The organism is Anaerofustis stercorihominis, from assembly GCF_005844425.1.
Classification (GTDB): domain Bacteria; phylum Bacillota; class Clostridia; order Eubacteriales; family Anaerofustaceae; genus Anaerofustis; species Anaerofustis butyriciformans.
In genome coordinates, this window is record NZ_SPHL01000004.1 from 1 (window position 1) to 57,671 (window position 57,671).

Sequence of the window (57,671 nt, forward strand, 5' to 3'; positions counted from 1 at the left end):
GTGATGTAAGGAAACCAATTTAAAAAATTCCTTGTATAAAATAAAATAAATAATCCCAGTAATATTAATGATATAGATGAAATAAGCAGGTTAAATGCTGAAATATTTTTCTTGTAATTCATAATTTTCTCCCTCTTTTTTGTATTATATCATTTTATTTACCGGGATTTTATATTAATTATTAATTTTTTTATATATGCTTTTACCGTTCTTTATTGTTTCAAGAACATTTATATTTTGTATTTCGTCAATATTTTTTACTTTTAAAGGATTTTTATCCAAAATTATAAAGTCGGCATTTTTTCCTTCTTTAATGCTTCCTTTTTCATTTTCTTCAAAATAAGAATATGCGGCATTTATTGTTGCAGCTTTTAATGCTTCTTCTATTGATATTTTTTCTTCTTCTCCTAAAATAACTCCATTTTTTGTCTCTCTTTTTAAAGTTATCCATATACTTCTTAATATATTAGGTTCAACAACAGGTGTATCTTCGTGAATTGTGTATACTACATTATTTTTTATAGCAGATTTAATAGGTGAGATATTAAATGCACGTTTTCCTAAATTTTTCAAATGAATATCTCCGAAAAAATATATATGATCCGCAAAGAAAGATGCTATCATTCCGATTTTAGACATTTCTTTCAGTTGGTCTTTTCTTACTGTTTGTGCATGAATCATTACAGGTCTGATATTTGTTTTTTTATTTTTAAATGCACTTATTAGCTGATCTGCAGCGCTGTCTCCATTGCAATGGGTAATTATTTGAATATTTTCCTTTATGGCTGTATCTACAAAATGTTCTACTTCACTGTCTTTATAAATAGGATATCCTCTGTATTCTTTCTCGTTTTCATATGGTTTTGACATCCACGCAGTTTTACCTTGTGGCGAACCGTCTAAAAATAATTTATATCCTCCTATTTTATAGCGGTTATGATATTTTAAATATTCTTTATTTTCATCTATTATTTCTTTACAATTTTTTATGTCTACATAACTTACAACATCAATATCAAGCATATTTTTTTTAGACATTTCTTTTAAAATATTAAATTCTTCATATTTTGTAAGTCCGTCTTGAGCTGTTGTTATACCATATTGTAAATAGATTCTTTCTGCTTTTTTTATTGCTTCCATTAATTTTTCTATTGAAATATTCATGCATTTTTTTGTGTTATCTATAAAAGCACTTTCTTCAAGATATCCGTTTGGAATACCATTTTCTCTTCCTATTTTTCCTCCAATAGGATCTTTTGTATCCTTATTTATATTTAGTATTTCAAGTGCTTTAGTGTTAACAACACCCATATGACCGGAAGAATGAGTAATTAAAATTAGAATTAGCCCTTTGAAATTTCACCACCTTCCGAGAGGCGTTATCGGGTGTTATTAAACCCCCGAAAACCCTTGAAAATACGCCAATTTATCCATGCAAAGGTGTTATGGGCTGTTATCGAACATTACCGCATTTTTATGGCCTCACGGACGCTCGTGAGGGAAAAATTAAGGGCAAAATACAGGGAACGACAAGAGAATGAAGTGGCAAAGAGAACTGTCGTGATGTGTGCCAGGCTCCGCCGGAGCCTTCCCCTGTGTGCAGCCGGACAACTGAATATAGCGGCTCTTGTGGGCCGATGTATTGACGGACATTAGTGTTTCTGCTGATGTCCGTTTTTCTATGCCTAAAATCAGATGCGAAGGGAGGTTCCGGGCTGGGCCTCCTTTTTGTGTCTCAATGGAGGTGAGAAGCATTGAGCGATAAGCCCGCGTCACCTGCCAGGGGACGAAAGAAAACCGCCCCGCCTGCCCAGCAGCCACCCCAGGAAGAAGTGGTGGTTCGCCTGCCGCTGACGGACCTTTACCCATTCCCGGACCATCCTTTTCAGGTGCGGGACGATGAGGAAATGAAAGAGACAATCCAGAGCGTCAAAGAGTATGGCGTGATTGTCCCTGCCATCGTGCGGCCCCGCGAGGAAGGCGGCTATGAGATCGTAGCCGGACACCGGCGCAAATACGCCTGTGAGCAGGCCGGTCTGGATACCATGCCGGTTCTGATCCGCAACCTGGACCGGGATGCGGCCACCATCATCATGGTGGACAGCAACCTTCAGCGGGAGAACATCCTTCCCAGCGAAAGGGCCAAGGCGTACAAGATGAAGCTGGAGGCTATCAAGCGGCAGGGCGCACGAAACGATTTGACTTCGCCGAAAATTTCGGCGAAGTTGAGAAGTGATGATGAGATCGGCCAGCAGATGGGGGTCAGCGGCGATACGGTCCGCAATTATATTTCCCTGACGAACCTGGTCCCGGAGCTGATGCAGATGGTAGACGAGAAAAAGATTGCCCTTTCACCCGCCTATCAAATTGCGGCGCTCAAACCGGAGGAACAGCAGATGCTCGTCACCACGATAGACTATGAGCAGGCCACCCCGTCACTCTCCCAGGCCCAGCGGATGAAGAAATTCAGCCAGGCCGGGCGGCTCAATGAGGACAGTATGCTGGCAATCATGTCCGAGGAAAAGAAGCCGGAGAAGTTCAGCCTGACCTTTGACGGGGACCGCATACGCAAGTATTTTCCAAAATCCTATACGCCCCTGCAAATGGAAAACACCATCATCAAGCTGCTTGAGGCATGGCAGAGGAAACGCCAGCGCAGCCAGGAGCGGTAAAACCGAATACACCTAACCCGCCGGACGATCCATTTGCCCGGCCTTTTCATTTTCACAAGGAGGTATCCATGTATATCAACACTTTCAAATACACACCGGCAGATGTAGACTGCAAACTTTGCACCGAGTATGTCAAAAAATTTGGCTGCACCGCCTGCGGCTGCCCCTGGATGGCCGAGCGCATTGAGGCGGGCGTTGTGGGCTATGCAGAGGTGGTCCGGCAGATGTTTCCCCACGATAAGCGCCTGATGGCCCGCCTGGAACCGCTGATCCGGGATTTCCCCGGTATGCTCTGGAAGGATGAGCGCCACCGGCAGCGCATGGAGGGCGTGAAAATCCACCTGGGACACAGCAAGCGCCGGGATACACCTGCCTTCTTTGCGGTCATGTTCCTGTTCACTTCCGATGAGGACATTTACCGCCGCGCCGGAAACTGCCTGTGCAGGCGAGGCGCAGAGTTTGACTATGCAAGGCTCCATGAGATTTCACCCCACGATTACACCCTCTATATCGCTGCGCGGGGCATTTACACTAATGCGGGCGGCCTGACAACCCGTGACCTGGCGGATGCCGAGGTTGTGGACGCTGCGGCGCTCCGCATGATCGTGAACGCCCTGCTCATCGCCCGGTATGGCTGTGCGGCCTTGGATATTCACGAAAGGGGGCGCAAGGCATGAAACCTCTGCATCTCCCGCTGGAAGGCCACGACCTGCTGGCTGTGGAACGGTTCAAGGACGATACCCGGCACATGGCGGAATTTCTCATTCTGTCCACCCCCTGCCCCCTGGGGCGCAGGGGCCAGTATAAGCGGCTGTTTCTGACCGAGGACGAGTATGCCCGGATGCGGTCCCTGGAACGCCAGGGCCAGCTTCAGATCCGCCGCCACGCTGCAATCATCGAGGGGCATATCCTGCCCGACAAACCCAAAAAACGCCGCCATTGATGGCAGGCGTACCCATAGGAGGATTTAAGTATGGACGCTTATGAAGCATTGAAAGAAACCTTTGACGATCTGTTTCAGCAGGCGGTTGAGGAAGGCTGCTACACCGAGGACGAGGCCACCGAGCTGGTGGAAAGCCTGGACATTTACAGTCTGTTGCAGGTGGTCCGCCATAATGCCACAACGGTGTATTCCTACATCACCCAGGGCAGGCAGGAACGGTCCTTTAACTACCGGGGCGAGGACCTGTTCCGCCAGAAAGCCACCCTGCTGTATGAGGAAACCGACCAGGTGACAATGGAGATCGTGGTGGCTACCCGCACCTTGGAGCTGTGGCTCCTGGAAGATATGTCCCTGGCGGTTGTCTCCTGCGTGAGCGTGAACTACGACCATGACGGTTATATCACGCAGTACCGCACCATCAAGGATACACCGGTCATGGACAGCGAGCTGTGCCTGGACCTGGGCGAGCTTGTGGAGGACTTAAACGGGCTGTGCGGCCCGGTGTATGAACATACCCAGCCGGTCTATGAACCGTAACCAGTAAGGCGGCTGGCCCCAGGGCCGGGCCGCCCTTTCAGAATGGGAGTGATGAATATGGCAGTTTTTCGCGTAGAGCGCACACGGGACTACACCGTGATGAGCAACTACCACCTGAAAGATACCGGCCTGACCCTGAAAGCCAAGGGGCTTCTCTCCATGATGCTCTCCCTGCCGGATGAGTGGAATTACACAACGCGGGGCCTGGCCTCCATCTGCAAGGAAAGCGTGGAGACGATTGGCAAGACCCTCCGGGAGCTGGAAAGCGCGGGGTATCTGACCCGCAGGCAGCTTCGGGGCAAGAATGGCCGGATCACCGATACCGAGTACACCATCTTTGAGAAGCCGGTCAAGCCCCAGCCGGAACCGGCCCAGCCAGATACGGCTTCACCAGGTACGGAAAACCCGGATATGGTAAATCCAGATATGGAAACACCAGATATGGCTGTACCAGATACGGGAAATCCGCCGCAATTAAATACTAAGAAATCAAATATCCAAAAATCAAATACTCATGGATCAAATACTCATTCATTCTTTCCTTCTGCGCCTGCGGCGGCAGAGACGGACGGACAGACGGAAGTAATGGAAAAACGAGAGGAAATCAGGGATCAGATTGAGTACGAGCATATCTGCAATTCCCTGAACCGGGAACAGATAGACGAGTTCGTGGAAATCATGCTGGAAGTGGCGCTGACCAAAAGCCCCACCATCAAGATCGGGCGGGATGCGGAATACCCCACCGCTTTTGTTCAGCAGCGGTTTGCAAAGATCACCTGTTCCCACATCGAGAAAGTGCTGGACGGTATTCACGAAAACACCACCCGCGTCTGGAACACCAAGGCATATCTGATGGCGGCGCTGTTCAATGCACCGTCCTCTCTGGACAACCACTACACGATGCTGGTCAATCACGACCTTTACGGAGGCGGCTCATAAGGGCCGCCTTTTCTGCACCCCGGCATGGGGAGAAAGGAGTTTTGCATGAAACGCCCGCTTGCGTATATCACCGCCCATTGGGGCGACAACGAGTTTGAGAACACCGAAAACGCCGCCAAATACTGCCGCCTGGTCTACGAGGCCGGATTTTCCCCGGTCTGCCCGCTTCTGTTCCTTCCGCTGTTTTTGAAGGACAGCATCCCCCAGGAGCATAAGGACGGGATCGACATGGCCCGCGACTATCTCCGCCGCGCTTCTGTGCTGGTAGTCTGCGGCGGTACGGTGGATGAGGCCATGAAGAACGACATCGCCGTAGCCGAGCGGCTGCGGATCACCGCCACCACCCTGGACGGTATTTTGACGGTCAAGGGCCAGGGCCGCGAGGATGGCGGCAAAATGGGAGCCTGACCCATGCGGGGGAAATACCTGCTCCGTCGTCTGGTGGTCCCGCCTTAGACGGGGCCGCCGCTTTCATCCTGACAGAAGGGAGTGATTTTGATGCAGGAAGAAGTGGAAAACAGGACATTGACGCTGACGGTCAATGCCACCAAGTTCACCGGGCGGGTCCTGAAAGCGGCGCTTTCCAAGTACCTGGCCCACCGCAAGAACAAGAAGCTGCAAAAGAGCCGGGACAGCCCGGACGATGTAAAGCCATACGGCAAGGTCAGCATGGAGGACCTGAAAAAGCAGTACGGCGACATGAAGGAGATCGACCTGCAAGACAAGGGGCTTCGGAGTTTTGACCGGATTGCCCGCGAGTACAAGGTCCAGTATGCGGTCTATAAAACGGCAAAGGGCCAGTATCAGATTTTCTTCAAGGCTCCCAGCGAGGCGAGTATGAACGCCGCCTTCCAGAAGTATTCCAAGAACCGGCTGAAAAAGGAGCAGCGCCGGGAGTCTGTGCTGGGTAAGCTCAAGAAGTTCAAGGAGCTGGTGAAAGCCCCGGTCCCGAACCGTGAGAAACGGAGGGAACAGGAACGATGAGACAGCTCGATTTGAAAAAACTTCTGCTCCCCAACCTGCCTTATCTGCTGATCGGCCTATATGCTACCAAGCTGGGCGAGGCGTGGCGGCTGGCTCCGGGCGCGGACGCTTCGGCCAAGCTGCTGGGCTTAATGGATGGATTTGCCGCCGCTTTTCAGTCAGCACTCCCCAGCTTTCACCCGGTTGACCTGCTGGTGGGCCTCTGCTGCGGGGCTGCCCTGCGTCTGGCTGTTTACTTCAAGGGCAAGAACGCCAAGAAGTACCGCAAGAACATGGAATACGGTTCGGCCCGCTGGGGTACGGCGGAGGACATCAAGCCGTTTATGGACCCGGTGTTTGAGAATAACATCATTCTCACCCAGACGGAACGGCTGACGATGAACAGCCGCCCCAAGGACCCCAGGACAGCCAGGAATAAGAATGTTTTGATTATCGGCGGATCTGGAAGTGGTAGAAGGCCCCCACCTGACCCTGCATGGGGTACGGGCCGATTGCCGTCTTAACCGAAGCCAGCAAGTAAGTTAAGAGTATCAGCGCGGAAGAAATCTGGAAGGGTTTTGCAGTCCTGACCGGAGTGGAAGGCCCGCCTTAAAAAGCGGGACACACGCAACGCATAGGGCTTGAGCCTGCCTTGCAGAATATAACAGCCCCACGAGGCCGCGCTGCCGGCTGGCCTGCCGGATACGGCAGGGCAAAAAGATATGCTATGCTGGGCGTGAATGGACACGCCGCTGAAAATGGGCGAAAGCTCCAGAGGGGCTGATAAAAAGCGGCCCGGTAATCACATCAGAAAACACGCTTCTGGTTGAAACCCAACCTGATGCAGTGTACTTCCAAGACCTATCCGACATCCTTCGTAGTCACCGATCCAAAGGGCAGTATCCTCATCGAGTGCGGGAAAATGCTGCAAAAGTTCGGCTACCGCATCCGTTTCCTGAACACCATCAACATGAAAAAATCCATGCACTACAATCCTTTCGCCTACATCCACTCGGAGAAGGACATCCTGAAATTGGTGACAACGCTGATTGCGAACACCAAAGGCGAAGGCAAAGGCGGGGACGATTTTTGGGTCAAAGCCGAGACGCTATTGTTTACGGCGCTGATCGGCTACATCCATTATGAGGCCCCAACGGAGGAACAGAACTTCTCCACCCTGCTGGAAATGATTAATGCGATGGAGGTCCGGGAGGACGATGAGGAATTTGAAAACCCTGTGGATTTGATGTTCAAGGAGCTGGAAAGCCGCCAGCCCGGACACTTTGCGGTACGCCAGTATAAAAAATACAAGCTCGCCGCAGGTAAGACAGCCAAAAGTATCCTTATCAGCGCGGCGGCCAGAACCTCTATTTTTGACATTCAGGAGGTCCGGGACCTGACTGCCTATGACGAGCTAGAATTAGACACCCTCGGAGATCGCAAGACAGCGTTGTTTTTGATAATGAGCGACACCGAGGACAGTATGAATTTTTTGATCGCTATGGCCTATTCCCAGCTTTTCAACCTGCTGTGCGAGAAGGCTGATGATGTGTATGGCGGCAGGCTGCCGGTTCATGTGCGCTGCCTCATAGACGAGGCCGCCAACATCGGGCAGATCCCCCGGCTGGAGAAACTGGTCGCAACCATCCGAAGTCGTGAGGTATCCGCCTGCCTCGTCCTCCAGGCGCAGAGCCAGCTTAAAGCGATTTACAAAGACAACGCCGACACCATCATCGGAAATATGGATGCCACGGTATTCCTGGGCGGCAAGGAGCCGACCACCTTAAAGGAGCTGGCGGCATCCCTTGGGAAAGAGACAATCGATACCTACAATACCGGCGAAAGCCGTGGGCGGGAAACTTCCCACTCTCTCAATTACCAGAAGCTCGGAAAAGAACTGATGAGCCAGGATGAGCTGGCCGTTATGGATGGCGGCAAGTGCATCCTGCAACTGCGCGGCGTAAGGCCGTTTCTTTCGGATAAGTTTGACATCACCAAACATCCGAACTACAAATATCTATCCGACTACGACAAGAAAAACGCCTTCGACATAGAGCGTTTTCTGTCTGCCAGGCTCAAATTGAGGCCGGACGAACAATTTGCAGCCTATTCGATTGACCTGTCCGGGGACGAAGCCGCCGAGGAAACCGGCGGCTGATTACCTTCGAGGAAAATGTGTGCCTTCCGTAATCAATCAAAAATCAATCAAATTTTATGGAGGTACATTATGGAATTCTTTAACTCTGCTGTGGATGTTCTTCAGACTCTCGTGATTGCCCTGGGCGCTGGCCTTGGTATCTGGGGCGTGATTAACCTTCTCGAAGGCTACGGCAACGACAACCCTGGTGCAAAAAGCCAGGGTATGAAACAGCTCATGGCGGGCGGCGGCGTTGCCCTGATCGGTATGCTGCTCGTTCCGCAGCTCACCGGGCTTTTCGGCTAATCTGTCACCCCAAAACCCCAGCCCCTCCCGTCCTGTGCGGGAGGGGCAGAAAGGAGGGTAAACCCCTATGGATTTTCTGTGGGATGCCATAACCGAATGGCTCAAGGAGCTTCTGGTGGGCGGTATTACGAGCAACCTGTCCGGGATGTTCGATTCCGTCAACCAGAAGGTGGCTGAAATCTCCGGCCAGGTGGGTATGACCCCCCAGGGCTGGAATGGCAGCATCTATAACATGATCCACAACCTTTCGGAGACGGTCATTGTCCCCATCGCCGGAGTGATTTTAGCGTTTGTTATGACGCTGGAATTGATCCAGATCATCACCGACAAGAATAACTTCCACGAGATCGAAACAGCGGTCTTTTTCAAGTGGATTTTCAAAACGGCCTGCGCCATCCTGATTGTCACCAATACCTGGAACATCGTCATGGGTGTGTTTGATGTGGCGCAGGGCGTTGTCAATCAGGCATCCGGCGTTATCATCTCGGATGCAAGCATCGACATCAGCTCCGTTGTCACTGACATGGAGAGTCGTCTGATGGAGATGGAGCTGGGGCCGCTGTTCGGCCTGTGGTTCCAATCCCTGTTTGTGGGCATTACCATGTGGGCGCTCACCATCTGCATATTCATCGTCATTTATGGTCGGATGGTGGAAATCTATCTCGTGACCTCTGTGGCTCCCATCCCGATGGCGGCCATGATGGGTCGGGAATGGGGCGGCATGGGCCAGAACTACCTGCGCTCCCTGATGGCCCTGGGCTTTCAGGCATTTCTCATCATCGTCTGCGTGGGCATCTATGCGGTCCTGGTGGAGAATATCGCCCTGGATGATGACATCATCGGCGCGATCTGGAGCTGTGTGGGCTATACGGTGCTGCTGTGTTTTACCCTGTTCAAAACTGGAAGCCTCGCCAAGAGCATTTTCTCGGCGCACTAAATCGGGAGGGAGGTTTCTAAATGGCTTATGTACCAGTACCAAAAGACCTGACCAAAGTAAAAACGAAGGTCATGTTCAATCTCACCAAGAGGCAGCTTGTCTGCTTCGGGAGCGGGGCGCTTCTCGGCGTGCCGCTTTTCTTTCTGCTCAGAGGGCCTGTGGGGACCAGCACAGCGGCCATGTGCATGGTCATCCTCATGCTGCCGTTTTTCCTGCTGGCGATGTACGAGAAGAACGGCCAGCCGCTGGAAAAAATACTCCGCAACATGATACGGGTGTGTTTCCTGCGGCCCCGGCAGCGGCCCTATAAAACCAAGAACTTTTACGCCGTTGTCATGCGGCAGAACCAGTTAGACAGGGAGGTGTATCACATTGTCAACGGAAAAGCGAAAACTGACCCGCACCGAGAGAAAGCAGATCGAGGCCGCCATCGCCAGGGCGAACCAGACCGATAAAAAGCATCTTTCGGCGCAGGACAGCATCCCTTATCAGCGGATCTTCCCGGACGGCATCTGCCGTGTCACCGATACCTTTTACACCAAGACGGTCCAGTACCAGGACATTAACTACCAGCTTTCGCAGAATGAGGATAAAACCGCCATCTTTGAGGGCTGGTGCGACTTCCTCAACTACTTCGACAGCTCCATCAAATTTCAGCTTTCCTTCCTCAACCTGACCGCCAGCCGGGACAGCTATGCGAACAGCATCAACATCCCGCCCCAGGGCGATGTATTTGACAGCATCCGGGCCGAGTACACGGAAATGCTGCAAAACCAGCTTGCCAAGGGCAACAACGGCCTTATCAAGACCAAGTACCTGACTTTCGGGATTGAGGCGGCCAGCCTGAAGGCGGCAAAGCCCCGTCTGGAACGCATTGAGACGGATGTGATAAACAACTTCAAGCGGCTGGGCGTGGTGGTGGAACCGTTAAACGGAAAGGAGCGCCTGCGGGTGCTGCATCAGATTTTCCACATGGACGGGCAGGAGCCGTTTCAATTCTCCTGGGACTGGCTGGCCCCTTCCGGCCTCTCCACCAAAGACTTTATTGCGCCCAGCTCCTTCTCCTTCCCCAACGGCAAGACCTTCTGCATGGGGAGAAAGTTCGGGGCTGTCTCTTTCGTCCAAATCCTCGCGCCGGAGCTGAATGACCGGATGCTGGCGGACTTTCTGGACATGGAAAGCAGCCTGATCGTGAACCTGCATATCCAGTCGGTAGACCAGGTGAGCGCCATCAAGACCATCAAGCGCAAGATTACCGACCTGGACCGGGCAAAAATCGAGGAACAAAAGAAAGCGGTCCGCAGCGGCTATGACATGGACATCATTCCCTCCGACCTTGCCACTTACGGGACGGAGGCGAAAAAGCTCTTGCAGGACTTGCAGAGCCGGAACGAGCGAATGTTCCTTTTGACCTTCCTGGTCCTCAACACCGCAGACAGCCAGAGGCAGCTTGCCAACAATGTGTTTCAGGCCAGTTCCATCGCTCAAAAGCACAACTGCCAGCTCACCCGGCTGGACTTCCAGCAGGAAGAAGGGCTGATGAGCAGCCTGCCCCTGGGCTATAACCAGATCGAGATACAGCGGGGCTTGACGACCTCAAGCGTCGCTATTTTTGTACCCTTTACCACGCAAGAGCTTTTCCAGGATGGCAGGGAGGCCCTGTACTATGGGCTGAACGCGCTCTCCAACAACCTCATCATGGTGGACCGAAAACTCCTGAAGAACCCCAACGGGCTGATACTCGGTACACCGGGCAGCGGAAAGTCCTTCTCGGCAAAACGCGAGATTTCCAATGTGTTCCTGGTGACGAATGATGATGTCCTGATCTGTGACCCGGAGGACGAATATGCCCCGCTGGTGATCCGCCTGGGCGGGCAGGTGGTGAAAATTTCTCCCACCAGCAACCAGTATGTGAACCCAATGGACATCAACCTCAACTACTCGGACGATGATAACCCGCTGGCTTTGAAAGCCGACTTCATCCTCTCCCTGTGCGACATTGTGGTGGGGAGCAAGGACGGATTGCAGCCGGTGGAAAAGACCGTCATTGACCGCGCGGTGCGGAATGTGTACCGGCCTTATCTGGCCGACCCGGACCCGGAGAAAATGCCTATCCTGCAAGACCTCTATGACGAGCTGCTGAGCCAGCCGGAGCCGGAGGCCAAGCGCGTGGCGGCGGCCTTGGAGCTGTATGTGACCGGCTCCCTCAATGTGTTCAACCACCGTACCAATGTGGAGCTGGAAAACCGGCTGGTGTGCTTCAATATCAAGGAACTCGGCAAACAATTAAAACAGCTCGGTATGCTGGTCATCCAGGACCAGGTGTGGAACCGCGTCACCGTCAACCGGGCGGCTGGCAAGACCACCCGCTACTACTGCGATGAGTTCCACCTGCTTTTGAAGGGGGAGCTTGCAAGCTGGAGCGTGGAAATCTGGAAACGCTTTCGGAAATGGGGCGGCATCCCCACCGGCATCACCCAAAATATCAAGGACCTGCTGGCCTCCCGCGAGATTGAGAACATCTTTGAGAACAGCGACTTCATCTATATGCTCAATCAGGCATCCGGGGACCGGCAGATATTGGCGAAGCAGCTCAACATCAGCCCGCACCAGCTTTCCTATGTGACCCACTCCGGCGAGGGCGAGGGGCTTCTGTTCTACGGGAATGTCATTCTGCCTTTCCTGGATCGGTTCCCGAAGGACACCGAGCTGTACCGCATTATGACCACGAAGCCCCAGGAGGTATCGGCATGAGGCAGGAACCCCGCTTACAGTTTACCAAAGAGGAACGGGCTGCCCCGGCACTGGAAAAGCCCATCCGCAAGGCAGACCGGGCGGCGGACAAGGCAGAAAAAGCGCGGGCGAAAATCCCTAAGAAGAAAATCCGCTTCGAGGAAACGGTAACGGACCCTGCCACCGGCAAGACCGTCACCCGCCTGCGCTTTGAGGAAGTGGATAAGAAAAAGCCGCCTTCCAAGCTGTCCCATGCAGTACGGGATGCGCCTGGGAACGCGGTTCTCTCCAAAGTACACAAGGAAATCCGGGAGTCCGAGGAAGATAATGTGGGCGTGGAGAGCGCCCACAAGATGGAAGAAGCCGCCGAAACGGGCGGGCGCATGATTGAGAGCGCCTACCATTCCCACAAGCTGAAACCTTACCGGGAGGCCGCCAAAGCCGAGAAAAGGCTGGAAAAGGCCAACATTAACGCCCTTTACCACAAAAGCCTGCGGGATAATCCCCAGCTTGCCAGCAATCCGCTGTCCCGATGGCAGCAAAAGCACGCCATCAAAAAACAGTATGCCGCTGCCAAGCGTGCGGGCCAGACCGCAGGCAGTACCGCCAAAGCTGCGGAACAGACGGCAAAGACCGCCAAAACCGCCGCCAAAAAGAGTGAACAGGCGGCACAGTTCGTCTGGCGGCACCGGCGGGGCTTTCTGGTGGGCATCGCCCTGGTGGTGATGCTCTGTTTCCTGCTCAACACCATGTCCTCCTGTTCCATGATGTTTGAAAGCGTGGGTTCCGGCGTTGCCGGTTCCACCTATCCCTCCCGCGATGAGGATATGCTGGGGGCCGAGGCCGCCTACGCGCAGATGGAGGCAGAGTTGCAGGACTACCTGGATAACTACGAAGCCACCCATGACTATGACGAGTATCACTTTGATCTGGATGAAATCGTCCATGACCCCTATGTGCTGATCTCCATTCTCACCGCCTACCATCAGGGGGAATGGACCCTTGCCGAAGTGGAAGGAACCCTCTCCATCCTCTTTGAGCGGCAGTACATTCTCACCGAGGAAGTGGTGGTGGAGACACGCTACCGCACCGAAACCTCAACGGACCCGGAAACCGGCGAAACCACCAGCGAGCAGGTCCCTTACGATTACTACATCTGTTATGTGACTCTGGAAAACTTTGACCTGTCCCATCTACCTGTCTACATCATGGGCGAGGAACAGGTGAGCCTCTATGCGGTCTATATGGCAACGCTGGGCAACCGGCCCGATCTCTTTGAGGGCAATCCCAACGCCTCCAACAGCGGCAGCCTGGAATTTACCGACTATGACATTCCCCCGGAAGCCCTGGAGGATGAAACTTTCCGGGCCATGATTACCGAGGCGGAAAAATACCTGGGCTATCCCTATGTGTGGGGCGGCAGCTCTCCCAGCACCAGCTTTGACTGCTCCGGCTTCATTTCATGGGTCATCAATCATTCTGGCTGGGATGTGGGGCGGCTGACCGCCAACGGGCTTTTGAACATATCCACCCCTGTTTCCCGCGAGAACGCCCGGCCCGGCGACCTGATCTTTTTCCAGGGGACCTATGACACCGCCGGGGCCTCCCATGTGGGGCTGTATGTGGGGGACGGAATGATGATCCACTGCGGGTCCCCGATTTCTTACGCAAATATCAACACCTCTTACTGGCAGCAGCATTTTTACACCTTTGCGAGACTGCCGTAACAGAAAGGAGCTTTTGTATGAACGCCAAAATCAAGAAAATCAATGCCGAGTATGAGAAGAACGCCGCGAAAATCGCGGAGCTTCAGGCCCGGCAGAAGGAACTGGACAAACAGCGCACCGAGCTGGAAAACCTGGACATTGTGGGCATGGTCCGCAGCATGGGCATGACGCCGGAGGAACTGGCGGCCCTGATCGAAGCGTCCAAAAGCGGCCAGATGGCCCCTGCCATGACGGAGAAGGAGGAAACCGGCGATGAAGAAAACTAAATCTCGTATCCTTGCCAGCTTTGTGGCCGTGATGCTCTGCTTCACGGCTTTTTCTACGGTGGCTTTTGCCAATGGGAACGACCCGGAGGCAAAGCCGGAAACCACGGCCAGCACCGAACAAGCCGAGGAAACAAAGACTCCCACCACCGGCGGCATCGAAGATACTGCGGATGCAGACGAAAATGCCTCTGATACGGCAGAAACCGAAACCATGACCGAGGAAGATTTGGCCGGGCTGCTTTCTTCCCTGTTCGGCTCCCAGGTGGAAGTCACCATTACGGACAGCGGCCTTCAGATCACTTCCAGCGGCGAGGCGGCCAGCATCAGGACCGGGACCGTCACTACCAACGGCGGCAACTTAAATGTCCGCACCGGCGCAGGGACCGACAATGCCGCCATCACCCAGCTCCCCAATGGGACCGAGGTGGAGGTGATCGGCACCGAAGGCGGCTGGGTGAAAATCCTCCTGCCGGAGCGCGAGGGCTATGTGTGCGGCGATTACCTCACCATCAGCGATACCAGTACCGGCGATGGCAGCTTTTCCCTCTCTCTTGGAGAAGATGAACTTTCTTCCCTGATGGGACTGCTTGGCGGCGGGGGCGGCAGCGCCCTGACCCCGGACGGGAACCTGACCCTGGTTGACGATTACGGCAGCACAACCGGCACCGGCAAGCAGTTTATCACGCTGGAAACGAAAGCCGGGAATGTCTTTTACCTGATTATTGACCGTGACGATAAGGGAGAGGAAACGGTCCACTTCTTGAACCAGGTGGACGAGGCGGACCTGATGGCCCTGGCCGATGATGGCGAACCGGCCACCTGTTCCTGCACCACCCGCTGCCAAGCCGGAGCGGTCAATATGAACTGTGAAATCTGCGCTTCGGATATGACCGCCTGCGCTGGCCCGGAACCAGAGCCGGAGCCGGAAGAAACGCCTGCTGCCGAGGAAACCGAGCCAGAGCCGGAGGAAGAAAGCGGCGGCATGGGCGGCCTGCTGATTATCCTGCTGATCGCGGCCCTGGCGGGCGGCGGCGCGTTCTACTACATCAAATTTATCAAGAATAAGCCCAAGACCAAAGGCGACACCGACCTGAATGATTACGACTACGGCGAGGACGAGGAACCCGCCGGGGAGGAAGATCTGGACGAGGACGCAGAGGAAGAAATGGACGATGAGTTTACTATGGATGCGGAGCCGGAGGATGAGAAGCTATGAGATATTTCACTGACAACCCTCTGGAGCGCATGATGATGCAGGTCCCCCGCCAGGAGCGGGGGCCTGACCTGTCCCGTCCGGCCAAAGGCCACCCCTGCCACGGCTGCAAACGCTACGGGGAGGGCTGCATCCTGCCCTGTTACCGGGGCGTGATGGAACCGGCGGCGATGAAACCCAAAGGAAGGAGCGTGAACCTATGAGCCGCTTAGTGATTGCAGAGAAGCCCTCTGTGGCGCAGAGCATCGCCTCTGTGCTGGGGGCTGCGAACCGAAAGGACGGCTACCTGGAAGGCGGCGGTTATCTGGTGAGCTGGTGTTTCGGCCACCTGGCAGAGCTTTCGGATGCCTCCGCCTATAACCCGGACTATGCCAAGTGGCGCTATGAGGACCTGCCGATCCTGCCGGAGAAATGGCAGTATTCGGTGGCCGCCGACAAGAAAAAGCAGTTTAACCTGCTGAAAAAACTAATGGAGCGGTCCGATGTGACCGAGGTGGTGAACGCCTGCGATGCCGGGCGCGAGGGAGAGTCCATCTTCCGCACCGTCTACAACCTGACCGGCTGCAAGAAACCCATGCTCCGGCTGTGGATTTCCAGCATGGAGGATGCCGCCATTCGGGAGGGCTTTTCGGCCCTCAAACCGGGCGGCGACTATGACGGGCTGTATGCGTCCGCCCTGTGCCGGTCCAAAGCCGACTGGCTGGTGGGCATCAATGCCACCCGTCTTTTCAGCGTACTGTACCACCGCACTTTGAACATCGGGCGTGTGATGTCCCCGACGCTGGCCCTGATCGTCCAGCGGGAGGCCGAGATCAGCGCCTTCAAGCCGGTCCCGTTTTATACGCCGGTTCTGGACTGCGGCGGATTTTCTGCCGCCGGTGAGAAATGTGCCGAGAAAGCGGCGGCCCAGGCGGTGGCGGATGCCTGCAAAGGCCAGCCCGCCCTGGTCCAGACTGTGGAGCAGAAAGAAAAATCAGAAAAACCGCCTGCCCTCTATGACCTGACAACCCTCCAGCGGGATGCCAACCGGCAGCTTGGCTACACGGCCCAGCAGACCCTGGACTATCTCCAGGCATTGTATGAAAAGAAGCTCTGCACCTATCCCCGCACCGACAGCCGATATTTGACCGCCGATATGGAAGGGACGGTTCCGGCTCTGGCGGCTGCGGCGGCGAAGATCTGCGGGGTGGCTGTGCCGGACACCGTTCTGGCCGCCCAGGTATGCAACAGCGCCAAAGTCACCGACCACCATGCCATCGTCCCCACCGAGGGAGCTGGCCGGGCGGATGTGGAGGCCCTGCCTGCCGGGGAACGGGAAATCCTGCGTCTGGTGGCGCGGGAGCTTCTGTGTGCCACCGGCTCCCCTTACCGCTACCAGGAAACGGCTGTCACCCTGTCCTGCGGCGGGAACCAATTTTTGGCCAAAGGAAAGGCCATCACCGATCCGGGCTGGAAAGCCTATCAGCGGGAAAAGGTAGACCCTGCAAAAGAAAGCGTCCTGCCGGACGGACTGACAGAAGGAATGACGCTCCCCGTCACCGCTGTCACCATCAAAGAGGGCAAGACCACCGCCCCCAAGCACTACACCGAGGACACGCTGCTCTCCGCGATGGAAACGGCTGGCGCAAAGGATATGCCGGAGGATGCGGAGCGCAAGGGCATCGGCACACCGGCCACCCGCGCCGGTATTTTGGAAAAGCTGGTGTCCACCGGCTTTGTGGAGCGCAAGAAACAGAAAAAGACCACCAACCTCATCCCCACGCAGATTGGCGTTTCCCTGATTACTGTCCTGCCGGAGCAGCTTCAATCGCCGCTTCTGACTGCGGAATGGGAACACCAGCTCAAAGAGGTGGAGCGCGGTGAAGTGAAGCCCAGCGAGTTCATGGACGGTATCTGCAATATGCTCCGGGACCTGGTGGGGACCTACAAGGTGATTGACGGTTCCCAGGTGCTTTTCCCCTCTGACCGGGAGACGGTGGGCAAATGCCCCCGCTGCGGCGGGGCTGTCACCGAGCGCAAGCAGGGATTTTTCTGCGAAAACGCTGGCTGCCGGTTTGCCCTTTGGAAAAACAGCAAGTTTTTCACAGCCAAGAAAAAGAACCTTACCAAGGCGGTGGCCGCCTCTCTCCTGAAGGATGGCCGTGTGAAGCTCACCGGCTGCTACTCGGAGAAAACCGGCAAGACCTATGATGCAACGGTGGTGATGGAGGACACCGGCGAAAAGACCAACTTCAAGCTGGTGTTCGGGAATGGATAAGCCTCGCATGACGGAGGGCCAGCTCCGGCGCGCCCGGAAACTGATCCGCCGCCTGTGCGCCAACTATGATGAAGGAAACTGCCTGGCCCTGGATGAAGGCGAGGGATGCGTCTGTGTGCAGAGCATTTCCTACTCCCTTCTCTGCCGGTATTTTAAGGAGGCGGTTCTGCCTGCGGATGCGGAGCTGTGCGCGGCCATCGGCCAGGGAGCCGATGATCTGAAACGCTGCCGGGCCTGCGGCAAGCCCTTCCAGGCCAGAAGCAATCGGGCTTTGTACTGTCCCCGCTGCGCCGCTTTTGAACAGCGGAAGAAAACCCGTGAACGGGTGCGCCGCCACCGGGGGCAGATGTAACGCTTTCGGGGCCGGAAAGCCCAGGTATTTCAAGGCATTTCCGGCCCCGTTTGTGCGTTGCCGTATGTTTTCCCCTGAACCCCTCAAAACCGTGTTTGAAACCGTTACATTTCCGCCCCCGCAAGGGATGAGTTTTCTTCCCCTGCGGGGGCCTATTTTTTCAGGAAAGGAGCTGAACTCTCATGGCCGATAAGCCCACCAACAAGGAACGCCTGAAAGAACTGGGTGAGAAGATCGAGGCAGGCATCCGGGAAGTGTTTGACAGCGGCAAGTATGCCGAGTATCTGAAAGTCATGTCCCGCTTTCCCACCTACTCCGTCAACAACCAGATGCTGATCCGCTTACAGCGCCCTAACGCGACCAAAGTGGCCGGTTATAACAAGTGGCAGCAATTTGAGCGCCATGTAAAGCGGGGCGAACATGGCATTACGATTATCGCCCCCACACCCTACAAGAAGAAAATCGAGGAACAGAAGCTCGACCCGGACACCAAGGCCCCGGTGCTGGATGCCAACGGCAAGGTAGTGATGGAGGAAAAGGAAATTGAAATCCCCACGTTCCGGCCCATCAAAGTGTTTGACTACGCACAGACCGAGGGAAAGCCGCTGCCCCAGCTTGCCGCCGACCTGTTCGGGAATGTCCAGCATTACGAGGCTTTCATGGAGGCCCTGCGGCGCACTTCGCCAGTTCCCCTGACCATCGAGCCGATGCAGGACAACATGGACGGCTTTTTCAGTCCCACCGCCCAGCGCATCGCCATCCGACAAGGGATGAGCGAGGTCCAGACCGTATGCGCCTGCATCCATGAGATGACCCATGCCACCCTGCACAACTATGAAAAGCAGCGGATGGAGGCCGCTGCCGGGGACCCGTCCAAGGAGCCGCCAAAGCCCAAGCCCCACCAGATTGAGGAAATCGAGGCGGAAAGCACTTCTTATATGGTCTGCCAGTATTTCGGCATCGAAACCGGGGAGAACAGCTTCGGCTATGTGGCCTCCTACTGCAAAGACCGGGAGCTGTCGGAGCTTCGGGCCTGCCTGAATACCATCAATAAAACCGCTGGCAGCATGATCGCCGGTATCGAAAAGCACTTTGCCGAGGTCTGCAAGGAACAGGGCATTGACCTGTCCGAGCAGAAAAATGAGCCGGAGCAGACGGTCCCGGCTGCGGAAGAACCGGCAGCGGAGGAACCCGCTGCGCCGGAGCTGGACCCCATCGACCAGCTTGCCTCCGACATCGACCAGTTTGCCTTTGATTTCGACCCTTATGAATACCGGGACCAAGTGGAGGACCGGGAGGCTGCGGTGAAGGACCTGGCGGCTTCTCTCCGGCATGGCGGGGCGCGAGGTGTTCAGGACTGGCTCCAAAGCGTCCTGGATGAAAACGAACCCGGTGAAGATACCGCAAAGGCTGCGGAGCTGATGCAGCGGCTGGACCAGCTTGCGCCTGTGCAGGAAAAGCTGCTGCTTCTGGATGAGGCGGTGTATCTGCATCTGCAAACCACCGAGGATGGCTATGACTACACTCTCTATGATAAAGACACCCTCCGCCAGATGGATGGCGGTCAGTTGGACGCGCCGGAGCTGCCCATCTCCACCGCCGCCCTGGAAATCTGTGAGATGCACGACCTGGGAGGCCAGTCCATCAAGTATGCGCCCCTTGCCATGATTGAAACTTTGCAGGAGGCGGCCTACCGGCAGATGCAGGAGGCAGCGACCCAGGCTGCCGTCCCGGAAAGTACCATGCTGCCGGATGCCCCGGAGCAGACGCTGGATGAGTACCCCATGCCGGACCCGATGCTCACGCTGGATGATCTGGAAAAGTGCGGCTACCGGGACGGGGATATGCTCCCCCTCTCCAAAGAGCGGGCGATGGAGCTTTATGAGCGGGATCTGACCGTGTATGCGGTGGTGGATGGCGGTAGCGCGGAGATGCTGTTTGACCGGGAAGAATTTGACACCCAGGCCGCCGGGACCATGTATGCCGTTTCCCGCGAGGAATGGGAGGAAAGCCCGGAGTTCGATGCGCGGGTGCAGAACCGCCTGAACCACCAGGAAGAACGGGAACGGGCATTTCTTTCCCATGAGGGGGACTGCTTCGCCATTTACCAGGTGGCCGAGAATGACCCGCAGAGGCTTCGTTTTATGAATATGGACTGGCTGAACGCCCATGACCTTTCTGTGGAGCGGGGCAACTATGATCTGGTCTATACCGCCCCGCTCCCGGAAACCGGCAGCATGGACGGGCGGCTTCACAAGCTGTTTGAACAGTTCAATTTCCACCGCCCGGCAGACTTCCACAGCCCATCCATGAGCGTCAGCGACATCGTTGCGATAAAAAGGGATGGCGTGGTATCCTGCCATTACTGCGACAGCGTTGGCTTTCAGGAAATCCCCGGCTTTCTTCCGTCCAATCCGCTGAAAAATGCGGAAATGACCGTTGAAGATGATTACGGCATGATTGACGGCATCATCAACAACGGCCCCAAAGCAACGGTGGCGGAGCTGGAGGCGCAGGCAAGAAGCGGACAGCCCATTTCCCTGATGGACCTGGCAGATGCCGTCCACCGGGAGGAACGGGACAAGAAAAAATCTGTGATGGAACAGCTCCGGCAGAGTCCGAAACAGGAGCGGAAAAAGACAGCGCCCAAAAAGAGCGCGGAAAGGGAGCTTTGATATGAACAACTTTACCTTTGAAGAAATCAACCTGATGTGCATTTACAATTCCGGGGACGGGACCCGCCAGGAGCTGATCGAGGCCCTCACCGAGATGCGCGGCTACCTGGGCGCAGATGAAACGGAGCTTTTGGAGCTTACCGACTCTGCTCTTTCAAAGCTGTCCGCCATGACCGATGAAGCATTTGCCGAGCTGGAACTGTACCCGGATTTTGACAGCGAGGACAATGCCTATGATGAGTAACCTGGAATTTTATTCTGCGATGGCCAGCTACACCGCCACCCATCTGACGGATAGCTGGCAGAGGTGGACCGCATTTCTCACCACCGCCTCCCGGCTGTATAAGTACCCCTTCCACGAGCAGCTTATGATCTTCGCCCAGCGCCCGGATGCAACAGCCTGTGCGGAATATGACCTCTGGAACGACACCATGCGCCGGTATGTGCGGCGCGGCTCCAAGGGCATCGCCCTTGTGGACAATTCCCGCGAAAAGCCCCGGCTTCGGTATGTGTTCGACATTTCCGACACCGGCCTGCGGAAAAATTCCCGCCACCCCTTCCTGTGGGAGCTTCGCCCGGAGCATGAGGCGGCGGTGGCTCAGGCGCTTGCCGAGCGGTTTGGTGCGCCGCCCGAAAACAACCTGGCGGAACAGCTTGAAAGCATCGCGGCCCAGCTTGTCAGCGAGTATTGGGTGGAACACAAGCGGGACATCCTCGACATCGTTGACGGGAGCTTTCTGGAAGGCTATGATGAATTTAACATCGGAGTGCAGTTCAGAAATGCCGCAACGGTCAGCATTACCTACTCGCTGCTGTCCCGGTGTGGACTGGAGCCGGAAGGCTACTTCGACCATGAGGACTTTTTAAGTATCTTCGATTTCAACACCCCGGAGGCGGTAGCTGCCCTGGGAACGGCGGTCAGCCAGAGCAACCAACAGGTGCTGCGGCAGATCGGCATTACTATCCAAAACTATGAACGAGCCAAATTCGCGGAAAGGAGCGTCACACATGGAGAACAACCTGACTTACACCAAGAACGGAGATTATCTGATCCCCGACCTGAAGCTGGAGGAAACGAAGCCCCTGGGCCGGTACGGGAGGATGCGCCGGGATTATCTGAAGGAGCATCGGCCGGTCCTGTTCAACGCCATGATGGTGAGCGGGAAATTGTACCCGCACTTGAACGAGATCGAGCAGACCATGAACCGGCGGCTGGAGCAGATGATGCCGGAGCTGATGCAGGCGGCGGGCGTGACGGAGGAACTGAAAGCCCGCGATCCGATGACCTGGGTGGGGCTGATGAACAACTGCAAAGCCCAGGCGGAGGAAATCCTTCTGACGGAACTTATATACAGCTAACCCTGTTTCCCTCGGAACAGGAACAAATACGGCGGATTGATGAAGGGCCAGGCGTTTTCGCGTCTGGCCCTTCTGCTGTCCCGGAGCCGGAACCGGCCCCGCCAACACCAGCGGTCCCTCGCCGGGCGCTTACCCAGGCTGACATTGATGCCGCCATCCAGGAATGGAACGGCAATATCGAGAGCAAGCACGCGGTTGTCCGCTACATGAAGGACCATGCCCGTGAAAAGGACACCGCTACTTGGCTGCGGCAGGAATACGGCGATGCGCTGCCTGCCTTTCCTGTCACGGCGGATGGCGCGGCGGGCGATGTGCCGTGGCCCAAAGTGCAGCGCCGGATCGCCCAGCTCATTAAGGAGGACCGCTTCTATACTCAAGAAGAACAGGACCGCTTTGACAACATCGACCCTATCGCCATCCGGGAGGCCCTGGCCGAGCGCGGGATTGTGAACGGTCAGGTGGCAGACCCGGAAAAGCTGGACAACGACCTGTTCATCCAGCAGGTGATGCAGGATGTGGAGGCTGTCGCAGCCGAGGAACACGCCGAGCCGGAGCCAGAGCCGCCTGCGCCGGACTTATCCGGCCAGCCTGTCACCCGCGAGGGAGACACCATCACCATTGGGAATGGGGAGCCGACCCATGAGATCGACATTACCGTTTCCGATGAGGAATACGAGGCCATCCAGCAGGCCATCCCGGAGAAAAAGGTCTATGACCCCTCCGCACCGGTCTACCATGTAGGCGATATGGTCTATCTGGACAATCAGGAATACCAGATCACAGAGCTGCGGGAGGATACGGTACAGCTTCTTCCCGCTGGCATGGCTTACCCGATCTTCCGGGCCGAGAGCCGGGAACGGTTTGAGCAGCTTCTGAAAAACGACCTGCGAAACGGCCCCATTACCGAGTTCCTTTCTGCTGACCCGGAGAAAACGGACCAGGACCTGCGGGAAGTGCTGACTTCCGGGCTGTTTACCTGGCAGGACAAGGAGTACATTTCCCGCTGGCTGCGGGATGGCGAGGGCAATACCAAAATCGCCCAGCGCCTTTCTGAGCTGTATTCCGGGCGCGTGGAGACGATGGACTTTGTGACCGGGGATATAGCAGACTACCGCACCTTCACCACCAGCGTTGAGGTGGAGATCCTGGACCATGAGGAACGAAAACTTGCGACCCTGGCATACCGATGGGATGAACTGGCTCCGCTTCTTCGGGGAATGTATGTAAAGGAGCTGGACGGCTTCTTTCAGGACCCGGAAGGCTTCGCAGACCGGCACACATCCCCATTGGAAGGAACTCCATCTTACCAGGTGGGCGATCAGGTAACGCTCCCTGCGCCTGACCACCCCATCACCGGCACGATTGATGCCATTGAAGATACAACGGTCCGCATTTATACCGGGCCTTATGCCTGGAGCTATGATGTCATCAGCCGGGAACAGTTTGAAACCTGGCTACGCCAGGATGAGCGAAACGCCGGACTGTTCACGCAGGAGGAAAAAGAACCCCCTGCGCCGGAAATCACCTCCGAGCCGGTAACGGTCTATCCGGGGGACAAAAACGGACTTCCCTATGATGTGGTGGTGGAACGGCTGCACATAGACGAGCCGGAACCCACGCCGCCGGAACCGGCCTTTTCTGCGGAGCAGGCTGACCATCAGGAAAACACGGACCAGCCCCGCCGAACCGGGCAGAACTTCCACATCACAGACGACCACCTGGGGGAAGGCGGACCGAGGCTCAAATATCAGGCCAATATCACGGCCATCCGGCTGTTGAAGGAGCTTGAGACTGCGGGCCAGCAGGCCAGCCCGGAACAGCAGGAAGTGCTGTCCCGCTATGTGGGCTGGGGCGGCGTGCCGGAGGCTTTCGACCCGGCCAAAACCGCCTGGGCCAAGGAGTATGCCGAGCTGAAGGAGCTTTTGACCCCGGAGGAATACGAGGCGGCCAGGGCCTCCACCCTGAACGCCCACTACACCAGCCCTATGGTGATCCGCGCCATTTATGAGGCCGTGGAGCAGATGGGCTTTCACAGCGGCAACATTCTGGAACCGTCCTGCGGCGTGGGCAACTTCTTCGGGATGCTCCCGGAGAGCATGAGCGAAAGCAAGCTGTACGGCGTGGAGCTGGACAGCATCACCGGGCGTATCGCCCGCCAGCTCTATCCCAATGCCCGCATCGAGGTCAACGGCTTTGAGAAAACGCAGTACCCTGATGGCGTTTTTGACCTTGCCATCGGAAATGTACCGTTTGGCAACTACCGGGTGAGTGACCGGCCCTATGACCGGCACAATCTGCTGATCCACGATTACTTCTTTGCCAAGACCATCGACAAGGTGCGGGCTGGCGGCATCATTGCTTTCATCACTTCCAACGGCATCAGCGGCGGCACAATGGATAAAAAGGACGCGCACGCCAGAGAGTATATGGCCCGGCGCTGCGACCTGCTGGGCGCGGTCCGCCTGCCGAACACCACCTTCCGGGCCAATGCCGGGACAGATATTGCGATGGACATCGTTTTCCTGCAAAAGCGGGAGGTTCCCCGGATGCAGGGAGAGCCGCTGCCGGAATGGGTGGAGACAGACCTGTTACGCACAAACACTTATACAGATAAGGACGGGCGGGAACGGCACGACCATGTGACCATGAACCGCTACTTCCGTACCCACCCGGAAATGGTGCTGGGCGACCTGGATATTGTGACCGGGCCGTTTGGCCCCCAGCTCGTCTGCAATCCGAGGGAAGGCGCAGACCTGGAACAGCAGCTCCGTGAAGCGATGCAGCATATCCAGGGCCGCTATACCGAAGCCGCGCTGCCGGAGCTGGGCGAAGGCGAGGACATCGACACCTCCCTCCCGGCAGACCCGGATGTGAAAAACTATTCTTACACGGTGGTCGATGGCGCGGTGTACTACCGGGAAAACAGCCGCATGGTGCGCCCTGACTTAAACGCTACCGCCGAGGCCCGCATCAAGGGGCTGGTGGAGCTGCGGGACTGTGTGCAGCGGCTCATCGACCTGGAAATGAACGCCGCCATGCCGGATGCCGCTATCCGGGAACAGATGGCGGAGCTGAACCGGCTCTATGATACCTTTTCTGCCAAGTACGGCCTTATCAATGACCGGGCGAACCGGCTGGCCTTTTCCGATGACAGCAGCTATTACCTGCTCTGTGCGCTGGAAGTGTTGGACGAGGATGGCAGGCTGGAACGAAAGGCGGATATGTTCACCAAGCGGACCATTAAGCCCCATGAGGCGGTGGCCTCCGTGGACACCGCCGCCGAAGCCCTGGCAGTCTCCATTTCGGAGAAAGCCTGTGTGGATATGGGCTATATGGCTTCGCTCACCGGCAGGACCGGGAACGAGCTGGCCGAGGAACTGCGGGGCGTGATCTTCCAGGTGCCGGGGATTACGGAGCCGGATGGAACACCCCATTATGTGACCGCCGATGAATACCTGTCCGGTAATGTCCGGCAGAAGCTGCGCCAGGCACAGCGGGCGGCGGAGCGCGATCCGGCGTTTTCCATCAATGTGGAGGCGCTCACTGCCGCCCAGCCCAAGGACCTGGATGCCTCTGAGATTGAGGTGCGGCTGGGTGCGACCTGGATTGATAAGGAATACATCCAGCAGTTTATGTACGAGACTTTCAAGACCCCGCCCTATCTGCGGGATGTGATCGAGGTGAAGTATGTCCCTTACACCGCCGAATGGCAGGTGACGGGGAAAAACTCTGTGGGCTACAACAATGTGGCCGCCTACACCACTTACGGGACCAACCGGGCCAACGCCTATAAAATCCTGGAGGACAGCCTGAACCTGCGGGATGTCCGTATCTATGACACGGTGGAGGATGCGGACGGAAAAGAGCGCCGGGTGTTAAACGCCAAGGAAACCACTCTGGCCGCGCAGAAGCAGCAGGCCATCCGGGAGGCATTTAAGGACTGGATTTGGAAGGACCCGGAGCGGCGGCAGGCATTGGTCCGCCAATACAATGAAGAAATGAACAGCACCCGCCCCCGCGAGTATGACGGCAGCCATATCGTCTTTGGCGGCATGAACCCGTCCATCACCCTGCGGGAGCATCAGAAAAACGCCATCGCCCATGTGCTGTACGGCGGCAATACGCTGCTGGCCCATGAGGTGGGCGCGGGCAAGACCTTTGAGATGGTGGCCGCCGCGATGGAGGCCAAGCGCCTGGGGCTGTGCCAGAAATCCCTTTTCGTGGTCCCGAACCACCTGACCGAACAGTGGGCTTCGGAGTTCCTGCGGCTGTACCCTTCGGCCAATATCCTGGTGACAACCAAAAAGGACTTCGAGAAGCACAACCGCAAGAAGTTCTGCGCCCGCATCGCCACCGGCGACTATGATGCCATCATTATCGGACACTCGCAATTTGAGAAAATCCCCATCAGCAAGGAACGCCAGGAGCGGCTTTTACAGGAACAGATATGGGAAATCACCGAGGGCATCTCCGAGGTGGAGTCCAGCGGCGGGGAACGCTTCACGGTGAAACAGTTGGAACGGACCAAGAAATCCCTGGAGGCCCGGCTGGAAAAGCTGCAAGCGGAAGGCCGCAAGGATGATGTGGTAACTTTTGAACAGCTCGGCGTGGACCGGCTCTTTGTGGACGAGGCGCACAACTACAAAAACCTGTTCCTCTATACCAAGATGCGGAATGTGGCGGGCCTCTCTACTACGGACGCGCAGAAATCCAGCGATATGTTTGCCAAGTGCCGCTATATGGATGAGATCACGGGCAGCCGGGGCGTTATCTTTGCCACCGGCACGCCGGTTTCCAACAGTATGACGGAGCTTTACACCATGCAGCGGTATCTCCAATATGACCGGCTTCAGGAGCTGGGCATGGCGCACTTTGACTGCTGGGCCAGCCGCTTCGGGGAGACGGTGACCGCTTTGGAGCTTGCCCCAGAAGGAACCGGCTACCGGGCGCGGACCCGTTTCTCCAAGTTTTTCAATTTGCCGGAACTGATGAACCTGTTCAAAGAGATCGCGGATATAAAGACCGCCGACCAGCTCCATCTTCCCACCCCGGAGGTGGAATACCACAATATCGTGGCCCAGCCCACCGAACACCAGAAAGAGATGGTGAAGGCCCTCTCCGAGCGGGCGGCCAAGGTACACGGCGGGAGCATTGACCCCAGGGAGGACAATATGCTCAAGATTACCAGCGATGGCCGCAAGCTGGGGCTGGACCAGCGGATCATCAATCCGCTGCTGCCGGATGAGCCGGGAACCAAAGTCAATCAATGCGTGGACAATATCATGCAGATCTGGCGGGACGGGCAGGCGGATAAGCTGACCCAGCTCGTATTCTGCGATATTTCCACACCCCAGGCAAGCTCCGCCAGAAAGGTGGCGAAGGCGCTGGACAATCCGACCCTGCACGCCCTGGAAGATGCGGTGCCGCTGCCGGAGCCGGAACCGGCCTTTACGGTGTATGAGGACATCCGGCAGAAGCTCATCGCCCAGGGGATGCCCGCCGAACAGATCGCGTTTATCCATGAGGCCAATACTGAAGTGCGGAAAAAGGATCTGTTCTCTAAAGTCCGTACCGGCCAGGTGCGCGTTTTGCTCGGCAGTACCCAAAAGATGGGGGCCGGGACCAATGTGCAGGATCGCCTTGTGGCGCTGCATGACCTGGACTGCCCCTGGCGGCCCGGCGACCTGGCCCAGCGGAAAGGCCGCATTGAGCGCCAGGGCAACCAGAATGAAAAGGTCCATGTATTCCGCTATGTGACCGAGGGGACCTTTGATGCCTACCTCTGGCAGACGGTGGAGAACAAGCAGAAATTCATCAGCCAGATCATGTCCTCAAAATCGCCGGTGCGAAGCTGTGATGATGTGGATGAAACGGCGCTCTCCTTTGCCGAGATTAAGGCCCTTTGCGCCGGGGACCCCCGCATCAAAGAGCGCATGGACCTGGATGTGGATGTGTCCCGTCTGAAGCTGATGAAGGCCGACCACCAGAGCAAGCAGTACCAGATGGAGGATAATCTTCTGAAATACTTCCCGGAGCAGATCGAAAAGCACAAAGGCTTCATTAAGGGGCTTGAGGCGGATATGGAAATACTGGCCGCCCATCCCCACCCGGAGGACAGCTTTGCCGGGATGGAGGTGCGGGGCGATACCCTTACCGACAAGGAGAATGCCGGTGCCGCCCTTTTAGACGCCTGTAAGGAAGTGAAAAACGCCGAGCCGGTCCAGGTGGGAAGTTACCGGGGCTTTGTCATGTCGGTGTCCTTTGATGCCTTCCGCCAGGAATACACCCTGCAACTGAAAGGCCAGATGACCCATCAGGCCACTCTTGGCGTAGACCCGCGCGGCAACCTGACTCGCATTGACAATGCCCTGGCGCAGATGCCCCAGCGGTTGGAAAGCGTGAAAGCCCAGCTTGATAACCTCTACCAGCAGCAGGCCGCCGCAAAGGAAGAAGTCGGCAGGCCCTTCCCCTATGAGGATGAACTGCGGGAGAAATCGGCCCGGCTTACAGAGCTGGACACGCTGCTCAATATCGACAGCAAGGCCCCCGGCCCCCAGGAAACCATCGTTGCCAAAAGTACACGCCCCTCCGTCCTGGAGGGGCTTCGCCGTCCCATGCCGCCGAGAGCGGCAGACAAAAAATCCAAAAACCATGAGGAGGTGCGATAACTATGACACAGGAAGAAATGCTGACAGCCCTTTATGAAAAGATGGCTGCTGAACAGGACAAGTACCGCGACTGGCTGAAAAACCAGCCTGCGGCGGAGGTCTTAAACCATGCCTACGAGTACACGGTCCGGGAGGACATCGTGATGTGCATGGAGGAATTGGAGCTGACCGAAGCCCAAGCAAAGGCGCTTCTGGCTTCGCCCGCGCCGCTGGCCGATGTTTACAAGGACTTTGAGAAGCTGGAAACCAGCTACATGGATGTGATACGGGACACCATCGAAACCAGGGCAAACGAGCTGTATCAGGCCCAGGAAACACTGAAAAATACGCCCCTCTATCCCCATTCGGCGGCGTATGCGTCCGAGCATGGGGAGATGGCACAATACAACGCCTCGTTTCAGGCAAGCCATGCCTGCAAGGAGGCCATCGAACAGGCAATCGGCCGCCATTACAGCAATAACCGGCTGGATGCCGAAGCCGCTGTGAACGATGTATTAGAACAGTTCGGGGCGGACCGGGTACAGTATGTGCTGGCCAACACGGTCCGGCATAAGGAATGGGATGGGCGCATCTCCCGCGACAATAAGGCATGGGCCAGCACGATGCCCCTGCCGGAGGGCAGCCCCCAGGACCGGCACAGCGAGTATCTGGTGGTGGACCGCTGCAATCCCGGTCTGACCGACCTGTTTCTGAAGCAGGTGCGGCAGCTTGCCGGAGAACGAGAAAAACCCTCTGTCCGGGAGAAACTGCAAAAGGCTCCGGCGGCTCCCCGGCGCTCTGCCCCAGCCAGGAAGAAAGAGGCGGAGCGTTGATATGGCGAACCGGGAACGGGAAATCCAACTGAAATTCCGCGTCACTCCAGAGGAAAGGGAGCTGATCGAGGCAAAGATGGCCCAGCTCGGCACACAGAACATGGCGGCCTATCTGCGGAAGATGGCCCTGGATGGGTATGTGGTCCGTCTGGAACTGCCGGAGCTTCGGGAGATGGTATCCCTGCTGCGCCGGAGCAGCAACAACTTAAACCAGCTCACCCGGCGCGTCCATGAGACAGGACGCATCTATGATGCCGACCTGGAAGATCTACGGCAGGGACAGGAAAAGCTGTGGGAGGCGGCGGAACATATCCTCTCGGCATTGGCGGCCCTGAAATAAGGGTGCGGGCGGCGGCCAGAACTTTGGCTTGCCGCCCCTCTTTCTTTTTTGGCCGCATCCTTGCAAAAAGAAGCTGGGGCCGCTATGCTGAAATCAGAAACGAAAACAGCGCACGAGGTAAAGGAGCTGATTGCGATATGCTGACACATGAAAAAGTGCTGAAGGTGTTCGGCCCGTATCTGGATGCTGACCCTGACTATGAGGTGGTAAAGACCAGCCGGGGCTATACGCTGCTGGCCTGGAACAACCGCCGGGAGGAATGGTTCAGCGCCGAGTTCTGCAAGACCCCGGAGGACCTGCGGGATGCCCTGTTAGATGCCTATGTGAATTACCTGGAATATGTTGTCACCGATGAGGACCGGGACCCCACCGAGCAGGAAATGCGGGAAATCCAAAAGAAGCGGCAGGCGATGTATGAGGAATGTATGAAGGAGGGACTGTGATGAGACTGATTTTGAAGATTTTGGCCGCGCCCCTGGTGGTCGCCCTGACCCTGTTCGTCTGGATTTGTACCATCCTTTTGTACTGCACCGGCATGGTCCTTGGGCTGGCCGCTTTGGTAGTCGCCCTTTTAGGGGTGGCTGTGCTTGTAACCTACTCCCTGCAAAATGGCATCATCCTGCTGGTGATTGCCTTTCTTATCAGCCCGATGGGACTGCCGACTGCGGCGGCTTGGTTGCTGGGAAAGGTCCAGGGATTGCGGTATGCAATTCAGGACCGCATTTACAGGTGAACGCGCCGCCCGGATATGGTATAATCGGAACATGGAAAGGCGGTGGCGTCATGGGGGCCAGCAACAAGGTCTGCCCGGTCTGCGGCAGGAAAATGAAACAGCAGTTCATCGGCTTGCAGCACTGTAAATGCGGCATGAGCTGGAAAAAGGACATCGGATTTTTTGAGCGCACCAGCGACATGGTGTTTGCTCTGGAACGGCGGACTGTGGGGAAAAAGGTAAAACAGGTTCCCGTGATCCGGCGCAAAGACTGAACAGAATACCATCAACAAAGGCGGCCTGCAGATGCAGGCCGCCTTGATTATATCACTTTGAATGAATAGAGACATTATTTTTTCCACTTTTTAGAAGCGGAGAGAAAGACAGTGTTACCTCATAACCTTGCATTGGCGCACTATCTATTTTCATAGAACCATCATGCGCCTCAACAATTTGACGCACAAGCAAAAGCCCCAGTCCATGCCGCAAATCAAGTCGTTCATCGGTGCTTTCCATATAGTGGGGTTTTTCCTCTAATTCTTGTAACTTTTCAGGGGTAAGCCCTACTCCATTATCAGCAACAGATAGAGTAAGCGTTTCTTCGGTGTATTTAAGGGAAAGCAGGATTTTGCAACCTTGCGGATTATGCTTGATGCTGTTCTGAACAAGGTTGTTGATTGCCCGTGAAATCAAGCGTGCATCACATTCCAACATGGCATTTTCTGCTTCTGGTGCAATATCAATTTCAATCGTATAGGCATCAGAAATCCCGGAGTTGAGCAATTCGGCTACATAGGAACGAATGAGTTTGGACAGGCGTATCTGCTCCTTGTGAAGTGGCTGCATTTCGTATTCCAGTTGGGATACTAAATTCAAATCCTGCACAAGTTCTTTGATTTTGACGCTTTGCTTTCGCACGATTTCGGCCTGTTCTCTAACCTTATCAGTGGTTGCTTCATTTGCGGCTATCCGACCAGCATATCCCATAATCATAGAAAGCGGTGTACGGATGTCATGGGAGACGCCGCTGATCCAGTTGGCGCGGGCTTCGTTCTGCCTGCTTATTATCTGAGAGGCTTTATTTACACTGGCTGCAATTTCGGATAGCTCTCCGTCAATATGGAGCGAAGCGGGTTTGCCATCTGCCAATGTTTCAATGGCTTCTACAATCGGCTCTGTATTCTGGATGATCCTGCGTTTTGAAAAGTAATAGGCCAAAAACAGGCACAGCGCATCCATGCCTAACATTCCCATCACATAGAAAGGGATTTTTTGAATTGCCTCAATGGAATAGTAGTTGCTGGTGATCTTCATGTAGCTATCCTTTGGATACCCCAAAACCAACAAGCCCTCGTCCGTATTCCAGACAAAAACAGGATAATCTTCCAGATAACCTTTTGAAAACAAAGCTACATCCTGAATGTTGTAATTTCGCGGCACTTCTTCTGGCACATCGAGGGTCCAAAAGCACTTTCCATTTGGTGTCAAATACATAGCCCAGATATTGTACTGACGCAATTTCTGTACCGCATCATCCGTCAGGCCCTCTGTGGTTGCCGCAGCGGAGGCCATCTCAAGCATAGCGCGTGGGGACGCTTCTCCGTAATCCTCTGAAACTGTGTGATAGAAGGTCGCTCCAAACAGAATAATATTGATAAGCACCAGTATCAGGAGAAACGCAGCGAAAGACGCCAAATGTTTTGAAATATATGTTCCAAAAGATTTCATGGCGTCACTTCCTTGTAATCAGTTTATAGCCCAGCCCCTTGATCGTAATCAAAGAAACCGGCTTTGATGGATCGGCTTCAATTTTTTCCCGAATACGCCGCACATGGGCATTCAGGCTGTTTTCATAGCCGAAAGGGTTGTCACCCCATAACGCTTCACAAAGAGCGTCAAGCGTGACGATCTTTCCCTCATTGCGGGCCAGCGTTTCCAGCAGGGTATGCTCTTTTGCGGTCAGGGAGATAACCTCGCCCCCTTTGTTGACCTCTGCCCGACTAAAATCAATCGTACATCCATCCAGGATAACCAGCGGGCTGTCCTCTTTATAAGTGCGGCGCAAGACCGCATAGACACGCAGCAATAGTTCCTGCGGCATAAACGGTTTTGAAATGTAATCATCCGCACCAAGGCCAAGACCGGCCAGCTTGTCTGCGGCTTCGTCTTTTGCTGTTAAAAAGATTACCGGCACATCTGTAAATGTACGGAGCTGCTCCATCAGGGAAAAACCGTCTCCATCTGGCAGCATTACATCCAATATCATCAAATCAGGTTTTTCCTGTTTTGCCACCATGACGGCTTCTTTCACGGATGCGGCAGCAAGGACGGCTTCAAAACCGGCATCCTTCAAAATATCTGATACCATTTTCAGCAAATCCGGCTCATCATCTACAAGCAAGAGCTTTTTTCGATGCAGAAAAGAGTTATCCATAGCTTCACCTCCTGAAATTATTATAGCACAGGATGACTAGCCTGCGGTGGGTATCCCGAAAAAGTAAGGTAAAAGTAAGGACGCGAGAATGTAGAAGTCAGGTTAATGTTTTATGATGGAGTCAATGAAAGGAGATGTTCTTATGGATTACATTATCACTACGGAACAGTTGACGAAGAAATATAAGAACTTCACTTCTGTCAACCATGTTTCGCTTCATATCCGCAAAGGCAGTATTTATGGTTTTCTCGGCCCGAACGGAGCAGGCAAATCCACCACTATGAAAATGCTGCTGGGCCTGACAGCTCCCACAAAAGGCAGTTTTACCATTGATGGAAAGCAATTCCCGGCTGACCGGATTGCGATTTTGAAGGAGGTCGGCTCGTTTATTGAGTCCCCTTCGTTTTATGCGAACCTGACTGGCCGGGAAAATCTCGATATTATCCGTAGGATTTTGGGACTGCCGAAAAGTGCTGTGGAGGACGCACTGGACCTTGTGGGCTTGACGGAATTTGGTGACAGGCTGGCAAAGAAATATTCGCTGGGAATGAAACAGCGTCTCGGCCTCGCCGGTGCGCTGCTGGGCAGGCCCCCTATCCTTATTTTGGATGAGCCGACAAACGGACTTGACCCTTCCGGCATCCATGAGATCCGCAACCTGGTGAAATCTCTGCCGGATCTGTACGACTGCACAATCCTGATCTCGTCCCATATGCTGTCCGAGATTGAGCTGATAGCGGATGACATTGGCATTCTCAATCATGGCCGGCTTTTGTTTGAAGGAAGTCTGGATGAGCTTCGCCAAAGTGCTTTACGGGCTGGTTTTGCGGCGGACAATCTGGAGGATATGTTCCTCTCGATGGTGGAGAAAGATAACGCGGCCAGAAAGCAGAGGGCACAGCTATGAATGTACTGTCAATCGAACTTCGGAAAGAAAAGCGGACCGGCGTCATTCCTGTGTTGCTGGCGGTTGGAGTGTTAGGAGCTGCATACGCATTTGTTAATTTCCTTGTGCGGAAAGATACGCTTTTGAATTTGCCGCTGGCCCCGATGGATGTTCTGCTGACCCAGCTTTACGGTGTGATTATGATCCTGAACCTGTTCGGTATCGTGGTTGCCACCTGCATGGTCTACAACATGGAGTTTAAGGGCAGCGCCATCAAGAAGATGTATATGCTCCCCATGAGCGTTCCGGCTATGTACCTGTGCAAATTCCTGATTCTGACGGTCATGTTTTTGGTTGCAATCGTACTGCAAAATTTAGCACTTATGCAGATCGGCATGACAGATTTGCCGGAAGGAGCATTTGAGATGGGAACACTGGTGCGCTTTGCCGGATATTCTTTCCTCACATCTATGCCGGTGTTGTCGTTTATGCTGCTGATTTCTTCGCGCTTTGAAAATATGTGGATACCTCTCGGTGTAGGGGTCGCAGGATTTTTAAGCGGTATGGCGCTGGCCAGTTCAAATCTTGCTGTCCTGATGGCTCATCCTTTTGTGCTTATGCTGAAACCGGCAGTTGCCATGAGCGCCCAGCCCGATATGACTGTGAGCGCGGTATCTTTGATGGAGACTGTTTTGTTCCTTGCTATTGCACTGTGGCTGGCGAAAAGCAAACGCTATGAGTAAGGAGGGATTGAGAAAATGAGCTTTTTGGAATTGCTCAGAATTGAGTTTATGAAGGTGAAACGCTCAAAGATCGTACCACTGATCTTTATCGCACCACTGTTGGTGGTTGCCTCCGGGGTTGCAAGCCTGAGCCGCTATTTCACCCCGGAATATACAAACGCATGGCCTGCCATGTTCATTCAAAGCGCATTGGTTTATGCGTATTACCTGTTGCCGTTCAGTATGATTGTTGTCTGTGTGATGATTGCAGGCCGGGAAACCGGTAACAATGGCATCTTAAAAATGCTGGCGTTGCCGGTCAGCCGATACGCGCTTTCGATTGCCAAGTTCTGTGTGCTGGCATTTTACCTGTTCATGGAAATGGTGGTGTTTCTTGCAGTGTTTGTAATTGCGGGATTGATTGCGACACAGACGATGGGAGTAACAGAAACCTTGCCGATCCTGTATCTGCTGAAATGGTGCTTGGGGCTGTTTCTGACAATGCTGCCGTGTATTGCGGCTATGTGGGCAATCACGGTTCTGTTTGAAAAGCCGCTTCTTTCCGTTGGGTTGAATTTGCTGCTTGTAATTCCCGGTATCTTGGTTGCGAATACGCCGCTGTGGATTGTTTATCCGTACTGTTACAGCGGTTATCTCGTTTCCTGCTCTCTCCATGATTTTACAGCAGAAGCTTCCGACGCCGCTTTTTCGATGTTTCCGTTCCTGCCCTGCGCGATTATAGTGTTCGGTCTGTTTTTCGCGTTGGCCGTCACCCGATTTGGGAAAAAAGAAATGAGGTAAATACTATGGAAAAGAAAAAACTTCAATCAATCAGTATAGCTGCGCTCATTGTGAGCATCCTGCCGCTGGCGGCCCTTATTCCGTCATTTCTGCACCTTTCGCTGTCGGACGGCATCCGAACTGTTTGGGCCGGAGCCAATATCGTTTTTGTTCTGCTGGGCCTGATTCTTTCGGTAATTTGTGTGCGTAACAGGGAAAGCCGTAGCGTTATCAATATCGTATCAACAGCAATCAGTGCTTTTTGGTTGTTGCTGATGGTGGGAATTGTTGCACTCGCTTTGTTCCTTACTTTCGTTCAGTGAGGAAATGGTTATGCACAAAATTGGAAAAATCTTTGGATGTTGTCTGATTGCTGTTACTTTGCTGGCCTGTACTGCCTGCTCTGGCCTCGATAGATTAAGCGAAAATCTAAAAGACGGAGCAACGCAGCTAAGTGACGATGTGGTGATCGGGAAAAGCAACGCGCTCATAACGCCTTATCAGTCCTTTGAGGGCAGTCGTACTTCGGATAGTTATGCTTTTCAAGCTACTTATGACGCTTCTGTAATGGGCTTCGATGGACAGGATATTTTGGTAGCGGATACCGACCTCAAAGAAAATGAGTGCCGGGAAATCACCATCCAGTATAGTTTTGATGTTCAATCTGGAAATTGCCAACTCATTTACATTTCCCCGGAATTAGAGGAAAAAGTGCTTTCTAAATCCGACAGCGGTAGCGTTACCGTCCAACTTCAAGCGGGAGCTAACTATATTGGGATCACCGGCACAGACTATTCAGGCGCTATCCAGATTGATGTGGAATAGACGGTAGAAAGTTATGAAACGACTATTAGTAGTGGACGATAATACGGAATATCTGCAATTCCTGTCATCCGTGTTATCAGGTGATTTTGATACGATTAAGGCTACGGGCGTCAAGGACGCATTGGATATTCTTCAAGCGATTACAGTAGATGCGATATGTTCCGATTTCAATATGAAAGACGGCACAGGATTGGATTTGCTTGAAGATATTCGTCAACGAGGGATCTCCGTTCCTTTCCTACTTATGTCTGGCAATGACGATTACCTGCTTGTACAACAGACAAAACTTTATGGCGGCGTTTTTTGCTGCAAAACCGATTATGATTTGATTGCGAAAATAAAAGCACTGAATAACCCCGAACCATAATGCTCTATCATCTGCCGGACGACGGCAAAAGAAAAAAAGCCGTCGTTCAGCAGGCAATCATCATGCCATCATTATATATCACGGCGGCTTTGAATAAATCAGGGCCGCCGCTCTTTTGTCCCTCAAAGGAATGACGACCACAAGCTAAAGATCACGGCGGCTTTAGGAGGGAGCCGCCGTGAAGCGAGAACAGCTTCGACATAATTCGGCAGGAATTTACCTGTCAAAAAAAGCCTGTCCCCGGCAGCGGGGACATATACCCAAGAAGATGAACTATACTATGTAGGTAAGCAGCAAAACACACCAGATAGCGTCTGGCTGGCGTATGACCAGTCAGGCGTTTTTTGTCGCATCCTGCGGTTTTCCGTGGGGTGTCGTTCTCCACCGTCCCCATTTCAATTCACCCGTCAACCCCTGAATTGAAATGGAGGACAAGTATGTTCAATAAGAAAAGTGAATACGCGCAGAATAAGCGCGAGAAAGATAGCATCATCTACATAAGTGTGAATGGACGCATCCGGCTCACCCGCGCAGACTTTTCCAGTGAGGAAGAATTTCTTCGCTGGAAACAATGGTCCGATGAGGACTACTATGAGACGGAACGCCGGGGGCGTGGATACTACGATAACGGGGTTCCTCTGGATGAAAACATAAGCGCGGCAGGTGCGGTGGAGTCTGCGGAGGATGCTTATTTCCGTGAGCTTCTGGCTGATGAAATCGAAGCGGCTCGGAAAGCTCTGTGTCAGGAGCGCATGGCTAAGGTGAAAGCCCTTCTGACCGCCAGGCAGTACCGCCGGATCTGGATGTGTTTGGCCGAAGAAAAATCCATCACAGAGATCTCCAGGATTGAAGGACGGTCTAAAGCCAGTGTGTCCCGTTCTATTGCTGCGGCGCTCCATAAGCTCCGCAAACTGCGTTAAGGCAGAATAAGAAACTATCAACAGGGGTGGCCTGCAGATGCAGGCCGCCCTCATCATGGAAGGAGGCTTTTTCATGGCAACCACGCGGCTCATGCCCCTGCACACCGGCAAAGGCCGGACGGTGGGGACGGCCATCAGCGACATCATCGACTATGTTCAAAATCCGCAGAAAACAGATAACGGCAGGCTCATTACCAGCTATCAATGTGACAGCCGGATTGCAGATGCGGAGTTCCTTTTCAATAAGCGGCAGTACATCGCCGCCACCGGCCGGGTACGGGGTGAGGACGATGTGATTGCCTATCATATCCGACAATCCTTTGTCCCTGGTGAGATCACGCCGGAAGAAGCAAACCGGCTGGGCTGTGAGCTGGCGCGGCGCTTCACCAAGGGGAAACACGCCTTTATTGTCTGCACTCACATTGATAGAAAACACATCCATAATCACATCATTTTCGATGCCACCGCGCTGGACTACCAGCGAAAGTTTCGGAACTTTTGGGGCAGCACCCGCGCGGTCCGGCGGCTTAATGATACCATCTGTATAGAGAACGGATATTCCATTGTAGAGAACCCGAAGCCGCATGGAAAGAGCTATAACAAGTGGCTGGGTGATCGGGCCAAACAATCTCAGCGGGAGACGCTGCGTGTGATGATCGACCAGGCCCTGGAGCATAAACCCGCCGACTTCGATGCCCTGCTGAAGCTGCTGGAAGGGATGGGCTGCGAGGTGTCCCGCCGTGGGCAGTCGTACAGCATCAAAGCACCTGGATGGGACAATGCCGCCCGCATGAGTAAGAAGCTGGGCAAAGGGTACAGTGAAGCCGAGCTTCGTGCGGTTCTGGCCGGAGAAAAGGAACATACCCCCACCAGGACCACGCCCCACCCGGAGCCGAAACAGGCTGTGAGCCTGATGGTCGATATTCAGGAAAAGCTTCGCGCTGGCAAGGGGGCCGGTTATCAGCGATGGGCCACCGGCTTCAATCTGAAGCAGATGGCGCAGACCATGAATTATCTCTCCGAGCATAAACTGCTTGATTATAAAGTGCTGTCGGAAAAGACAGCGGCAGCCACCGCCCTGTACAATGAATTGTCCGCGCAGATCAAGGCAGCGGAAAAGCGAATGACGGAGATTGCGGTCCTCCGCACCCACATCATCAACTACGCCAAAACGCGGGAGGTCTATGTCGCATATCGCAAGGCCGGATATTCAAAGAAGTTCCGCGCCGAGCATGAGGCAGACATCCTTTTACACCAGACCGCAAAGAAAGCATTTGATGAGCTGGGAATGAAAAAGCTCCCCACCGTCAAGAGCTTGCAGGCGGAATATGCGGAGCTGATGGCACAAAAAAAGGCAGCCTATTCCGGCTACCGAAAGGCCCGTGATGAGATGAAGGAGCTTCTGACCGTCAAGGCCAATGTAGACCGCATCATGGGCTATGAGGAAGAAAAGCAGACAGAAAAAGAACACGCCCAGGAGCAGAGCCAGGGACGATGACTGACTCATGGATTTGGGCTTTTCGGGAGGGAAAGCCTGCGGCGGCTTTCCCTCTTGTCTGCTCACCGGCGCAGGACGGGAACCGGGTCAAGAGTGCGAAGCATCCGCCCACCGGCGGCTTGCTCTTGATGCGGTTTCTGTCCTGTGCTATCCATCGCCTGGGCGATGGAAAAAGCGTTCTACCAGAACGCGCAGCCAGCTCCAAAATGGAGCTGTTTATGGGGGTTTGGGGGCAGCGCCCTCAACAAGCAACCTGGGATCTTCGCGCCAGCGAAAATCCCAGGTTTGGCCTCGGTGGGTCCCACGAGGCATTGCTTGCCGGTTTCTCGTACCCCGTATTTTTGCCCTTTCGGGCGGTATTTCTTCAAATGAGAAAAGAGGACGCTTACACATCCTCCTTCTCATCATCCGCATCTTTTAATTTGATGGCTCCGTCAATGACGCCTTCCACAATGGGCAGATACTTCTCCGGGCAAAGCTGTAATTTGTGGCTTGTCCGTTGGCGCAGCTCACTGTCCTCCCGAAGTAACTCCGGGTTGAAGTAGCGTTCTGCGGGCAGCTTGCAAATGCGGATGAGCTGCATCACAACCGGCACGCTGGGTATTGTGCCGCACAGCTCAATATTTGCAAGATAGCGCGGGTCGATACCGACCTTTTCAGCCAGCTCCCGGCGGGACATTTTTACAGCTTCACGCGCCTGCTGAACATCTGCTCCGAAGGTTTCAAATCCAGGGCAATCTTTCACATTCGGCATATCACATCACCCTATTACATTCTATTGTTCATAGGATGCGCTGGGAATGATATGATATGCGCTTTAGCTTCATTTTATAATTCCGCCAATGTAAAGAATTTTATGATGAAAGTCAGCGGATTACACTGAGGATACCGATAGAGAAAACTCAACCTGTTAATGCACTGTTAGCTTTGACTACTCAAAGTTAGAATGACCTATTGACACCGGTTACTCGATATGATATATTAAGACCGATGGATTGAAACTGGTGGTCTTGAATGAAGGGAGGCGAACTATGGCAAAAAGAGTGGCGGGAGTGACTGAAAAGCTCATGGAATGTGCTAAAGAGGAGTTTTTAGCAAATGGATATGAAAATGCTTCTCTCCGGATAATTGCAGAAAAGGCTGGATCGAGTAAAGGCGCAATCTATATTCGCTACCCTGATAAAGAAAGCCTATATCGGTCCCTGGTTCAACCGGCGGCGGACGGTTTTTGTGAATTGTTACAAACCGTATTATCCGGGTTTACCACGATGCCAGGTAATGAGCAGACAGAGCAAATGCTTCGATATTCCAATGATGGCTTTCCTAAAGTAGTGGACTATCTTTACGATCATTTCGATGAATTTAAGCTGTTGCTTACCAGTGGAGAGAATAGTGTCTATCAAGAGTTTATTCATCGTGTTGTTGAGCTGGATACAGAATGTACTGCAAAGTATATTGAGGCATCTGGAAATGATGCAATAACAAGCGGCCGGCTCACGCCGGAACTAAATCATCTTCTTTCCAGTGCTTTCTATACGGGAATGTTTGAGGTTATCATTCACGATATGCCGAAAGCCCAGGCATTGGAGCATATCCGCAAAATGCGGCGTTTCTATACCGCTGGATGGCAGACCATCTTTTCTACGGATGGAGGTGATGTCGTATGAGTGGTTGGATTGACCGCAACGGTTGGATTCACTGTCCTACCTGCGGCAACAAAACCCGCACGAAAGTAAATCCGGATACTGTTCTCAAACACTTTCCGCTATTTTGTCCTAAATGCGGGAAAGAACACATCGTAGATGTGCAGGGACAAAGCATCATATTATCAGAGCCAGACGCCAAGACGCAGAGCCGATAATTTACAGGATAAATCCTGTGGATTGTCGGCTTTTACTTTTAACCTATGGTTAGGTTCTGCTAACTAAAAGGAGGGAATTGTATGCAGCGACAAAAAGATTCTGTAAATCTGATGACATTCATTAAACCGCATCAATCAGGCTTTTTGCTTTCTATCATTCTTGCTGTTATCAGCGTCACAAGTGGTATCGTGCCATATTTCGCTGTGGCAAGGATCGTAAATCTGCTGATTGGAGGTGAAACGAATTTTTTTGCTTATTTAACATGGGGAATTGTTGCCCTTATAGCTTATCTGATGAAGTCCGTTTTTCATGGGTTATCTACCAGATGTTCCCATGAAGCGACATTCCATGTGCTTTCAGAAATACGACAGGCGATTGCGGATAAATTAACGCGTGTTTCTATGGGATATTTGACGGATACACCTTCGGGACGGCTGAAAACAACAATGGTAGAGCGTGTAGAGCAAATGGAAGTCCCTCTGGCACATATCATCCCGGAAATGACTTCTAACCTGCTTGTCCCCATCGCCATCATTATTTACCTGTTTGTGTTGGATTGGAGAATGGCACTGGTATCCCTGATTACGATACCCATCGGGATGCTCTGTTACATGGCCCAGATGAAGGAATACCCTAAAAAATACGGTGCTGTTGTTCAGGCAAGTAAGTATATGAGCGCCACCACTGTGGAGTACATCAATGGGATTGAGGTTATCAAGGCGTTCAATCAAAGTGCTGCCTCCTATGGAAAGTTTACACAGGCTGTCCGTCAGAGCGTGGATCTCATGCTGGACTGGATGAAATCCACCCAGGGCTATTCTGCTCTGATGATGACGATTTGGCCTGCTGTACTGATTGGTGTGTTGCCTGTGGGATGCCTGTTCTATATGAACGGCTCTTTGTCTGCTCCGGACTTTATCACCATTGCCATTCTTTCTCTTGGCATTATGGGGCCGCTGGTTGCCGCTATCTTTCTGACGGATGATTTTTCTAAAATTGCAACTATCACCGGAGAAATTACTGCTGTATTGTCCGAGCCTGATCTGAATCGTCCGTCCCAGAGGAAAAATCTCAAAGGATTGGATATTTCTCTGCGGGATGTGACTTTTGCTTATAAGGATACGCAGGTTCTGAACGGTATCAATCTGGACATCAGACAAGGAACCACAACGGCGTTAGTAGGACCGTCCGGCTCTGGTAAATCCACGATTGCGAAACTCATCGCCTCTTATTGGGATGTAGGAGGCGGGCATATCACCATTGGTGGTGTTGACGCAAAAGAACTTCCTCCAGAGCAGGTAATGGATCTGATTGGTTATGTATCCCAGGATAATTTTCTGTTCAATTTGTCCGTCCGTGAGAATATCCGCATGGGCAGGCCAGAGGCAACGGATGCCGAAGTTGAGGCGGTGGCAAAGGCTGCGGGCTGTCATGAGTTTATCATGGGATTGGATCACGGCTATGACACGATTGTGGGAGGTGCTGGCGGACATCTTTCCGGCGGCGAACGGCAACGAGTAGCTATTGCACGCGCCATGATGAAAAATGCACCCATTGTTATCTTGGATGAGGCAACTTCTTACACGGACCCGGAAAACGAGGCGGTCATTCAGGATGCCATAGGACGGCTGACTCACGGAAAGACACTCATTGTGATTGCCCATCGCCTGTCCACCATTACCGGAGCGGAACAAATTGCTGTGGTAGATCACGGTAAGATTTTGGATGCCGGGACGCATGGAGAACTGTTGGAGCGGTGTCCGCTATATCAGCAAATGTGGGCAGCTCACACGCAGGCGCGAGACAACGATCAGATGGAAGGAGGTGCGGCGTATGTTTGACGCATATAAACGGTTCTTTCGATTTTCCGGGACAGAGAAAGGCACCTGGTATAAAGGCATGGCCTTTGAACTGCTGCGGAGCATTTTTGAGGCGTTACAATTTGTCGCTCTATTGGTAGTGCTGCGGGCATTGGTAGAACAGAACATGACCGGAACCACCGCATGGACAGCTTTGGGAATCATGGCGATTAGTGTGGCTGGTGCCGCGTTCTGCTGGTATCTGGCCCACAATAGCGAGGGACATGCCAACTACCGAATGTGCGGAGAAAAGCGTATTCACATCGGTGAACGCATGAAATATATGCCGATGGGTTATTTCAACGCACAGAGCCTTGGCAGTCTTACTGCGGCAGCCACCTCTACAATGTCCGATTTGGAGAGTATGTCTTTTGCAGTGATCGCCCGGACAGTTGTGGGTATGATCCGGACTACGATTTTTTCTCTGGCGACCATGTGCTTCGACTGGAGAATCGGTCTGGTGTTCTTTGTTGGGATACTGCTGTTCCTTTGGGTCAATTCCCGACTACTTAAGAAATCCCGTGAGCTTTCCCCAGGGCGATTGACTGCACAGACTAAATTGGTGGATGCTGTGCTGGAATACATACAGGGCATGAGTGTGGTGCGCGCTTTCCACGGGGATAAAGCGGCAAAACAAACTCTAAACAATACCATCAAAGAAACAGAAAATCAAAACTTCAAATTGGAGCGCAAACGCATCCCCTACAATGTGCTGGAGCAGGTTGTTTTGCGTGTTACTTCTGTATTGGCAATCCTGCTTTCCATCTGGCTTTTCCTGCAAGGGAATATGTCGCTGTTCACCTGCTTGATGATGGTGGTATCTGCGTTCCTGGTATATAGCGAATTGGAATCGGCTGGTGAGATGTTCTTTATGCTGCCGATGATTGATACTTCCATTGACCGGGTAGAGGAAATTGACCGGGCACCCAGGATGGATGAGGGCGGCTCTGTTCAGGTGCCGAAAAGCCATGACATTTCATTTGAGCATGTGGACTTCTCCTATGGAGATCGGAAAATCATTGATGATGTGAGCTTCACAATTCCAGAAGCCACGACTACCGCTATTGTGGGACCCTCCGGTTCCGGCAAAACAACGCTTACCAGCCTTATGGCCCGGTTCTGGGATGTGAACAAAGGCTCCGTGAAATTGGGCGGTATTGATGTAAAAGACTATTCGCTGGACAGCTTGATGAGCAATTTCAGTATGGTCTTTCAGAATGTGTATTTGTTCAACGACAGTATTGAAAATAACATCAAGTTTGGTAAGCCGGCGGCCAGTCATGAAGAAGTGGTGGCTGCGGCAAAAGCCGCCCGGTGCCATGATTTCATTATGGCGCTGCCTGACGGCTATGACACGGTGATTGGTGAAGGAGGAGCCACAATATCCGGCGGTGAGCGTCAGCGGCTTTCCATAGCCAGAGCCATGCTGAAGGATGCTCCCATCGTAATTTTGGACGAGGCAACCGCAAATGTTGATCCGGAGAATGAGGCGGAACTTCAAGCGGCCATTGAAGCATTAACCGGAGGCAAGACCATTATTATGATCGCCCATCGACTGAAAACGGTGCGCCATGCAAACCAGATTTTAGTGGTGGATCACGGAAGGATTGTTCAACACGGCACCCACGACCAACTCATCCAGCAAAAGGGCATTTACGCTGATTTCATTTTGAATCGTAAAGCTGCGATTGACTGGAAAATCAACGCATAGTGCAGGGAGGCGGAGGTGTGAGTACAAAAAGATTTCTACTCCAAAAAATTTTACAACTTTTTTTAACCTTATTTCTGGTAACGGCGATCACTTTTATCCTGATGCAGCTTTCGCCCATCGATGCCGCCGAAGCCTACTCGCGCCGTATATTCACGGTCGATGAGACGCGTATTGAAGCAGTGCGTGAGCAGATGGGATTGAATCGCCCGATTGTCGTCCAGTATCTGGACTGGCTGAACGATTTGCTTCATTTTGACTTGGGAAATTCATATGTGGACAATCGGGATGTTTTCCTTATTGTCGGGTCAGCCCTAAAGGAAACTGCCTGTATTGTGCTACTATCTGCGGTTCTTCAAGCGGTTGGGGCACTGATATTGGGGGTTCTGCTCTATCTGACACGAAAGAATGTGATCGGCAAAATCCTGGCATTTGCGTCCATCGCGGCAATATCAATCCCAGCGTTTTATTTGGCAACTTCATTTATTGATGTGGTAGCCGTGAGGTGGAACCTGATTAGTGTATCCGGAAATACAGGTTTAATGAGATACCTTCCGGCGGCACTCTGTCTGGCGGTTGGCGGGATTGCTTTTTTCGGACAAATGCTTTCAAAGGCAATTCAGCAGGCCATGAGCGAGGACAGTGTTCTCTACGCCCGTTGCAGGGGGTTAAGCGATCCTTATATTGTAGTGCGCTACGCTATGCCCCAGGCTATCATCTCTACGGTTCCGACATTTATGCAGATGATGGGAATGTGTATGGCGGGGTCCGCCATAGTGGAAAACATTTTTTCTCTTCCAGGATTGGGGTATCGGATTGTAAACAGCCTGACAAATCGTGATCTGCCCGTGATTTATGCAACGGTGCTGTTTCTTGCTTTTGCACTGGTGATTTTCAACATTCTGGCAGACATTATCCAGCGCCTGCTCCAGACACGAAAGGGGGACCTGTAATGAAACATTTGAAATGGATAATTCCGGTCCTCATCATTATTTTTTGTTTTCTCGGATTTCTTATCGCACCACATGACCCGGAGGCGATGGATATTGTTAACAAGTATGCGCCATTCAGTGCAGAGTTCCCTTTGGGGACCGACCAGTTTGGTCGCTGTGAATTATCCCGACTTTTGTATGGCGGTTATGTGACCCTCGGTATTGTGTTGCTGGGCGGAGGCATTGTGCTTGTTCTTGGTACGCTGATCGGATTATGGCTGGGCAGAGCAAATGCCGCCAGAAGTTTGGTGTTCAGTAGCTTGCTGGACGCTGTGACAGCGATCCCACCTTTAGCTTACCTTATCATTTTTGTCGGGATATGGGGAAACAGCATCCCTACGATGCTGGTGGCGCTGACGGTCTCTCTGATTTTGAGGATGATTAAACTGGTCAAAACACAGACAGAGATTGAACTGGATAAGGCTTATGTATTGTGCGCGGTGTCCTCCGGGGCCTCCCGCAGCAGGGTGTTATTTGTCCATATCTTGCCGAACATTATCCGACCCTTGGTACATTTCCTCTGCCTGTCCTGCGCGGAAATGATTATGAATATCTCGGCGTTTTCCTTTATCGGGCTAACCTTGGGCGATGATGTGATTGACTGGGGTTCGATGCTCTCCGAGGGGCGCAGTATGCTGATGACCCATCCATCGTTGCTTTTCCTGCCGATACTATTTATTTTCCTGTGTACCTTGGCCTTTAATTTGTTGGCAAAACAGTTGGAGGGAGGTGACGCGGCATGATAGAGGTCAAAAACCTGTCTGTTCAAACATCAAAAGGAGTCGTTCTGCTGGATCATGTGGAGTTTACCTTGACCCCTGGTGTCTGTACTGGATTGACCGGTGCCAGCGGCTCCGGCAAAACCACCCTCTTAAAGGCGCTGATGGGGGTATCAGATGGGGATGTATCCATTAACTCTGGACAAATATTGCTGGATGGAGAGGACCTGCTAAAAAAGCCAGAAAAAGTGCGGCGGGATCTCTGCGGGACAACTTTGGGATTTATTCCGCAAAACCCGATGACTGCTTTCAATCTCCATGTGCCAGTTGGGACACAGATGTCAGAGACATTTCGGAAACGGCTTCGATTAGACAAAAATGCTGCCCGCAAACTTAGTATGGATGTTTTGCAAAAGGTCAATCTTCTGGATACGAATCGGGTTTATCGTTCCTATCCCGGCCAGCTATCCGGAGGTATGCTTCAGCGGGCAACTATGGCGATTTTAATTGGCCTTTCCCCTCGGTACATCTTTGCAGATGAGCCGACCTCCGCTTTGGATGAAGAAAACAAGGCGTATCTGAACCAAGAGTTGACGCAAATGAAACAAAAGGCAGCAATTCTGTTTGTGTCCCATGATGATGCAGCTATTCGCACTCTCTGTGATGAGCTGCTTGTGATGCAGAGCGGAATCATTGTGGAGCGTGGCACAACGGCAGATTTGTTTGCCACCCCTCATAAGGAGTGGACAAAAGAGTTCGTGCGTCTGGCTATGGTTGAGGAAGGAGGTGGCTGGACATGGAAGAAATCCAAGTCCGAAATGTGAGCAAAGACTTTCTGGACGCCTCTGGCAAGCCCTTTCATGCGATAAGAGACATTTCATTTACATGGGTAAAAGGGGAAAATATCAGTTTTACCGGGGAAAGCGGTAGTGGAAAAAGCACAATGGCCCGCCTCTTAATCGGTTTGGAACGCCCCACCAGTGGCGAGATTTTGCTGGATGGCGAGAACATTGCCAAATGGAGTTATGGACAGTGGCGTAGCCATCGCACAAAGATACAGGCCGTTTTCCAGGATGCCACTGGCAGCCTGAACCGCAGGCTCTCCGTAGGGCATAACTTGGAGGAAGCATTGCGCAATTTGACCAAGTTATCTTCCGAGGAGCGTAAAAAGAGAATTTTAGAACTGATGGATCTGACGGCCACCAGCAGAAAACTATTGGATACGCCAACCAAAAACCTATCCGGTGGTGAGCAGCGGCGCGTTGCACTGCTGCGGGCGCTGGCTGTGCGGCCTGACTATCTTATTTTGGATGAGTTAACCAGCGGACTTGATCTGATCTCTCAAAAGGCGATTCGGGAGGTTCTGGAGGCATACCATCGGGAATACCGGTGCAGTTATTTCCTTATCACCCACGATATGAAATTCGCCTATCGCCTGTCCCAGCGCATTTATGAGCTGGAAAGCGGGCAAATCGTTAATATCGGTCAATCTAATATTGACATAAATTCACAAGAAAGGAAGTAAACCATGAAAAAATCAAAACTTGCTCGTCTCATTGCGGCCATTTGTTGTTTCGCCATGCTCCTTGCTGCTTGCAGCAGTAATCAGACACCTGCGGAGTCTGGCGGCGATGGATCAACTACGGCAGACTCTGAAAAGAAAGTGCTGACCTACGCTATTGGAGCAGAAACCACAGACCTCTCCACCCTCTACATGAACAACTCCCTGTGCTGCACATCCAAGTTGGTGTATGAGAATCTGGTGGACTTTGACAACGGAGAAATTGTCCCCGGCTTGGCCGAAAGCTGGGAATACAATGATGACCAGACAGAGCTCACCTTCCATCTGCGGCAGGGAGTTACCTTCCACAATGGAGAGCCGTTCAATGCGGAGGCGGTCAAGACCAACCTGGAACATAAGCAATCTAACCCGTCCTTTTACAGTTTGAAGGGCATTACCGATATTCAAGAGATTGAGATTGTCGATGAATACACCATCACGCTCCATTACGACCATCCTTTCTATGCCTACCTTCAGGATTTTTGCTGGCCAGATGTAAACCCCATGAGCGCGCCAGAGTACATCATCCCCGGTGACTTCCAGACTATCTCCGGCGTGGCAGGCACCGGCCCTTATATCTATGACGAGTATGTGGCCGGCGAGTACACTCGCTTTGTTCGGAACGAGGACTATTGGGGAGAAACACCCTATTGGGATGAGATTATCGTCAAATACATTCCTGACTCGACCTCCCGCCTCCAGGCTCTCCAGACCGGCGAGATTGACATGATCTACGGGGGCACGCTTCTGACCTATGAGGAATACGACCAGGCTCTTGCTATGGATGGTATCGACGGGCAGATGGCCGAAAAAGATACCCGTGTGCAAGTAATCACGACCAATGCTACCAGCCCCTATTTGTCTGATATTCGTGTACGGCAGGCCATAGCCTATGCCATTGATAAAGAGGAAATGTCCGTAGCTATTTCTAACGGTTATGAACCTCCGGCAGACATCCCGGCCACCCGTGATACTCCCTATGCGGATGTGGAGTTGGAAACAACTTATGACTATGATCCGGATATGGCAAATCAGCTTCTGGATGAGGCTGGATGGTTGATGAATGAAAGCACCGGTATCCGTGAAAAAGATGGAGAACCGTTGAGTCTCTTGCTCACACTGGAGACTGGCAGCACATCTGTTAGTATGCCTACTGCCGAAGTCATCAAGAGCCAGCTTGCAGAAGTGGGAATGGATATTACGATTTACGGGACTGAGCAGATGCAATGGTATGCCGATTATCTGGAAGGCAAGTTCGATCTGACCTTGTGGCATTGCCAGTACGCCTTTGCATCTCCCCATTGCTGGTTTACCCCTATGGACAGCATGGTGCCGCAAACGCCCTCTCTGCCTGGTATTGAAGGCTCTGACGAGTTCCTTGCTACCATCAAAGAATTGACCAATATGTCGGATGAGCAGGAAGTCCGGGATACTTATACCTACCTGTTTAACTACGATGTAGGCAATGTGCTGGATATTCCGCTTACTTATCAAAAGGATATGCTTGTTTATAACACTGACAAGATTGCAGGCTATACCTTCACAGGTACACCTTGCTTCTTTGATATTCTGTCTCTGGAACCCGCAGAATAAAAAAAGGGGGAATAATACAATGAAACTCCATGCATCGGGAGAAGATTACCTGGAGGCTATCCTCGTTCTCCATAAGAAGATGGGCATGGTGCGCTCCGTAGATGTAGCCCGGTACATGGAGGTTACAAAGCCCAGCGTGTGCCATGCGGTGGCTACCTTGCGGGATGGAGGCTTTCTCATAATGGACGAAGATCGCTTTCTCCATCTGACAGATGTGGGCCGTGAGGTCGCTGAGAAAATCTACGAGCGCCATTGCTTCTTTACCGAGCAGCTTATTGCGGCGGGTGTTGACCCCAAGACTGCGGAGGCCGATGCCTGCCGGATTGAACACATCATCAGTAATGAGAGCTTTGCGCGGTTGAAAGAGGCGGCCACGCAGGAACAGAATTGAACCGAATACGCCAAACTATCCTGCCCCGCTAAACGGGGAAAGAAAAAAACCGTTGCGGGGCAGGTGGTTTCGTGCGCGCAATTCGCATTTTCACCCAAGCGGCGGTTTTGAAATACATTTCAAGGCCGCCGTTCTTCATGCCCTTATGAGAATGACGACCCTATGCTGAATGTTACGGCGGCTTTAGGAGGGAGCCGCCGTGAAGCACAGAGAGCTTCGACATAATCCGGCAGGAATTTACCTGCCTCAAAAATGCCTGTCCCTGGCAGCGGGGACTTATACCCAAGAAGATGAACTATACGATGTAAGTCAATATCAAAATACACCAGATAGCGTCTGGCTGGATTATATCCAGTCAGGCGTTTTTTGTCATATCCTGCGGTTCTCCGTTGGGTGCCGTTCTCCACCGCCCCATTTCAATTCACCCGTCAACCCCTGAATTGAAATGGAGGACAAGTATGTTTGATAAGAAAAGCGAATACGCCCTGAACAAATACGATCAGGACAGCATTATATACATAAGTGTAAGCGGCCGCATCCGGCTCACTCGCGCGGACTTTTCCAGTGAGGAAGAATTTCTGAAATGGAAAACCTGGTCTGATGCAGACTACCACGAGACTGAAAAGAAAGGTCGGAGCTTCAACGATAATCGGGTGGCTCTGGATGATTACCTGGATGTGGTCGGAGCGGTTCAGTCTGCCGAGGATGAATTTTTCTCTGAGCTTCTGAAGGCGGATGTCCAGGCAGAGGAAAAGGCTTTGCGTGAGAAACGGCTGGCTGCATTGAAAGCCATTCTGAACGCAAAGCAGTACCGCCGGATCTGGCTGTACTATGCTGAAAGGAAGTCTGTCACCGAGATTGCCAGGCTTGAAGGAGTGACGAAGGCCAGCGTCTCCCTCTCACTTGCCAGGGCAATCAAAAAAATTTCAAAAAAGTTCGCGGCGGGCCTCAAAAATAGCTAACAAACGGCCTTAAAAAATGTGATAGGTGAAGGACACATTTTCCTCACCCTTCACAGAACCATGACAACTGAATATACGGTATTGCAGGTACGAAACTCGCGTGATGAGCGACATAAGGTGCGCCGCCAGGACGATAGCTTCAAGGAGGTGATGGGACAAGCTATCCGAGCGATCAACGCATACCTTAGACCCGGACAGGCACTCCGGGCGCGATGACAGCGCGGGGGTTAAAGATACTTTCTCACGACCTCCCACAGACTTGAGGGGGAACCCTGCGGCACACGCTTTGAGCGATGCTGCGGAGTTATGACAGCCCTGCCAAGGGCGGCCTGTAATATCCCCACCGCTGGGGATGCGTGGCAAATACAGCGGGCTTGAAGTTACTGAAAAATCAAGGTAGCCGCGCCGAAGTGCGCCGTATGTTACAACGGCTCCAACCAGATCGGCGCGGCTGCTTTTTTGTTCTCGAAGGAGGCGAACAATTATGACTTCAAATTCGCCTGTTTGTTATGCGAATATTCCGTCCGGGAGTTCCGGGCGTACTCATACAGAAAGATACTCCGCTGTTCAGCCTGCGGGCTTTGGTAAGATCGGCATGACGATTGAAGAAGCTGCCGACTATACCGGCATTGGACGCAACACTCTCCGCCGCCTTGTGGATTGGGGGAAAATCCCGGTCTTGCGGATTGGGCGTAAGTCCATAGTCCGTGTGGATGTGATTTGCTGTTTCATGCAGATCAACGAGGGCCGTGACCTTCTGGACCGCAATCAGGTCCTTGCGGTGGATTGAACATAGAAACTTTGAAATTTAGCAAGCGGTATGTTTGATAGGAAAGCCACCCTTTGCTATAATCAGGGTGACACATCACTACGGTTCCGTTTGCCAGCATAGAAAGGAGTTTGCTATGGCAAAAGGATCTGTAAGAAAGAAAGGAAAGAAGTGGTACTATCGCTTTTATGTAGAGGATGCCAGCGGCAACCGTGTCCAGAAGGAATTTCCGGGAACGGAAAGCAAGAGTGAAACCGAGTCTCTGCTCCGCAAGGCGATGGAGGACTATGAAACCAAAATGTTTCTGGCACAGGCCAAGAACATCACTTTGGGAGATATGCTGGATATGTGGGTGGAGGAAGAACTGAAACCCGGCTCGTTGAGTGATGGGACGGTGACAGCCTACATCAACACTGTTTCCCGCATCAAGAAGCACCCCATTGGTAAGCGCAAGCTCAAGACGGTAACTTCCGACCATCTGCAAAGCTACATGGATTTGTTGAGCTTCGGAGGGACAAGCCCCGATGGAAAAACCGTTGAGGCGTTGAGCAAAGGCTCGCTGGGCCAGTATTCGGCAGTGCTTCAAAATTCCTTCCGCTTTGCGGTTTTCCCCAAAAGGCTGATTACCTTCAATCCGATGCAGTATGTGGTGAAGCGGGTCAAAGACGATGAATATGAGCTGTTCACCGAAGATGGCACAGGCGACCTTCCCGTTGAAACGCCGACAATTTCCCATGAGCAGTATTTGGCGCTGAATGAGCTTTTGAAGAAAAAGCACAATCCCGCGTTACTGCCTATCCAGATTGCCTATTACGCCGGGCTTCGTATCGGCGAGGTGTGCGGGCTGACTTGGCAGGACATCGACCTGAAGGAACAGTGCCTTACCATCCGCCGGAGTATGCGGTATGACTCCGTAAGGAAGAAAACGCAGATCGGCCCCACCAAGCGCAAAAAAATCCGTACAGTGGATTTCTGCGACACCCTGGCGGCCATCCTGCGGGAAGCCAAAAAGGAGCAAATGCTGAACAGCATCAAATACGGGCCGTTGTACTCCCAAAACTACTATCGCATCATCAAGGAAAAGAACCGCACCTACTACGAGGTCTATTCCTTGCCCCGGACAGAGACACCGCCGGAAGATTACACCCAGGTTTCCTTTGTTTGCCTGCGGCCCGATGGAGCTTATGAAGCCCCTGCAACGGTCAGCAGCGTATGCCGATACTCCCGAAAGAAGATCGGGGATATGGATGATTTTCACTTCCATCTGTTGAGGCATACATATACGACCAACCTTCTCTCCCACGGGGCGGCACCCAAGGATGTGCAGGAGCTGCTGGGACATTCTGATGTAAGTACCACGATGAACATTTACGCCCACGCCACCAGAGAGGCCAAGCGAACTTCCGCAAGGCTGCTGGATAAGGTTGTAGGGACGGCCTGAAAAAAGTTTCCCTCATTTCTTCTCGCAAGGGAAAAAATGAGGGAAAAGGGCCAAACCGAGGTGGCGAAAACGCTGGAAACACCAGTGTTTTCAAGGGGTATAGAAATTTTAACTGAGAAATTAGAATTTCTTTACTTACTTTGTCAAGAATATCTCTTGTAGGATGTTTTCTTTCTTTTAAGAAGTTATGATCATATCCAAACCCTATTAAGAATTCTCCTTCTTTTATTTTATTATTCTCTTTATATTCATTTAAAAAATTAATAATATCATCAAAATTTTTTGCATTTGATAAGTTTGCTATAAGAAGAGATTTTGCTAGTGCTGTAATATGACTGTGGGCATCTATGAAAGAAGGCATTAGACAATTATCTTCATAGTCTTTTATTTGTGTATTTTCATCCTTTAATTTTAAAATATCTTCTTTTGTTCCTACTTTTTTTATTATTCCGTTTTCTGTTAGAATTGCGTTACAATGTATATTATCTTCCATTTTAATAATATTGTTTGATAAAAATATTGTTTTCATTTTTTTATATCCTTTCTCTCTGTAATTTTATTATATCTTATTTTTTATAATTTTATAAAAAAAAGAGAGAACATTTTGTTCTCTCTAAAATTTAAGGTATTTACTATGTACATATCCATAATAAGTTTTTTTCCCTTTTTTAAAGGTAATTTTATACCATCTTTTGCCTTTGCTGTCATTTTTATATCCGTAGGCTGTAACTTTCTTATTATATGTTATTGTTGTTATTCTTTTTGAACTTGTTCCTGCATTGCTTCTTACATTTAAAACTAAAGCTTTTACTTTTGCTGTTTTTTTAGTCATTGACAAGTATGTTTTTAGCACGGCTTTTGCTTTTAACGAAGAAGAATATGAACCATAATAGTTTTTACCGCTTAAAGTTCTATAAGCTCTTACTTTATAATAATAAGTTTTATTTTTTGAAACTTTTTTATCTTGATATGTATTTCCTTTTACTGTTGCAAGGTATACATAGGTTTTTGATTTAGAATTATATTTATATATTCTGTATCCGCTTGCTCCATATACTTTTGACCATGTAAGATTTATTTTATTTGTATATGTTGTAGTTACTTTTAAACCACTAACTTTTTTAGGATCTGTTGTTGCATAGGTTGCAGAAGATGCACTGCTGTATATTCTAGAACCTGATTTGTCTGTATAAAAACTTCTTATTTTATAAATATATGTTGTAGCACTACTTCTTTTTGAGTCAGTATAATTTGTGGTACTTCCCGATGTTATGTCTTTTAATACATCATATTTTTTTGTTTTAGAATTATATCTATAAATCCTATAACCTGTTGCATTGCTTATTTTATTCCAAGTTAATTTTATTGCATTATCACTACTTGAATAAAAAGTTAGTTTTGGAGTAGATATTGATGGTTCAGATGATTTTGGAGTATACCAAACATTTATATCTACTCTCCCTGAAATACCATCAACACTTCCACTGCTTGTATGTTGCCAAAATTCATATTTACCGCTATATGATGTAGAGCTTGTATAATGAGCAAGCCATACTTTATATGTGGAATCTATTGTTGATTTGTTTAAATCATAATTAAGCATGCTGTAATTTGCATATACCATAGGAGTGTATCCTGCATTTTTTACTGTTTTGCAAAATTCCATAACAATATTTGTTGCTGCAGTTTTAGATAAATTTGCATTGGTTAATCTACCATCGCTTCCGCCGGCATATTCATAGTCGATTACAACAGGCATATCTAAACCATAACCTTTTATTTGCTTTAATGTGTAATTAGCCTCTTGTCTTGCTTCCGCAGTTGTTATTGCTTGGGAGAAGAAGTATACTCCTACCTTTATACCATATTTTTTAGCTTCTGTGATGTTTCTTTTAAAAGTTGAATCGTTGTCGATTGTTCCCATTTTCCCATATCCTCTGTATCCAACTCTGATAAATGCGTATTTAATACCATCGTTTTTTACTTTTTGCCAGTTAATTGTTCCATTCCAATAAGAAACATCAATACCATACGTTACATTATAATCTTTAAATTTACTGTTATGAGTATATGTTTTATTATCATATGGACTTTTTAAATTAAATCCGCTATTTGTACTTCTTGCCATTGGACCTGTTGAATAAAATTCATCAGAAATATCTCCGTTTGCTCTAAATTGTTGAGGGTCATCATTAGTAATATCTTTTTCTTCTGTTAAGTTATTTTGAGAAGATACAGAGTCATTTTGATTTTGTGTTTTTTGGCTATTTTCTGTTTCTTGATTAGATTGTTTTTCAGTTTCTTTATTTGTATCTGAACCTTCTTTTTTTTCATCTTCTTTTGTTGTTGTTTGAACTTCTTGATTTATTGTATTGTTTTCGTCTTCATTTATTTCTTCTTGATTTGTTGATGTATTTTGATTTTGTGTTTGAGCCGAAATAGGTACAATAAAAATATTCATTGCAAAAATAATTGCTAAAATAAAAGTTAAAAATTTTTTCATTATTTCCCTTTCCTTTAGACATTTTTATTTAGTATATCATAAAAAATATAAAAGTCTATATTTTTTTTATAAACCCCTTAAATATTCCTCTTTTAAAGCTATTTCTCCATTTATTGCATCATCTAAGGTTTTTAATAGATTTTCTTTATCTTTATTTAAAGTACCTTTTAAGTTTAAATAGTTTGAGGCATGATTTGAACGAAATACTGCATTTGAACAGTTTAGATTTTCAATTAATAATCTCGTTTCTTTTAAAATATCCTTAGGTTCCAATAAATTAAATTCGCCATTTTCAATTTGTTGTTTTAATACTGTACCCTCTTCAACCATAAGAGTTAATAGCCCTATATATTCAGGATCCATTTCAGATAAAACTTCTGCAGTTTTAATGGCATGTTCTTCCCATAATTCACATCCTCCAAGACCAGATATAACAGTCACAGATATTTTTAGTCCTGCATCTTTAGCTTGTTTTGCTGCTTTTATCATTTCTTTTGCAGATGTTCTTTTTTTAACTTTCTTTAGTATTGTGTCACTTCCTGATTCAAGTCCTATATATAAAAGTTTTAATCCTTTTTCTTTTAATACTCTTAAATCTCTTGGCTTTTTAAATAAAATACTTTTTGCTGTTGCATAACATGATACTTGCTTGCATTCCGGAAAAGTTTCTTTTATATAATCTAGAACTTCGTTTAAAGTTTCCATGTCGCTAAATAGTGCGTCGCCGTCAGCTAAAAATATTTTTTCTACATTATCATATGTCCTTCTTGCTTCGCTTAAATCTGCAAGTATATAATTTAAATTTCTTATTCTGAATTTTTTATCTTTATACATACTGCAAAAAGTACAGCTGTTTTGTGAACATCCTATTGTTACTTGAACAATAAGGCTATATGCTTCGCTTGGTGGTCTGTATACAATTCCTTCGTATCTCATATTATCTCCTTCTTTTTAAAATAAGAAGCTTCTTTAAGAAGCTTCTTAATAGTATATTTCTTCTTTTATTTCCTTTTCTTTTTCTTCGCCTTCTAACGCTTTTAGAATTTCAAATCCAAAATCAATACTTGCTGCTGCAGATCTTCCTGTTATAAAGTTTTTATCTTTTACAACATACTTATCAACATATGTTCCACCAAAATCTTCATTCATTGATGTAAAACATGTGTAATTTTTGTCTTTTAAGTATCCAGCTCTGCCTAAAATAGTAGGACCAGCACAAATTGCACATATTAATTTATCTTTATCATTAAATTCTTTTATTAATGCTTGTACTTCTTTACTTGCTTCTATTGTAACATATTCCGGTCCGCCAGGTAATATTAAAGCACTGTAATCATCACCGTTTAGTTTTGAGAAAGGTTTTAAATTTGTGCATGTAAGACCGAATCTTCCTGTTGCATCTTTATCAAGTAGTGAATAAATATCAACTTCAACTCCGCCTCTTCTTAAAATTGCATATGTTCCGATTGCTTCAACTTCTTCAAATCCGTCTGTTATTACCATACATACTTTCATATTTATATATCTCCTTTATCATTATTATCATATTAATAATTATATTATATCACTTATTCTTGATAATAGGGGATAGATTTTATGTATATGATATTTATTTAATATGTGTAAACGAATAAAATATATTTGTTGATTTATATATAGATAGTGTGTATTATATTATATATAGAATATCGAGTGTGTAAAATGGAGAGGTAAACTTATGAACAGAAAGGAGTTAGTATATGATATTTTAAGAAAATATCAATATGAACGAGAAAATGTAAAAAGTGTAGAAGATATTGGTCTTGATGCCAGTGAAATATCTGAGCTAATTAATGCTGATAGAAGTAATACAAGTAGGTATCTTAACGAACTTGTGAAAGAAGAAAAAATTATAAAATTAGATGGAAGACCTGTAAAGTTTGTTGAAAAAGAAATATACAATAATTTTATAAACGAAAAAAATAATGATATAGACGATATGGATCCTTTTAAAAATCTAATTGGTTTTAACTCATCTTTAAAATCTCATATTGAGCAGGCAAAGTCAGCAGTATTATATCCGCCAAGAGGGCTTCATACTTTAATTACAGGTCCCACAGGTACAGGAAAAAGTACTTTTGCGGAAAAAATATATGAATATGCAATGGAAATGAAGACAATAGATAGCGATGCAAAATTTGTTGTTTTTAACTGCGCTGAATATGCAGAAAATCCTCAACTTGTAATGTCTCAGCTTTTTGGTCATATTAAAGGAGCTTTTACGGGAGCAGATAAAGAAAAAAGCGGACTTATTGATGAAGCGAACGGCGGAGTTCTTTTTTTAGATGAAAT

55 protein-coding genes and 2 pseudogenes (1 of these 57 running past the window's edge) are annotated in these 57,671 nt (G+C 51.1%); 49 read left to right on the forward strand and 8 right to left on the reverse strand.

Annotation, left to right across the window (positions count from 1 at the left end):
* Positions 1-174: 174 nt before the first annotated feature.
* Complete coding sequence (locus FGQ49_RS01895) at positions 175-1,344, reverse strand: amidohydrolase (RefSeq protein ID WP_347559321.1); 1,170 nt, start codon at positions 1,342-1,344, stop codon at positions 175-177.
* A 488-nt stretch (positions 1,345-1,832) separates the two neighbouring features.
* Here FGQ49_RS01895 and FGQ49_RS01900 point away from each other — a divergent pair, with 488 nt between their 5' ends.
* The 27 genes and pseudogenes from FGQ49_RS01900 to FGQ49_RS02030 all read left to right on the forward strand — a co-directional run bounded on the left by FGQ49_RS01900 (position 1,833) and on the right by FGQ49_RS02030 (position 30,823).
* The gene (locus FGQ49_RS01900) at positions 1,833-2,672 is read left to right on the forward strand and encodes a ParB/RepB/Spo0J family partition protein (RefSeq protein ID WP_431731922.1); all 840 of its coding nucleotides are present in this window, start codon (positions 1,833-1,835) and stop codon (positions 2,670-2,672) included.
* Between the two features lie 68 nt (positions 2,673-2,740).
* Positions 2,741-3,349: a hypothetical protein gene (locus FGQ49_RS01905; protein WP_138268239.1), complete on the forward strand. Its 609-nt coding sequence runs from the start codon at positions 2,741-2,743 to the stop codon at positions 3,347-3,349.
* Positions 3,346-3,615: a DUF5720 family protein gene (locus FGQ49_RS01910; protein WP_138268240.1), complete on the forward strand. Its 270-nt coding sequence runs from the start codon at positions 3,346-3,348 to the stop codon at positions 3,613-3,615. The genes FGQ49_RS01905 and FGQ49_RS01910 overlap by 4 nt, the downstream gene beginning before the upstream one ends.
* Before the next feature lie 30 nt (positions 3,616-3,645).
* Entirely contained in the window at positions 3,646-4,152 is a 507-nt protein-coding gene (locus FGQ49_RS01915; protein ID WP_087415664.1) for a hypothetical protein, read from the forward strand.
* A gap of 57 nt (positions 4,153-4,209) precedes the next feature.
* A complete protein-coding gene (locus FGQ49_RS01920) occupies positions 4,210-5,091 on the forward strand; it encodes a DUF6017 domain-containing protein (RefSeq protein ID WP_138268241.1) in 882 nt (293 codons plus the stop codon).
* Positions 5,092-5,136: 45 nt separating this feature from the next.
* Positions 5,137-5,499: a hypothetical protein gene (locus tag FGQ49_RS01925; protein WP_138268242.1), complete on the forward strand. Its 363-nt coding sequence runs from the start codon at positions 5,137-5,139 to the stop codon at positions 5,497-5,499.
* Between the two features lie 90 nt (positions 5,500-5,589).
* Positions 5,590-6,075 (forward strand): PcfB family protein, encoded by a 486-nt coding sequence (locus FGQ49_RS01930; protein ID WP_087415666.1) that lies wholly within the window; start codon positions 5,590-5,592, stop codon positions 6,073-6,075.
* Positions 6,072-6,578, forward strand: coding sequence for a conjugal transfer protein TraG (locus FGQ49_RS01935; protein ID WP_138268243.1), 507 nt, complete (start codon positions 6,072-6,074; stop codon positions 6,576-6,578). The genes FGQ49_RS01930 and FGQ49_RS01935 overlap by 4 nt, the downstream gene beginning before the upstream one ends.
* A gap of 287 nt (positions 6,579-6,865) precedes the next feature.
* Positions 6,866-8,212: pseudogene (locus tag FGQ49_RS01940) on the forward strand (VirD4-like conjugal transfer protein, CD1115 family); the annotation flags it as partial.
* A gap of 69 nt (positions 8,213-8,281) precedes the next feature.
* The gene (locus FGQ49_RS01945) at positions 8,282-8,497 is read left to right on the forward strand and encodes a Maff2 family mobile element protein (RefSeq protein WP_087415862.1); all 216 of its coding nucleotides are present in this window, start codon (positions 8,282-8,284) and stop codon (positions 8,495-8,497) included.
* Positions 8,498-8,564: 67 nt separating this feature from the next.
* Positions 8,565-9,434: a VirB6/TrbL-like conjugal transfer protein, CD1112 family gene (locus FGQ49_RS01950; RefSeq protein WP_087415863.1), complete on the forward strand. Its 870-nt coding sequence runs from the start codon at positions 8,565-8,567 to the stop codon at positions 9,432-9,434.
* Between the two features lie 20 nt (positions 9,435-9,454).
* The gene (locus FGQ49_RS01955; protein WP_087415864.1) at positions 9,455-9,889 is read left to right on the forward strand and encodes a PrgI family protein; all 435 of its coding nucleotides are present in this window, start codon (positions 9,455-9,457) and stop codon (positions 9,887-9,889) included.
* Positions 9,807-12,188 (forward strand): VirB4-like conjugal transfer ATPase, CD1110 family, encoded by a 2,382-nt coding sequence (locus FGQ49_RS01960; RefSeq protein WP_207734402.1) that lies wholly within the window; start codon positions 9,807-9,809, stop codon positions 12,186-12,188. The genes FGQ49_RS01955 and FGQ49_RS01960 overlap by 83 nt, the downstream gene beginning before the upstream one ends.
* Complete coding sequence (locus FGQ49_RS01965; RefSeq protein ID WP_138268245.1) at positions 12,185-13,894, forward strand: C40 family peptidase; 1,710 nt, start codon at positions 12,185-12,187, stop codon at positions 13,892-13,894. Before FGQ49_RS01960 ends, FGQ49_RS01965 begins: the two co-directional genes overlap by 4 nt.
* A 17-nt stretch (positions 13,895-13,911) precedes the next feature.
* Positions 13,912-14,160 (forward strand): DUF4315 family protein, encoded by a 249-nt coding sequence (locus FGQ49_RS01970; RefSeq protein ID WP_138268246.1) that lies wholly within the window; start codon positions 13,912-13,914, stop codon positions 14,158-14,160.
* On the forward strand, positions 14,147-15,376 hold the full coding sequence (locus FGQ49_RS10785) for a CD1107 family mobile element protein (protein WP_138268247.1): 1,230 nt from the start codon (positions 14,147-14,149) through the stop codon (positions 15,374-15,376). The genes FGQ49_RS01970 and FGQ49_RS10785 overlap by 14 nt, the downstream gene beginning before the upstream one ends.
* A 196-nt stretch (positions 15,377-15,572) precedes the next feature.
* Positions 15,573-17,630: a type IA DNA topoisomerase gene (locus FGQ49_RS01985; protein ID WP_138268249.1), complete on the forward strand. Its 2,058-nt coding sequence runs from the start codon at positions 15,573-15,575 to the stop codon at positions 17,628-17,630.
* Positions 17,623-17,982, forward strand: coding sequence for a cysteine-rich VLP domain-containing protein (locus FGQ49_RS01990; protein ID WP_138268250.1), 360 nt, complete (start codon positions 17,623-17,625; stop codon positions 17,980-17,982). The genes FGQ49_RS01985 and FGQ49_RS01990 overlap by 8 nt, the downstream gene beginning before the upstream one ends.
* Before the next feature lie 182 nt (positions 17,983-18,164).
* Positions 18,165-20,657 carry a YodL domain-containing protein gene (locus tag FGQ49_RS01995; protein WP_138268251.1) on the forward strand — a complete coding sequence of 831 codons (2,493 nt, stop codon included), beginning with the start codon at positions 18,165-18,167 and terminating at the stop codon, positions 20,655-20,657.
* A gap of 1 nt (position 20,658) precedes the next feature.
* Positions 20,659-20,901 carry a transposon-transfer assisting family protein gene (locus FGQ49_RS02000; RefSeq protein ID WP_087415873.1) on the forward strand — a complete coding sequence of 81 codons (243 nt, stop codon included), beginning with the start codon at positions 20,659-20,661 and terminating at the stop codon, positions 20,899-20,901.
* A gap of 764 nt (positions 20,902-21,665) precedes the next feature.
* Positions 21,666-22,016, forward strand: a complete 351-nt coding sequence (locus tag FGQ49_RS10580) for a TnpV protein (RefSeq protein WP_084730548.1) — start codon at positions 21,666-21,668, stop codon at positions 22,014-22,016.
* Positions 22,017-26,068: 4,052 nt separating this feature from the next.
* Positions 26,069-28,684 (forward strand): SNF2-related protein, encoded by a 2,616-nt coding sequence (locus FGQ49_RS10790; protein WP_431731923.1) that lies wholly within the window; start codon positions 26,069-26,071, stop codon positions 28,682-28,684.
* Positions 28,685-28,686: 2 nt separating this feature from the next.
* Positions 28,687-29,496 (forward strand): DUF3849 domain-containing protein, encoded by an 810-nt coding sequence (locus tag FGQ49_RS02010; protein ID WP_138268253.1) that lies wholly within the window; start codon positions 28,687-28,689, stop codon positions 29,494-29,496.
* A gap of 1 nt (position 29,497) precedes the next feature.
* Positions 29,498-29,836, forward strand: a complete 339-nt coding sequence (locus tag FGQ49_RS02015) for a plasmid mobilization protein (protein ID WP_055163962.1) — start codon at positions 29,498-29,500, stop codon at positions 29,834-29,836.
* Positions 29,837-29,859: 23 nt separating this feature from the next.
* Positions 29,860-30,279, forward strand: coding sequence for a hypothetical protein (locus tag FGQ49_RS02020; protein ID WP_243112204.1), 420 nt, complete (start codon positions 29,860-29,862; stop codon positions 30,277-30,279).
* Complete coding sequence (locus tag FGQ49_RS02025; protein ID WP_138268254.1) at positions 30,279-30,569, forward strand: CD1845 family protein; 291 nt, start codon at positions 30,279-30,281, stop codon at positions 30,567-30,569. The genes FGQ49_RS02020 and FGQ49_RS02025 overlap by 1 nt, the downstream gene beginning before the upstream one ends.
* 50 nt (positions 30,570-30,619) lie before the next feature.
* Positions 30,620-30,823, forward strand: a complete 204-nt coding sequence (locus FGQ49_RS02030) for a hypothetical protein (protein WP_055163968.1) — start codon at positions 30,620-30,622, stop codon at positions 30,821-30,823.
* 52 nt (positions 30,824-30,875) lie between these two features.
* On the opposite strand, the gene FGQ49_RS02035 is transcribed toward FGQ49_RS02030, so the two are convergent.
* Positions 30,876-32,276 carry a sensor histidine kinase gene (locus tag FGQ49_RS02035; protein WP_138268255.1) on the reverse strand — a complete coding sequence of 467 codons (1,401 nt, stop codon included), beginning with the start codon at positions 32,274-32,276 and terminating at the stop codon, positions 30,876-30,878.
* A 4-nt stretch (positions 32,277-32,280) separates the two neighbouring features.
* Positions 32,281-32,982, reverse strand: a complete 702-nt coding sequence (locus FGQ49_RS02040) for a response regulator transcription factor (protein ID WP_138268256.1) — start codon at positions 32,980-32,982, stop codon at positions 32,281-32,283.
* Between the two features lie 142 nt (positions 32,983-33,124).
* Between FGQ49_RS02040 and FGQ49_RS02045 the strand changes: the two genes are divergently transcribed.
* The 8 genes from FGQ49_RS02045 (at position 33,125) to FGQ49_RS02080 (ending at position 38,980) form a co-directional block, all read left to right on the forward strand.
* Positions 33,125-33,889, forward strand: a complete 765-nt coding sequence (locus tag FGQ49_RS02045) for an ABC transporter ATP-binding protein (protein ID WP_138268257.1) — start codon at positions 33,125-33,127, stop codon at positions 33,887-33,889.
* Positions 33,886-34,611: an ABC transporter permease gene (locus FGQ49_RS02050; RefSeq protein ID WP_138268258.1), complete on the forward strand. Its 726-nt coding sequence runs from the start codon at positions 33,886-33,888 to the stop codon at positions 34,609-34,611. The genes FGQ49_RS02045 and FGQ49_RS02050 overlap by 4 nt, the downstream gene beginning before the upstream one ends.
* Positions 34,612-34,626: 15 nt before the next feature.
* Complete coding sequence (locus FGQ49_RS02055) at positions 34,627-35,391, forward strand: ABC transporter permease (RefSeq protein ID WP_138268259.1); 765 nt, start codon at positions 34,627-34,629, stop codon at positions 35,389-35,391.
* 5 nt (positions 35,392-35,396) lie between these two features.
* Positions 35,397-35,693 (forward strand): hypothetical protein, encoded by a 297-nt coding sequence (locus tag FGQ49_RS02060; RefSeq protein ID WP_138268260.1) that lies wholly within the window; start codon positions 35,397-35,399, stop codon positions 35,691-35,693.
* A gap of 10 nt (positions 35,694-35,703) precedes the next feature.
* Complete coding sequence (locus tag FGQ49_RS02065) at positions 35,704-36,195, forward strand: anti-sigma factor (RefSeq protein WP_138268261.1); 492 nt, start codon at positions 35,704-35,706, stop codon at positions 36,193-36,195.
* A gap of 13 nt (positions 36,196-36,208) precedes the next feature.
* Positions 36,209-36,562 carry a response regulator gene (locus FGQ49_RS02070; RefSeq protein WP_138268262.1) on the forward strand — a complete coding sequence of 118 codons (354 nt, stop codon included), beginning with the start codon at positions 36,209-36,211 and terminating at the stop codon, positions 36,560-36,562.
* Between the two features lie 437 nt (positions 36,563-36,999).
* Positions 37,000-37,482, forward strand: a complete 483-nt coding sequence (locus tag FGQ49_RS02075; protein ID WP_138268263.1) for a sigma-70 family RNA polymerase sigma factor — start codon at positions 37,000-37,002, stop codon at positions 37,480-37,482.
* Positions 37,483-37,555: 73 nt separating this feature from the next.
* Positions 37,556-38,980 carry a relaxase/mobilization nuclease domain-containing protein gene (locus FGQ49_RS02080; RefSeq protein ID WP_138268299.1) on the forward strand — a complete coding sequence of 475 codons (1,425 nt, stop codon included), beginning with the start codon at positions 37,556-37,558 and terminating at the stop codon, positions 38,978-38,980.
* A 385-nt stretch (positions 38,981-39,365) separates the two neighbouring features.
* Here the strand turns inward: FGQ49_RS02080 and FGQ49_RS02090 are convergent, their stop codons facing one another.
* The gene (locus FGQ49_RS02090) at positions 39,366-39,734 is read right to left on the reverse strand and encodes a helix-turn-helix domain-containing protein (protein ID WP_138268264.1); all 369 of its coding nucleotides are present in this window, start codon (positions 39,732-39,734) and stop codon (positions 39,366-39,368) included.
* Between the two features lie 277 nt (positions 39,735-40,011).
* Here FGQ49_RS02090 and FGQ49_RS02095 point away from each other — a divergent pair, with 277 nt between their 5' ends.
* From FGQ49_RS02095 to FGQ49_RS02155, 13 genes are all read left to right on the forward strand, one after another.
* The gene (locus FGQ49_RS02095; protein WP_138268265.1) at positions 40,012-40,647 is read left to right on the forward strand and encodes a TetR/AcrR family transcriptional regulator; all 636 of its coding nucleotides are present in this window, start codon (positions 40,012-40,014) and stop codon (positions 40,645-40,647) included.
* The gene (locus tag FGQ49_RS02100; RefSeq protein ID WP_087221884.1) at positions 40,644-40,841 is read left to right on the forward strand and encodes a cysteine-rich KTR domain-containing protein; all 198 of its coding nucleotides are present in this window, start codon (positions 40,644-40,646) and stop codon (positions 40,839-40,841) included. Before FGQ49_RS02095 ends, FGQ49_RS02100 begins: the two co-directional genes overlap by 4 nt.
* An 81-nt stretch (positions 40,842-40,922) precedes the next feature.
* Positions 40,923-42,683, forward strand: coding sequence for an ABC transporter ATP-binding protein (locus FGQ49_RS02105; protein ID WP_138268266.1), 1,761 nt, complete (start codon positions 40,923-40,925; stop codon positions 42,681-42,683).
* The gene (locus FGQ49_RS02110; RefSeq protein ID WP_138268267.1) at positions 42,676-44,412 is read left to right on the forward strand and encodes an ABC transporter ATP-binding protein; all 1,737 of its coding nucleotides are present in this window, start codon (positions 42,676-42,678) and stop codon (positions 44,410-44,412) included. The genes FGQ49_RS02105 and FGQ49_RS02110 overlap by 8 nt, the downstream gene beginning before the upstream one ends.
* Before the next feature lie 17 nt (positions 44,413-44,429).
* Positions 44,430-45,362: an ABC transporter permease gene (locus FGQ49_RS02115; RefSeq protein ID WP_087221878.1), complete on the forward strand. Its 933-nt coding sequence runs from the start codon at positions 44,430-44,432 to the stop codon at positions 45,360-45,362.
* Positions 45,362-46,144: an ABC transporter permease gene (locus tag FGQ49_RS02120; RefSeq protein WP_087221876.1), complete on the forward strand. Its 783-nt coding sequence runs from the start codon at positions 45,362-45,364 to the stop codon at positions 46,142-46,144. Before FGQ49_RS02115 ends, FGQ49_RS02120 begins: the two co-directional genes overlap by 1 nt.
* Positions 46,141-46,944 (forward strand): ATP-binding cassette domain-containing protein, encoded by an 804-nt coding sequence (locus FGQ49_RS02125; RefSeq protein WP_138268268.1) that lies wholly within the window; start codon positions 46,141-46,143, stop codon positions 46,942-46,944. Before FGQ49_RS02120 ends, FGQ49_RS02125 begins: the two co-directional genes overlap by 4 nt.
* Positions 46,917-47,645: an ATP-binding cassette domain-containing protein gene (locus FGQ49_RS02130; protein WP_243112205.1), complete on the forward strand. Its 729-nt coding sequence runs from the start codon at positions 46,917-46,919 to the stop codon at positions 47,643-47,645. Before FGQ49_RS02125 ends, FGQ49_RS02130 begins: the two co-directional genes overlap by 28 nt.
* Positions 47,646-47,648: 3 nt before the next feature.
* Positions 47,649-49,274, forward strand: coding sequence for an ABC transporter substrate-binding protein (locus FGQ49_RS02135; protein WP_138268270.1), 1,626 nt, complete (start codon positions 47,649-47,651; stop codon positions 49,272-49,274).
* 19 nt (positions 49,275-49,293) lie between these two features.
* Positions 49,294-49,665 (forward strand): metal-dependent transcriptional regulator, encoded by a 372-nt coding sequence (locus FGQ49_RS02140; protein WP_138268271.1) that lies wholly within the window; start codon positions 49,294-49,296, stop codon positions 49,663-49,665.
* Positions 49,666-50,123: 458 nt separating this feature from the next.
* Complete coding sequence (locus FGQ49_RS02145) at positions 50,124-50,627, forward strand: sigma-70 family RNA polymerase sigma factor (protein WP_138268272.1); 504 nt, start codon at positions 50,124-50,126, stop codon at positions 50,625-50,627.
* 484 nt (positions 50,628-51,111) lie between these two features.
* Positions 51,112-51,417, forward strand: a complete 306-nt coding sequence (locus tag FGQ49_RS10795) for a helix-turn-helix domain-containing protein (protein ID WP_138268273.1) — start codon at positions 51,112-51,114, stop codon at positions 51,415-51,417.
* Between the two features lie 115 nt (positions 51,418-51,532).
* Complete coding sequence (locus tag FGQ49_RS02155) at positions 51,533-52,837, forward strand: tyrosine-type recombinase/integrase (protein WP_138268274.1); 1,305 nt, start codon at positions 51,533-51,535, stop codon at positions 52,835-52,837.
* Between the two features lie 136 nt (positions 52,838-52,973).
* Here the strand turns inward: FGQ49_RS02155 and FGQ49_RS10800 are convergent.
* The 4 genes and pseudogenes from FGQ49_RS10800 to FGQ49_RS02175 form a co-directional block, all read right to left on the reverse strand.
* A pseudogene (locus tag FGQ49_RS10800) lies at positions 52,974-53,366 on the reverse strand (amidohydrolase family protein); the annotation flags it as partial.
* An 84-nt stretch (positions 53,367-53,450) separates the two neighbouring features.
* A complete protein-coding gene (locus tag FGQ49_RS02165; RefSeq protein ID WP_138268276.1) occupies positions 53,451-55,340 on the reverse strand; it encodes a GH25 family lysozyme in 1,890 nt (629 codons plus the stop codon).
* Between the two features lie 66 nt (positions 55,341-55,406).
* Positions 55,407-56,276 carry a radical SAM protein gene (locus FGQ49_RS02170; protein ID WP_138268277.1) on the reverse strand — a complete coding sequence of 290 codons (870 nt, stop codon included), beginning with the start codon at positions 56,274-56,276 and terminating at the stop codon, positions 55,407-55,409.
* A gap of 45 nt (positions 56,277-56,321) precedes the next feature.
* Positions 56,322-56,855 carry a DJ-1/PfpI family protein gene (locus FGQ49_RS02175; RefSeq protein ID WP_138268278.1) on the reverse strand — a complete coding sequence of 178 codons (534 nt, stop codon included), beginning with the start codon at positions 56,853-56,855 and terminating at the stop codon, positions 56,322-56,324.
* A 202-nt stretch (positions 56,856-57,057) separates the two neighbouring features.
* Between FGQ49_RS02175 and FGQ49_RS02180 the strand changes: the two genes are divergently transcribed.
* Positions 57,058-57,671, forward strand: partial view of a sigma 54-interacting transcriptional regulator gene (locus FGQ49_RS02180; protein WP_138268279.1) — the beginning only. 2,119 nt of this gene lie beyond the right edge of the window; the window shows 614 of its 2,733 coding nt (coding positions 1-614); the start codon lies at positions 57,058-57,060; the stop codon falls past the right edge of the window.

Excerpts from the sequence above, each read along its gene's own strand:
- FGQ49_RS02055 (WP_138268259.1), top strand. The coding sequence starts at position 34,627 with ATGAGCTTTTTGGAATTGCTCAGAATTGAGTTTATGAAGGTGAAACGC.
- FGQ49_RS02110 (WP_138268267.1), top strand. The coding sequence starts at position 42,676 with ATGTTTGACGCATATAAACGGTTCTTTCGATTTTCCGGGACAGAGAAA.
- FGQ49_RS02045 (WP_138268257.1), top strand. The coding sequence starts at position 33,125 with ATGGATTACATTATCACTACGGAACAGTTGACGAAGAAATATAAGAAC.
- FGQ49_RS02035 (WP_138268255.1), bottom strand. The coding sequence starts at position 32,276 with ATGAAATCTTTTGGAACATATATTTCAAAACATTTGGCGTCTTTCGCT.
- FGQ49_RS02100 (WP_087221884.1), top strand. The coding sequence starts at position 40,644 with ATGAGTGGTTGGATTGACCGCAACGGTTGGATTCACTGTCCTACCTGC.
- FGQ49_RS02140 (WP_138268271.1), top strand. The coding sequence starts at position 49,294 with ATGAAACTCCATGCATCGGGAGAAGATTACCTGGAGGCTATCCTCGTT.
- FGQ49_RS02125 (WP_138268268.1), top strand. The coding sequence starts at position 46,141 with ATGATAGAGGTCAAAAACCTGTCTGTTCAAACATCAAAAGGAGTCGTT.
- FGQ49_RS02120 (WP_087221876.1), top strand. The coding sequence starts at position 45,362 with ATGAAACATTTGAAATGGATAATTCCGGTCCTCATCATTATTTTTTGT.
- FGQ49_RS01945 (WP_087415862.1), top strand. The coding sequence starts at position 8,282 with ATGGAATTCTTTAACTCTGCTGTGGATGTTCTTCAGACTCTCGTGATT.
- FGQ49_RS02065 (WP_138268261.1), top strand. The coding sequence starts at position 35,704 with ATGCACAAAATTGGAAAAATCTTTGGATGTTGTCTGATTGCTGTTACT.
- FGQ49_RS02080 (WP_138268299.1), top strand. The coding sequence starts at position 37,556 with ATGGCAACCACGCGGCTCATGCCCCTGCACACCGGCAAAGGCCGGACG.
- FGQ49_RS02095 (WP_138268265.1), top strand. The coding sequence starts at position 40,012 with ATGGCAAAAAGAGTGGCGGGAGTGACTGAAAAGCTCATGGAATGTGCT.
- FGQ49_RS01970 (WP_138268246.1), top strand. The coding sequence starts at position 13,912 with ATGAACGCCAAAATCAAGAAAATCAATGCCGAGTATGAGAAGAACGCC.
- FGQ49_RS10580 (WP_084730548.1), top strand. The coding sequence starts at position 21,666 with ATGGAGAACAACCTGACTTACACCAAGAACGGAGATTATCTGATCCCC.
- FGQ49_RS02175 (WP_138268278.1), bottom strand. The coding sequence starts at position 56,855 with ATGAAAGTATGTATGGTAATAACAGACGGATTTGAAGAAGTTGAAGCA.
- FGQ49_RS02025 (WP_138268254.1), top strand. The coding sequence starts at position 30,279 with ATGAGACTGATTTTGAAGATTTTGGCCGCGCCCCTGGTGGTCGCCCTG.
- FGQ49_RS02170 (WP_138268277.1), bottom strand. The coding sequence starts at position 56,276 with ATGAGATACGAAGGAATTGTATACAGACCACCAAGCGAAGCATATAGC.
- FGQ49_RS01915 (WP_087415664.1), top strand. The coding sequence starts at position 3,646 with ATGGACGCTTATGAAGCATTGAAAGAAACCTTTGACGATCTGTTTCAG.
- FGQ49_RS02165 (WP_138268276.1), bottom strand. The coding sequence starts at position 55,340 with ATGAAAAAATTTTTAACTTTTATTTTAGCAATTATTTTTGCAATGAAT.
- FGQ49_RS01965 (WP_138268245.1), top strand. The coding sequence starts at position 12,185 with ATGAGGCAGGAACCCCGCTTACAGTTTACCAAAGAGGAACGGGCTGCC.
- FGQ49_RS02030 (WP_055163968.1), top strand. The coding sequence starts at position 30,620 with ATGGGGGCCAGCAACAAGGTCTGCCCGGTCTGCGGCAGGAAAATGAAA.
- FGQ49_RS02000 (WP_087415873.1), top strand. The coding sequence starts at position 20,659 with ATGAACAACTTTACCTTTGAAGAAATCAACCTGATGTGCATTTACAAT.
- FGQ49_RS02105 (WP_138268266.1), top strand. The coding sequence starts at position 40,923 with ATGCAGCGACAAAAAGATTCTGTAAATCTGATGACATTCATTAAACCG.
- FGQ49_RS01905 (WP_138268239.1), top strand. The coding sequence starts at position 2,741 with ATGTATATCAACACTTTCAAATACACACCGGCAGATGTAGACTGCAAA.
- FGQ49_RS01950 (WP_087415863.1), top strand. The coding sequence starts at position 8,565 with ATGGATTTTCTGTGGGATGCCATAACCGAATGGCTCAAGGAGCTTCTG.
- FGQ49_RS01990 (WP_138268250.1), top strand. The coding sequence starts at position 17,623 with ATGGATAAGCCTCGCATGACGGAGGGCCAGCTCCGGCGCGCCCGGAAA.
- FGQ49_RS01935 (WP_138268243.1), top strand. The coding sequence starts at position 6,072 with ATGAGACAGCTCGATTTGAAAAAACTTCTGCTCCCCAACCTGCCTTAT.
- FGQ49_RS01925 (WP_138268242.1), top strand. The coding sequence starts at position 5,137 with ATGAAACGCCCGCTTGCGTATATCACCGCCCATTGGGGCGACAACGAG.
- FGQ49_RS02060 (WP_138268260.1), top strand. The coding sequence starts at position 35,397 with ATGGAAAAGAAAAAACTTCAATCAATCAGTATAGCTGCGCTCATTGTG.
- FGQ49_RS02070 (WP_138268262.1), top strand. The coding sequence starts at position 36,209 with ATGAAACGACTATTAGTAGTGGACGATAATACGGAATATCTGCAATTC.
- FGQ49_RS02135 (WP_138268270.1), top strand. The coding sequence starts at position 47,649 with ATGAAAAAATCAAAACTTGCTCGTCTCATTGCGGCCATTTGTTGTTTC.
- FGQ49_RS01955 (WP_087415864.1), top strand. The coding sequence starts at position 9,455 with ATGGCTTATGTACCAGTACCAAAAGACCTGACCAAAGTAAAAACGAAG.
- FGQ49_RS01985 (WP_138268249.1), top strand. The coding sequence starts at position 15,573 with ATGAGCCGCTTAGTGATTGCAGAGAAGCCCTCTGTGGCGCAGAGCATC.
- FGQ49_RS02075 (WP_138268263.1), top strand. The coding sequence starts at position 37,000 with ATGTTCAATAAGAAAAGTGAATACGCGCAGAATAAGCGCGAGAAAGAT.
- FGQ49_RS10795 (WP_138268273.1), top strand. The coding sequence starts at position 51,112 with ATGACTTCAAATTCGCCTGTTTGTTATGCGAATATTCCGTCCGGGAGT.
- FGQ49_RS02155 (WP_138268274.1), top strand. The coding sequence starts at position 51,533 with ATGGCAAAAGGATCTGTAAGAAAGAAAGGAAAGAAGTGGTACTATCGC.
- FGQ49_RS02090 (WP_138268264.1), bottom strand. The coding sequence starts at position 39,734 with ATGCCGAATGTGAAAGATTGCCCTGGATTTGAAACCTTCGGAGCAGAT.
- FGQ49_RS10785 (WP_138268247.1), top strand. The coding sequence starts at position 14,147 with ATGAAGAAAACTAAATCTCGTATCCTTGCCAGCTTTGTGGCCGTGATG.
- FGQ49_RS01920 (WP_138268241.1), top strand. The coding sequence starts at position 4,210 with ATGGCAGTTTTTCGCGTAGAGCGCACACGGGACTACACCGTGATGAGC.
- FGQ49_RS10790 (WP_431731923.1), top strand. The coding sequence starts at position 26,069 with ATGAACCCGTCCATCACCCTGCGGGAGCATCAGAAAAACGCCATCGCC.
- FGQ49_RS01910 (WP_138268240.1), top strand. The coding sequence starts at position 3,346 with ATGAAACCTCTGCATCTCCCGCTGGAAGGCCACGACCTGCTGGCTGTG.
- FGQ49_RS01995 (WP_138268251.1), top strand. The coding sequence starts at position 18,165 with ATGGCCGATAAGCCCACCAACAAGGAACGCCTGAAAGAACTGGGTGAG.
- FGQ49_RS02015 (WP_055163962.1), top strand. The coding sequence starts at position 29,498 with ATGGCGAACCGGGAACGGGAAATCCAACTGAAATTCCGCGTCACTCCA.
- FGQ49_RS02145 (WP_138268272.1), top strand. The coding sequence starts at position 50,124 with ATGTTTGATAAGAAAAGCGAATACGCCCTGAACAAATACGATCAGGAC.
- FGQ49_RS02040 (WP_138268256.1), bottom strand. The coding sequence starts at position 32,982 with ATGGATAACTCTTTTCTGCATCGAAAAAAGCTCTTGCTTGTAGATGAT.
- FGQ49_RS02010 (WP_138268253.1), top strand. The coding sequence starts at position 28,687 with ATGACACAGGAAGAAATGCTGACAGCCCTTTATGAAAAGATGGCTGCT.
- FGQ49_RS02050 (WP_138268258.1), top strand. The coding sequence starts at position 33,886 with ATGAATGTACTGTCAATCGAACTTCGGAAAGAAAAGCGGACCGGCGTC.
- FGQ49_RS01930 (WP_087415666.1), top strand. The coding sequence starts at position 5,590 with ATGCAGGAAGAAGTGGAAAACAGGACATTGACGCTGACGGTCAATGCC.
- FGQ49_RS02130 (WP_243112205.1), top strand. The coding sequence starts at position 46,917 with ATGGAAGAAATCCAAGTCCGAAATGTGAGCAAAGACTTTCTGGACGCC.